The organism is Anaerobacillus sp. QJM3NY_32 (assembly GCF_056173645.1).
The window spans coordinates 4,259,630-4,317,300 of the sequence record NZ_CM149684.1; the positions used below are offsets into that span (position 1 = coordinate 4,259,630).

Here is a 57,671-nt window from a genome sequence, read left to right on the forward strand (position 1 = left end):
CTTCAATCCTTTTCTTACCCTTTCGTTTTTAAGCCTCCCTGTTATTCCGGAGCTAAAATTAACGGACCTCGGACTTTTTCATGTAGGAGAGTTTCGCCATATTAATATAGATGAATAGACGATATGAAGAAAGCAGCATGGCAAAATCGCCATGCTGCTTTTGAATTATAGAGAACGTTGTAAAATATCTCGAACGCTCTCACGATCCAGTTCTTTATAAGTGCCAACGCCTGGCTTAATAAATGTTTTCTCAACCATACCATCAAATTCAGCATCGTCAATTTCGTAATCAGCAAGACGTGATGGAGCGCCAAGTGAATTCCAGAACTCACGAAGCGCTTTCGCCCCTTCAACTGCTACTTCTTGATCACTTTTCCCTTCTGATGAAACGCCAAGAACGTTTACCGCTAGCTGTTTCACGCGGGAAGGATCTTCTTTAAGAACATGTTCTAACCAGTTCGGGAATAGAATCGCCAATCCGCCTCCGTGAGGAATATCGTAAACAGCAGATACCGCATGCTCGATTCGATGTGTTGCCCAGTCCCCACCATCTGTACCATTACTTAATGTTCCGTTAAAGGCTGTTGTACTAATGTACATCATCGTTTCACGATGTTCATATGATTCAAGATCATTTAGTAGCTTAGGACCAGTTTGAATTGCCGTGCGAAGAAGTGATTCAATAAATCCATCGATCATTGGTGTATTGTTTGTACGATGGAAGTAATGCTCTAGCGCATGTGACATACTGTCAACAATGCCATACACCGTTTGATTCTCCGGAACCGAGAATGTATAAGTAGGGTCTAGTACCGAAAACGTCGGAAATACATGAGGAGAACCCCAACCGAGCTTCTCTTTTGTTTCCCAATTTGTAATAACTGAAACTGAATTCATCTCAGATCCAGTTGCAGCAAGGGTTAATACCGTACCAAATGGGAGAGCTGATTCAATCGGCTCCTTCTGCGTGATTAAATCCCATGCAGAACCTTCGTAATGGGCACCTGCCGCGATCGCTTTCGTACAGTCAATTACACTGCCACCACCAACGGCTAGAAGGAAGTCGATTCCTTCTTTCTTACAAATGGCAGAACCTTTCTCAACTGTTGTTAAACGTGGGTTTGGTTCAACACCAGAAAGCTCATGCACCTCTGCATTTACTTTTTTAAGTTCTGACATGACAGCATCATATACGCCGTTTCGTTTAATACTTCCTCCACCATATACAACAAGAACTTTCGCACCATATTTAAGTTCACCTTGCAATTGAGTGATCTGATCTTTCCCGAAATAAAGACGAGTTGGATTGTATTGTAAAAATGTATTCATAAGACACCTCATTATCGTTAGTCGAAGTTAGTGTAACACATTCACTTCCTAAAAACGTACGTTAAACTATCGGTTAGTGACGACGACTTCACGTCTTTGCTCCTCCGCACGATAAGCAGCCTCCATCAGCACTGTTAATTCAAGGGCAAGTCCTAGGTTTTCATCAGTTTTGATATCCTTTTGAATGTGGTCGATCCACTGAAAGAATGGGGATGGGCGGTCATCTGGAACCGCTACCTCTTCCCACTGATCAGATACTTTCTTTAGTAAAACCTTCTCTGGCATGCCATATACCGCTGATCCTTTAGTGCCATTTATTTCAATGGTAAATGGGGAGTGATCATTTACAAACCCTGTTTCTGCAATACCGTAGGAACCGCTTTGATATCCAAATGTCACGACAGCCTGGTCCTCTACTTCTTTCTCTGTTACATAACCGAACTGAGCTGTGACACGTTGCGGCATTCCTTGGAATAGCCTCGTTAAGTACACTGGATGACAGCCAAGGTCGATTAATGCTCCGCCCTGACACTCTTCTTTCTGATAGAAATGCTGTGGAAGCCAATCAGCAGTCGCTCCATTATGAGCAAGGCGTACACGTGTCTGTGTGATGTCGCCAAGATCACCTGATTCAATCAACTGCTGAATAGCTTCCGTATAACCATCATAAACGCGGGGCAAAGAAACAAATAACTTTACCCCAGTCTCATTCACCGCTTCTAGAATCTCCAGCGCCTCATTTTCTTTAGCCGCTAGGACTTTTTCAGTAAAGATATGCTTTCCTGCCCTCGCTGCTCGAATGATGATCTCCTTATGCATGTTTGTAGGTGAGCTCACTACAACAGCATCGATATCTTCTCGATTAAGAAGGACGTCTAGATCACTTATGTACTCCACCGCTCTTTCCTGCGCTTCTTTTCTTCCACGTTCTTCGTTCTCATCCCAGATCGCTTTTATATCTGTATCAGGGTGAATCTGCGACTCTTTGGCATAATCTTTTGCATGAACGTGCCAGAAACTAATCATTCCAATCCTCATTTTGTAAACGCCTCCATTATTAGTTAAACCCATATATGTCTATTATTGTAATGGAGTTTACACTGATCAATCAAACATACCGCTACAACGAAAAAAATATTACATTCGTACAAATTAATTGTTTATGTTATAATAGTAGATGTGCTATAATTTATAAATTTGGGGGTGGGCGCTTGTTTGAGGTAGGCGATAAGATTTTTTATCCCATGTACGGTGCAGGTATAGTCGAAGCAATTGAGGAAAAAGAAATACTGGGCGAAACTCAGATCTATTATATTCTTAATATGCCTTTTCGTGATATTCAGGTGATGATTCCAAAAGGTAAGACGGAAAACCTGAAGATTCGTGAAGTGTCTGATGTCAGTACGATGGACGAAGTGCTAACTTCTTTTAATGAAGAAGTTGACGTAGAAGAGCCCAGTGCTAATAGGAACCAGCGTTACCGGGATAATATGAACAAGCTTAAAACGGGAGACATCCACAATCACGTGGAAGTGATCCGTGAGCTCGTTGCCCTTAACAAGAAAAGACCGCTCGGAACTGACGATAAAAAACTACTGGAGAATGCCCAGCAGTTTCTCATAAGCGAGATCGTTTTGACGAAAGACGTCGAGTTAGATCAAGCAACGGTAATATTGAAGGAAGCCATTAAGCATTAATGCTCGATGGATAACAAAAGACAGCCCAATCGGGCTGTCTTTTTGTGTGGCGTTGAAAGGCTCCAGTGTCTGACGGGTCTAAACGGGGTTTTGCCGCTTTAGTTTCATCCAGCTACAACACACCAGAACCTCGGCCACTTCACCTTTCAACCTGAACACAAAGGACGTGTTCATTTTGAAAGGCTCCAGTGTCTGCCGGGTCTAAACGGGGTTTTGCCGCTTTAGTTTCATCCAGCTACAACACACCAGAACCTCGGTCGCTTCACCATTCAACCTGAACACAAAAAACGTGTTCATATTGAAAGGCTCCAGCGCCTGCCGGTCCTAAACGGTGTGTTTCCGCTTTAGTTTTTCCCCAATTTTTTATTTTGGTAGTTGGCTATGGCTGTGTATTCTTCGGTTAGTTTTCTTGAGATTCTGATGTAGATTGGTAGTAGTTCGGCGTAGGTTTCTACGTTTTCTTTTTTGGGTTGATGGCTGAATGTGTCTCCGACGAGGTCGGATACGATGCTTAGTGAATCGATTTCGCCGAGTGCTTTTTTACCGAGAACGATTGCACCGAGGCAGGAGCTTTCGTAGCTTTCTGGAACGGTTACTTCTTGGTTAAAGATATCAGCCATCATCTGACGCCATAGTGCGGATCGTGCAAAGCCGCCTGTTGCTTTAATTTGTTTAGGCTCTCCGATTAGTTCTTCTAATGCAAGAAGAACGCTATATAAGTTATAAATTACGCCTTCTAGTACTGCTCGAATCATATGTTCTTTTTTATGGTGCATGGCAAGACCAAAGAAGCTTCCGCGTGCATCGGAATTCCATAGTGGTGCACGTTCACCCGCAAGATAAGGATGGAAGAGAAGTCCATCGGCACCTGGGTTAACCTGCTCTGCAATTCTTGTTAGGATTTCATACGTATCAATCCCAAGTCGTTTCGCCGTTTCTGTTTCGGATGCGGCGAATTGATCACGAACCCAGCGGAATGTGATTCCTCCATTATTCACAGGGCCGCCAACTACCCATTTATCTTCTGTTAATGCATAGCAGAAAATTCGTCCTTTAGGGTCTGTTACAGGGCGATCTGTTACCGCTCGAATCGCTCCGCTTGTTCCAATTGTTACAGCAACGACACCTGGTTCAATTGCGTTAACGCCAAGGTTTGAAAGCACACCATCACTTGCACCAACTATAAAGTTCGTTGAAGAAGTTAATCCTGTCTCTTCAATATACGGCGCTTTTAAACCACTCATCATATGAGTAGTTGAAACGGGTTTTGATAGCTGATCTGCTGTCACTCCAGCGATTTTTAACGCATCATCGTCCCAGTCGAGCTGCTCCAAATTAAATAATCCTGTTGCTGAAGCAATGGAATAATCAATGACATACTCCTGGAAAAAGCGGTAGAAAACATATTCTTTAATGGAAATAAACTTTGATATTGACTGAAACAATTCTGTTTCATCATTTTTTAGCCAAACAAGCTTGGACAGGGGAGACATTGGATGAATAGGCGTTCCTGTGCGGCGGTAAATTTCATGACCGTCCATCTCATTTTTTATTTTCTCTGCCCACTTCGCACTTCGATTATCTGCCCACGTAATACAGTTTGTAAGTGGTTTTCCTTTTTCATCTACCCCAATTAAACTGTGCATCGCTGAGCTAAATGAAACAAATTTTACTTGTTCCCCTTTTAATGAGTTATCTTGAATCACTTTTCGAATCGACTCTACTACAGCTAACAAAATTTCTTCAGGATCTTGCTCAGCTGTTGCTGGTGTTGGTGTATACAATGGATATTCCACATTATGTTTTGAAACGGGTTGCCCATTTTCTTTATATAGAACGGCTTTTGTACTCGTCGTACCGATATCTACACCGATCATGTATTGCTTGTTCATCGTCATGAGCCATTCCTCCTACATCGTAATTGTAATTGACCTATTCACTGACTAGTATAGCTTTTCGTAGTCCTTATTACGAACTTGCCTATGATGAAGATCTGTAAGCGCGTTCAATTAACGCAAGATGTTTTGGTAAGAAAAGATCAGGAAGCATGTTTATACAAACATGCTTCCTCCTTTATCTTCCAAATTAATTGCTTTTTTCAGTTGCGTGACCGCCGAACTCATTGCGAAGCGCAGCTACAACTTTACCTGTAAATGTATCGTCTTCTAAAGAACGATAGCGCATCATTAATGCAAGAGCAATAACAGGCGTTGCTGTCTGAAGATCAAGAGCTGTTTCTACTGTCCATTTCCCTTCACCTGAAGAGTTCATAACACCACGAATCTCATCTAGGTTAGCATCTTTAGAGAATGCCTGCTCTGTTAATTCCATTAACCATGAGCGAATAACAGAACCGTTGTTCCATACGCGCGCCACTTTCTCGTAGTCGAAATCATATTCGCTTTTGCTTAATAGATCAAAGCCTTCTGCAATGGACTGCATCATACCGTATTCCACGCCGTTATGAACCATTTTTAGGAAGTGTCCACTACCTGATTCTCCGGCATAAAGGTAACCATCTTCAACACAAATATCTTTAAACAGTGGTTCGATCGTTTTGAAAACTTCGCTATCTCCACCAATCATTGTACAAGCGCCATTACGAGCTCCTGACTTACCACCGCTTGTCCCAACATCAAAGAAAGAAATTCCCTTTTCTAGGAGCATCTCACCTCGGCTTTTTGAATCTTTGTAGTGAGAGTTTCCTCCATCAATGACAATGTCACCACGATCAAGAAGTGTCGACAATTCTGTTGTCACAGCTTGAGTAATCTCACCTGCAGGAACCATCATCCAAAGAATACGAGGCGTTTCTAGCGATTCTACAACGTCCTTAAGAGAAGACTTACCATTAAAACCTTCTTCGTTCATTTTTTGTACTTGCTCATCATTGGCATCATGTACAACAACGTTATGTCCATGATCACGTAAGTTTAAAGCAAGGTTGTATCCCATTTTACCTAAACCAATTAATCCGACGTTCATATTAAAAACTCCTTAAGTGAATGAAATATTTTTTCCTATAATTTAATTATACATTAAATATTTTTTGTTTCAATTGGTTGAGTGGAATCTATTTTCATCTTAATTGTAATCGGTTACAATTATACAATCAGGAGTGATAGAGAGGAGAATGTAAATGTCCGATACGGAAACCCGTCACTGCCTTCCAAGAATTCGCTCTTCCTATTCGCAATTTAGCGAAAAAGAACGACAGGTGGCGGATTATATTTTGAACCATTCTAATAAAATTATCCATAGTACCATTAATCAGGTGGCAGAAGATTTAAACGTTGCAGATGCAACCGTTTTCCGCTTTTGTAAGCGAATTGGCTTTAAAGGCTTTCAAGCGATGAAAATTGCCCTTGCTGCGGAAATCGTGAATCCCATTCAGGATATCCATGAGACCATCACAGAAACGGATTCAACGAAAGAGGTAGCAGAAAAGGTCCTCCGTTCCAACATACGAACGCTTGAAGATACGTATCACATACTCGATAATGCAACCATTGATCAAGCTGTGCAGATTTTATTAAATGCAACTCATATTGAATTCTACGGAAATGGTGGTTCTGGGATTATTGCGATGGACGCCCAGCATAAGTTTATTCGAACAGGATTACGCTCAACCTCATACAGTGATGCACATTTACAAATCATGTCCGCTTCTCAGCTATCAAGTAGCGATGTGGCTGTCTTAATTTCTCATTCTGGAACGAACAAAGATATGCTTCGTGTAGCTGACATCGCAAAAGAAACAGGTGCAACGACGATCGCCATCACAAACCTGGCGACATCTCCACTAAGTAAAAAAGTTGATATTCCTCTTTATACTGTTTCACAAGAAACCGATTTCCGCTCTGAAGCGCTCGCATCAAGAATTGCACAGCTAAGTCTCGTTGATGCGCTTTATGTGAACGTCATGATCGCTCGAAAAGAAAAATCTAAGCACTCTCTTCAGCTTATGCGAGAGGCAATCTCTTCTAAACGAATATAGCCTCATACTAAAATCCGCCATCATTGGCGGGTTTTTTTATAGGTTTTACTGACACATCATAAAAGCACTTTGAAAGACAAGAAATAAGCTGTCATGCTAAACTGTAAGAGTTGGAATTACAGTACGTGTATTAAAAGGAGGACAACAATGACTATGAATCGAAAAATGCTTCAATCTTATACTCTACCTTCTGGCGTAGAATTAAAAAACCGTGTCATGCTTGCTCCAATGACAAACTTCTTATCAAATGATGATGGTACAGTATCCGCACAAGAGCTTGCTTATTATGAAAAGCGTTCTGGTGGAGTTGGCGCAGTTATTACGGCATGTGCTTATGTGCTCCCACACGGGAAAGGCTTTGCTGGTGAAATTGGCGCTAACCGTGATGAACAGATTCCTGGTTTGAAGAAATTAGCTGACACCATTCATGCAGAAGGTGCAAAGGCGATTCTACAAATATTCCACGGAGGTAGAATGTGCCCTCCTGAGCTCGTTCCGAATGAAGAAATTCTTAGCGCAAGTGCTGTACCCGCTGAGCGAGAAGGTTCGAAAACTCCTCGTGCAATGACAGAAGACGAAATTCAAGAAACAATTCGTGCTTTCGGCGAAGCAACGCGAAGAGCTATCGAAGCTGGGTTTGTTGGTGTTGAGCTTCATGGTGCCAATACGTACCTTCTTCAACAGTTCTTTTCTCCGCATTCTAACCGCAGAGAAGACACATGGGGTGGTAGCCTTGAAAATCGTATGAAATTCCCATTAGCTGTTCTAGAATCTGTTCAGGAAGCAATCAAAAAACATGCTAATGGCGCTTTCGTTCTTGGCTATCGGATCTCACCTGAAGAACGCGAAAATCCTGGAATCTCAATGGATGATACGCTTCAGTTTGTTGATGAACTTGCTTCACGGAACTTGGACTATGTTCACGTTTCACTATCCGACTTCTATCAAGGTTCAATGCGCGAAGAAGATGCTACACCACGCATGGAGATGATTAAAGAACGAATTGGTCACAACGTTCCTGTCATTGGTGTCGGCTCACTTCATACCCCTGTTGAAGTGGAAGAAGCGCTTGAGACTGGTGTACCTCTTATCGCTCTTGGCCGTGAAATGATTATGGAACCGAACTGGGTTGAGAAAGTTCAAAACGGTGACGAAGATAGCATTCGAGTGACGTTACGAAAAGACGCTCAGCAAGAACTTGTATTACCTGATCCACTTTGGAATGCCATTTTTAGCGTACCAGGCTGGTTCCCAATCGAAGAATAGAAAAAAGCAAAGCCCCCGCGTTTTAAAGTGCGGGGGCTTTGCTCATTTTAGAACGGGGCTCAAATTCTCTAACTTCTCAAATAAATGCCAGACAAAATCATCGACTCCAAGCTCACGATGTGGATGCAAATCCTCAAGATCTGGATCACTTACATATTTGTATATACCTTCTTTGGATTCCCATTCAACAAGCATCATCACTTGTCTCGGCTCGATATCCCCTTCTGGTGATGAATGTAGCTTCCCAATCGCAACAACCTTCCCTCCGTACTTACGTACTGGCTCCTCTGCCCTTTTTGCGTATTCAGCATATTCTTCTCCATCTTTTACGTTAAATAGATTCAGAGCGTACAAAGCCATGTTCATTCCTCCCACTTTTTGCTTTTCTAACGACAATCGGTATACCATTTAATACAGCTGTTCCTGAAACAGCATCAAGTCTTTTTTCATTACTTAATATATTCGTATTGACGCCTTTATTTTCCTTAGCCACCGTCATTTTCGTCCCATCTAGGTTATGACCATATCCATGTGGGATGCTGCCTACTCCAGGCATAATGTCTTCTGTTAATGCTACATTTACTTCAAGACTACCTGTATCTGATAGAACTTGTGCGAGGTCACCATCTTGAAGGTCAAGTCGCTTGCCATCTTCTGGGTGAAGCAATAACGTACAGCGATCCTTCCCCTTCATAAGAACAGGCAAATTATGCATCCAGGAATTGTTTGATCGTAAATTTCTTCGACCGATCAATACCATATCTACTTGTTCAGACGATTCTTCTTTAAGCCTTGCCACGTCTTTTACAATGACTTCAGGGGCTAACTCAACCTTACCTGTGTGAGTCAGTAATACTTCAGGAATTCTTGGCTTTAACGCTCCTAAATCAATTCCGTGCGGGTTTTGTTCAAGTTTATTTAGGCTTAAACCACCTTGCTTTTTGAAATGGTCTCCATAAGGACCTGACCTAAGCATATAATCAAGCATTCTCTCTGGACCAATTCTGCCCTCAAGGACGCTAATAATCTCTTTCGGATCCTGGTCGAAAAGGGGCGATTGTTCATTTTGCACGTCTTTTTTAATGAGGTAATGAATCGATTTCTCATCTAATTTCGCTGCTGCATTGTCATCAGGCTCTTCTTCTCCAACTAATGTCGCAAGCTTTAGGAGGATTTCCCACTCATCCAGCTGGGATTCTTTCTTTTCGAAAACAGGAGGCGAGTAGTGAGAAATGTTTCGAACAGACAGTTGATAAAATGAAAGATCATAGTGTGAGCGTTCAAGTGGTGTAGGAGCTGGAAGAATCACGTTAGCATTTCTTGTTGTTTCATTCAGGTAACAGTCAATGCTTACCATAAAGTCGAGATTTTCAATGCCGTTTTGTAAGCGCTTACTATTTGGTGTTGACAAGATAGGATTACCAGCTACAGTTACAAATGCACGGATCTGTCCTTCCCCTGGCGTATCCATTTCTTCTGCTAAACACGCAACTGGAAGCTCACCGAGTACTTCTGGCAGTTCGCTCACTCTGCTTCTAAAGCGATCAAATCGGTAGCCTTTTTTCTTAGATGTCTTGCCACCGGCTGCAGGAGTTGTGAACATAACACCACCTTCGCGATCAAGATTACCTGTCACAACATTGATCACATCAATCAACCAGCTATTTACTGTGCCAAATGTTTGTGTACATGTCCCCATTCTTCCATACACAGCAGCACACGTTGCGGAAGAAATATCCCTTGCAATGGTGCGAATCGTTTCTGAATCGAGACCACATATCGAAGCAACCTTATCAGGTGGAAAATCTTTCGCGAGCTCTTTCACTGTTTCAAGTCCATTCACATGACCCGATAGGTGAGTTTCCTTCGCTAACTTTTCATCAAACAACGTATGGAGGATACTAAACAAAAAATAACCATCTGTTCCTGGTTTAATAAAATGATGATCATCTGCTACTTTAGCTGTGGCTGTACGAATGGGATCAACAACAACAAGACGCCCACCGCGATCTTGTAATGCCTTCAGCCTTCCTCTCATATTTGGTCCTGTCATTAAGCTACCATTTGAAACAATTGGATTCGCTCCAATCACAAGAAAATACTGTGTTCGATCGATATCAGGGATCGGTATACTGAAATCACTACCATACATAAACTCAGCTGCTAGCTGCTTTGGAATCTGATCGACTGTGCTTGCTGAATATTGATTTCGACTACCGAGAGCACGAAGAAAGAGAGGTAAATAAAGTAAACCTGAGAGATTATGAACATTAGGGTTACCGAGGTAGACGCCCACTGCATCGCGACCATACTTTTCAATCACACGACGAAGCCCTTTCCTAACTTCCTTAAAAGCCTCCTCGTAGCTTACTGTAAACCACTCTGTTCCTTTTCGAATCATTGGCTCTCGAATGCGCTCTGGATCATGATGAAGTTCTTTTAAACTAAATCCTTTCGGGCACAAATATCCCTTACTGAAAGGATCTTTCTTATCACCCTCAATATGCGTTACTTCTCCATTCACCGTGTGAATTTCTAAGCCGCATGTGGCTTCACAGAGCGGGCAAGTACGGTAGTGAATCTTCTCCTCAGCAGTGGTCATCGCATATTCCTCCTTATGTTCGTTTAAATACCAACTGGTTAGTATTTAAAGTTTACTGAAAATTCCATCACTATTCAAGGGAAAGTAAAAGGATTCCGTTAGTTACAGAATCCATTTTTCTCTTAATGCTTTTGCAACTGCTTCGGCACGATGATTAGCTTGTAACTTTCGAATCGCCGTACTTATATAATCTCTCGCTGTAAAATCACTGATTCGTAATAACCTGGCCATTTCTTTCGTACTGTAGCCATCAGCTGCATATTGAAGAACTTCTGTTTCACGTTTGCTTAAGGGATTGGGTGACCGAGAGATTGGTGGGAGCATATAAGCAAGTGCCTGTTGAAAATAAATCATCACATCATCAATAAGCCCTTGATGAACCGTAACACCCTCTTCGTTTTTATCAATTAGGACACAGCCAATAGCAATTCGCTCAATGCTTAATGGAATAATTAAGACAGATGTTAAATCATAAGCTTCGATATATTCTGTGGGGAAGAGCTGATGATGCTGATCCATCACCAGGAAAGAAGGCTTGTTACTTAGAAGGACTCGTTGAATGGGTGGGATGCGCCGTATATCCTCACGTATAGCGCTCATAGAAAACACTCCACTACGATCAACGCGAAGAATGCCTTCTCCAACACCTGTAAAATAGGAAAAAGTAAAGAGACTCGCACGCATGAATGGAAAATGGGCAAGACATTGTTTAATCATTACTTCGCAACGTTGGATTGGATCTTTCATCTCTAACATCCGATGAAAAGATCGCATCCACGTTTCCTCATGCATCGACATGATTCACCCCTATCTTTTCAGGAATCGAACTGCCGTACAAAAATCGTTAAACTGTATATGTAAGCGCTTTCTAAGATAGCTCCTTCATTATAAAATTTGCTAGATTAAATCGCAAGTATTGAAAGGTGGTCAAAGATGCGGAAAGAAATGATAACGACAAGCAACCGCGGACTTCAGGAAGATTCCCTGCCATTTCGTCTTTATCAAAAAGCGAAGAAATTTGGCGGATGGGACCCAAGAGAGATTGATTTTACTCAAGACGTAAAAGATTGGCAGTTTCTAACCGGGGATCAACAAGAAGAGATACTGAGACTAATTTCTCAATTTCAGGCTGGTGAAGAAGCAGTCACATTGGACCTTCTGCCATTAATCATGGTGATCGCAAAAGAAGGAAGATTAGAAGAAGAGATGTACTTAACAACTTTTCTTTTTGAGGAAGCAAAGCACACGGAATTCTTTCGTGTATTTCTAAATGAGATTGGTCAAACCGGGGACCTGTCCCGTTTTCACTCCGACACCTATCGGAAAATTTTTTATTCTATATTACCGGAAGCAATGGGGAAACTCCAACAGGACCATTCTCCTGAAGCGCTAGCTGAAGCTTCTACTGTCTACAATATGTTTGTGGAAGGGGTTCTTGCTGAAACAGGCTATTTTTCTTTCTACGAATCTCTTGATAAAGCCAAGGTTATGCCAGGATTAATGAAAGGCGTTGGATTGCTGAAAAAAGATGAATCACGTCATATCGGCTATGGCACCTTCTTGTTACAGCGCCTGATTGCTGAACATCCCCACCTCTTTGAGATTGTGCAAAATAAGATGAATCAGCTCGCCCCACTTGCAGATCAGTTAACACAGGAAGGAATAGGAGAAAAAACACATAGCGCATTCGGAAATACACTTGATGCCACAATGGCCTTTTCTATGAAACAGCTATCGGTAAGGATGGACATCCTTGCACGCGCAAAAGGAAAAGACATCAACGAGATTTACCGTACTTCTGAATCCGATGTTGGCGTTCTTTAAAGTAAAGGAGGAAGAGCTATGTCAGTAAACGTAGAAATAAAGTCATTTCCGCTTTTTATTAATGGAGAATGGTCTCCTTCAGAAAGTGGTCAACTGTTCGAGGTGATGAATCCTGCTACTGGAGATGTAATCGCAAAAGTAACGAGCGGTAACGCTAAAGATGTTGACCGAGCTGTAGAGGCAGCATCCAAAGCATTCGATAATGAAGAATGGCGGGAGATGCCTCCAAAAGAGCGATCGAAAGTCCTTTACTCCATCGCTCAGAAAATCATGGAAAATGCAGAAGAACTTGTTGCCTTAGAAGCGCTCTCTTCAGGTGGCACCGTTAGAAGACTTGGATCCAATGACATCATTCAGATGGTGGATCTATTCCAGACTCTCGGTAAATTTGTGCTCGATTACACCTATTCAGAAACACTGCCATCTCCTCCGTTTCCAGGACCAGCTCATAACTTTATCTGGCGTGAGCCAATCGGCGTCTGTGCCGCCATAACGCCATGGAACATGCCTATGCTTATTGCAACGTGGAAGATCGCACCTGCGCTTGCCATGGGGAACACCATCGTTATTAAACCAGCGAGTTATACACCACTTACAACGCTCCGTCTCGCTGAAATTATTTCTGAAATAGTTCCCAGAGGAGTGATAAATGTTGTCACGGGTAGTGGAAAAGACGTTGGTGAACCACTCGCTACGCACCCCAAAGTCGATAAGATAGCTTTCACTGGTTCTACTGAAGTGGGACGTCACATTATGAGTTTAGCTTCTAAAACAGTGAAGAACACAACGCTTGAACTTGGTGGGAAATCACCTTCCATTATCCTGGATGATGCAGATCTTTCAATCGCCCTTCCTGGCAGTCTGTTCGGTGTCTTCCTTCACTCTGGTCAATTGTGCGAATCCGGAACGAGACTCTTTGTTCCAGATAAACTGTATGATCAGGTAATCGATGGACTCAAAGAGCTTTCTGAGAAGCTTGTGATTGGGAATCCAATTGATCCGGCGACAGATATGGGTCCGGTGGTTTCTGCTACGCAAAAAGAAGCTATCTTATCTTACATTGAGAAAGGTAAGCGGGAAGGGGCTCGTCTTATATGTGGCGGGAATGAAGTTAACGTGAAGGGCTGTGAGAAAGGACATTTTATTTCTCCAACAATTTTTGCCGATGTCACGAACGACATGACGATCGCCCAAGAAGAAATCTTCGGGCCTGTGCTTTCTGTTATCCGGTATAGCGATGTTGATGATGCCATCCGTATGGCGAACGATACGATTTACGGACTAGCAGCAGGTGTTTGGTCAACTGATGTGAATAAAGCCTATAAGGTCGTAAGAAAACTGCGTGCCGGTGTTGTTTGGATAAATGATTGGCATATGCTCAGAAATGATGCACCGTTTGGCGGATACAAACAAAGTGGCATTGGTAGAGAAATGGGCAAGCATTCTCTTGACGCATATACTCAGGTGAAGCATGTGCACACCTCCATGGTGCCAGAAATCGAACGGAGAAATTGGTACAGTCTTCTCTTTTCTAACCAATCTTAATAAAGGAGGTAAAACCGTATGACATTAACATATTCTCAATATTTGCTTCGAACGGCCATTCATAGCGGGGCAGGCACTCGGGCACTTGTACCCGATCTGTTCAGAGGACTTCAAGCAAAGCGTGTGGTTCTCTTTAGTGACCACGGACTTGAAAAAGCTGGTGTCGTTGAAAAGATCAAAGAGATATTCGATCTGACACCACATGGGACTGGCCCTGAACTTGCAGGGATTTATCTTGATATCAATCAAGATGCAGGGAGTCATGATGTTAATGCAGCGCTTAAATTTGCCAGGGAAGTAAGTGCGGATGGGCTACTCGCTGTTGGCGGTGGCAGCGTGATGGACACCGTAAAAGGGGTGAAATACGCCCTTCACAACGGATTAACAGATATTAAAGAAGCTATTCCAGGAGGACTTCTCTATTTATCCTGGCCAGAGGCCACTCATATACCAATTCCCCACATCTCGATCCCTACAACCGCTGGTACAGGATCAGAGGTATCTCCTATTGCCGTGATTTATAACGAAGAAATCAAGATGAAGACAAACATTATTCATCCATTTATTAATGCCGATATGGCTATATTGGATCCAGAATTGACAACGGGATTACCACCTATTATTACGGCTTTTACTGGATTTGATGCGTTAACTCACGCAATTGAAGCATTCGCCTCACCATCAGCCACATCGCTAACTGATGCTTATGCCCTCCAATCTATTCGCTTGATTGAGTCACATCTCTCAACTGCCGTCAACCAGGGAGATAACCTCACAGCACGTATGGAAATGCTCCAAGCGAGTATGATGGGTATAACGGCATTTAGCTTCGCCCTTAATGCCATTCCTGTGCATAATTTTGCGCATGCGTACGGAGCTCTTTTCCGCATTCCACACGGCCTTGCGAATGCCGTTTTTCTTCCGGTTGTAATGGAAATGCTCCCTGATCTCTATCTCCCAAAAATAAAGGAACTTGCTCGTGCCCTTCATTTAGAGACAACCGGCAAGAATAATGACACGTTGCTACAAGCTGTCATTCATAAACTAAAAGAAATGCAGCAGAACGTTGGTCTTCCAGCTAATTTCAAAGATTATGACATTAAGCTTGATGCACTTGACGCTACAATCGCAGCGGTAAAAATGGATCCTGCTGCTCTCAATTATCCACTTCCACCAGAATTAATTCGCGCAGTTGGCGAGCGCGTCATTCATTCCCAGAAGGTATTCGTATAACGAAAGAACCGTGAAGCTTAAGCTTCACGGTTCTTAGTATGCAAGTCCGATCGATTCTCGAATGTAGAGATGATCTGTTACGGTATGAAGCATAAAATCAGCTACATCTGATCGAGCGATGCGACGTCCGCCTTTTGGAATGCCACTTCGCGCTTTCCGATACTCTCCAGTCCGATCATCATTCGTTAATCCCATTGGACGAGCCACTGTCCACTCTGCTTCACTTGCAGCAAGAAGGTCGACTGCTCTTCGATGATCAGCAAGGACGTTCTGCAACAGCTTGCCTGCAACAAACCCTGTCACTCCAGGAATCTCTTTATTAATCCCAGCAGAAGCCATATAAACGATCCGCTTTACATCATGAATGCTCATCGCATCGAGGATATTTGCCGTCATTGTAGAAAGATCTGTTGTTTTTCCAAGTCCATTAGCACCCAAACATGAAATAATGGCATCAACGTCAGAAGTTATCGCCTGCTTCACATCAGCTGACTGCATCGCATCGCCAATTTCAACTGATAAATTTTTGTGAGTCGTTTCAAGTTTTGAAGGTGTTCGAACAAATGCAGTGACGGTATGGCCCGCTGCAATGGCCTGTTTCACAAAAGCATTTCCTGTACCGCCTGTAGCTCCGAATACAATTAGTTTCATGAGTACGACCTCTCCCTCTATTCAACGATCTTTATCTTTTTATCCCCGTTAATAGATATCAGTGAAACGCAAATACCCTATTTAATTTTCTTTATGAAAACAACCTTAAGATAGTTTCCTTCACGAAACTCTTTAATCGTACGAAAATCTTCAGGTAGTGTAAATTCTTCTAGCAGCTCATATTTACCGTTCGTTTCTTTAAATGCCTGATCAACAAACCCTTTAAACTTCTTCATATCATAGCCGCTATAGTTCGTTGAAGCGACAATCACACCATTATCTTCCGTAATTGAAATCGCATCTTTCAACAGATCTTTATAATCTTTAGCAGCACTAAATGTATGTTTCTTAGAACGTGCAAAGCTTGGAGGATCAAGAACCACCATATCAAAAGATAAATTCTTTTTAACGGCGTACTTAAAATATTTAAATACATCCATCACGAGGATGTTTTGTTCTTCATAATCAATGTCGTTAACGCTAAACTGCTCGATCGTCTTATTCAAGCTTCGATTAGCAAGATCAACGCTTGTAGTACCCGTCGCGCCACCTTCAACCGCAAATACCGAGAAAGCACCTGTGTAGGAGAACGTATTTAATACTGTTTTCCCCTTCGCGTATTGATCACGGATTAACTTTCGAACAGGGCGCTGATCAAGAAATACTCCAACCATGGCACCTTCATTTAAATACACAGCAAAGTTCACACCATTTTCTTTCACAATTAGCGGGAATTCGCCGCGTTCTCCTTCAACAAAATCATCATCTTCTACATATTGACCTTTCGCGTCAAAGCGTTTCTTCTCATAGATACCTTTAAAATCCACAAGCTGTTTTAACGCCTCTACTACAACATTTTTAAACGAATATATCCCTTCACTGTACCAGTTAATAAGATAATAACCGTCGAAATAATCGATGGTTACGCCTCCCAGGCCATCTCCCTCCCCATTCACCACACGAAATGCCGTTGTTGTTGGATCTTCAAAGAACGAAGTACGATGACGAAGGGCTTGCTGGATTTTCCTCACAAAAAAGTCCTGATCAATTGCTTCTTGTTCATTTTGTGAGAGCACCCAGCCATACCCCTTGTTTTGCCTTCCATAATAGCCTCTTGCAATAAACTGACCTTTCTCATCTTCTAGTCTTAGAATCGTCCCTTCTTCTTTCAAGACGTCTGCATTCACAATCGCTTCCTTGAATATAAGGGGATATCCTTTAAAAAATTTCTTTTGATGCTTTGCTTGCACCTGCACGCTTCGTTCGTTCCTCATCGTGTCATCCTAACTTTTCGAGTTTTTTTAATCTGCTTGCATTATATCACGTAACCTACCTGCTCCATAAACCGAACTTCCCTCTGGATAATTGGATTGATTCATTCAGAAACTAACGACGAAAGGTGGTGATGAATGGTGAAAACGAAAACAGGAACGGATATTGAGACAGTGAAACGTCTTAATGCAAATTCAGGCCTTACCTATAACCAGGCAAAAGAAATGTTGGCTAAAAAGATGAAGAAAGAAAAGAGTTAATTTCATTGAAACCGTGAAATGAGACGAATCATGCGCTTATCGTTTACAATAAGCTGGTGCTTTACTAACGCATCAGGAGGGTTTTAATGAACGAGAAAACAACTTCAAGCTATTTCAAAACCATTCTTCTTTTAAGTGTGGCGGTCTGGCTTGTTGTCATGAATACAACAATGTTTAATGTTGCTTTACCAAATGTATTAACTGAATTTAACCTTTCCCCTGCAGATGGCGCCTGGATTGTGTCTGGATACTCCATTATCCTCGCAATTTTCACGATTACGTATACTCGTCTATCGGATTATCTACCGATCAGACGCCTCTTAATTGCAGGGATTGTCATATTTGGACTCGGATCAGTTCTTGGCTTCTTTTCAGAGACATTTCCACTACTATTAGCTGCACGTCTTTTACAAGCAACCGGAGCAGCTGCAATTCCTGGACTATCTATGGTGTTTGCGGGACGATTCATTCCATTTTCAAGTCGCGGACGGGCGATGGCCATGATTGCTTCAGCATCATCTCTCGGGTTCGGACTTGGCCCTGTTGTTGGGGGCGTCGTAACGGAGTATCTTGATTGGAATTATCTTTTCACTGTAACTTTATTTGTAGTTTTACTCATACCAATTCTCTTTCGTCGTCTTCCGGAAGAGGAGGTTCGTAAAGGAAGCTTTGACATTATAGGAGGACTATTGACAGGGGCTACTGTTACAAGCTTTCTACTCTATATTTCAACTTTTAATTGGCTGTTTTTAGCTCTGGGCATTATCGTAGGCGGACTCCTCTGGCTTCGAATTACAAGAACAGATATTCCTTTTATTCAACCGTCTCTTTTTAAAAACAAAGGATATCGAAAGCTATTGTATATGAGCTATCTTGGGTTCACAACCCACTTTGCCATTTTACTTCTTATGCCACTCATGCTTCAGAACGTTTATGAAAAAGGACCTTCTGTCGTAGGGTATATTATTTTTCCAGGCGCCATGCTTTCAGCAGTTGCCGCTATTTATGTTGGAAGACTACTTGATCGATACGGAAACATGAAAGTGATTTATCTTGCTCACGGTCTGCTTCTCATCTCCACCGTGATTTTCTACTTCCTATCACCTCTAAATGAATTCATGATTATGATTGGCTATATGTTCACAAGTTTCGGCTTCTCAAGCCTTTCATCTAGTACAACGAACGAGGTGTCGCGCATTCTTCCTTCTGAAGAGATCGCCACTGGCATTGGTATGAAACAGCTCATACAATTTGTTGGGAGCGCCTCAGGATCTGTAGCTGGTGGGATCATGCTTGAACTTAACGGATTAACATATAGTACAGAATCATTCCAGCTAACGTATATCTTCTTATTTATCTTAATGGCACTATCAGCCATCATCATGTGGATATACGCCCGCAAATTGAAAACCTCAGTATAGATCATCTAAGCACTAGGAGACTAAATAACCCACCTCATGATGAGGTGGGTTATTGATTCGACAGGAATCGGGGAGTGCCTGTCACTCGCTATGTTTCAATCCCTTATTCCAAATAAGCGGTAAGATAAACGCAAGAACAAGGAGATACGCCCAGGTACCGAATGGAACTTTGGTTAGTATGAAGTGTACGACCCAGAATACAGGGATCAATAACGCAAACGGGATAGTCTTCCAACCATCACTTTGCCCGGCTGATTCAAAAGGCTCCGAAAAAGGAAGCGTGCCTTTCAATATTCGAAAACAAATGACGCTATAAATAAGAGCGATTAAGCATACGATGATCAAATCTGGAATAATTCGAACACCGAATAAAAAGGTATAAATCGCACTGATAGCCACAAACACAGGTGCAAATAGGCGAAGTAGAAAAGCCTTTAACGTACCCTTAATAATCACTCCAGAATTTTGTATAGGTGTGACATGATAAATCCATGACCCTTTACTTTTACTCGAATATTGAAGCATGATCACTATTCCCGGAACCATCATCATGCTCGCATAAATCGTTAAATAGGAGTTACCTGAAGTAAGGGCTTCAAATGACTGCCCAGCAGAATAGCTATTATACAGAAAAACAAAAGGAAAGATCATAGCAAACCCAAGAGAAGGATAGATCTTCAGTTTTAAATCACGTTCATTCTTTAGCATTCTCCCCGCAAATTGATAAAACGCATGCTCTTCTCTGCTTCGCGTGATAAGTGAAGCCAAACGTTCCATTCCCTTAAATGTCTTCTTTTTCGATGGGCCAGTCTGATCGATGAGCTTAAGAAGGTTCTTCTCAAACGTAGGTAACAATGATAAATATAGCCACAGAGCGATTAGTGGTATCAAAATAGCTAATGCGATAAAGATATAGTAATAAGCTCCGTTAGCCCCATTCAACACTACAGCAAACGGTGCACCAAACCAAACTGGCGGTAAAAGGAGATTCCACCATGTTGGTGAAAAGCCTACCTGTAATCCCGCAAATTCAAAAGCACGAGCAAGTACTTGATAACCGACTACGATGGTGATCGATAACCCTATTTGCACATAATTAATGACATCTCTTAAGCGTTCTCCGCCAAAAAATTTTAAGATGATGTAATACAGCAGCGCTGTCAGCGCCACAATTAACAAATCACTAAAAAACACTGTAACGACAAATAACACTCCAAATAAAATTCCATACTGCACAGTTCCTACAATAAGTGGAACAACAACAATCGCAGCCGTTAAGAAAAATAAATATATCGTAACGTGGACAGCCCGTGCTGCACTAATCGTTCGACGATCGACAGGTCTTGTGCCAATAACCGTTTGGTCTCGAACGTCTAAAAGAACAGAAGAGAAATCTGAAATCATCGCCGTCATAATTAAAAACATTAAAACGCCGAAAATCAAGCTCATCTGAAACATAAAATTGTCACCAAAAAACAGGATCGGAATCAACGTTAGCCCAATAAAAGCATAAAACCAGAGTGATTTAAGAAACTGGTTGGAATCTTTCTTTTTGTTCCCACTCATGTTCTGGCTCATTATCGTAGTAGGGCGTCTCCCATCCATCGTTAGCTTTACCTGAAGTATTCGACGCAAGGTTGGATAATCAATATCCAGCCGCTCAAATAGGAACCGAAAGAGGTCAAGAATCTTTAGTGTTGGAAAGTTCTTCATACATCTTCACGCTGCACGATTTGCACAAAATCTCCCGCAAGATTTTGATGCTCATTAAAACCTGTTAATTGATTAAATATCTCCTCAAGTGAGCCCTCTTTATTTTTTTGACGAAGCTGTTCAAAGCTTCCATCCGCAACAATCTTGCCATCATTTAGAAGGAGAATACGGCTACTAATTTTCTGAACGACCTCCATAATGTGTGAAGAGTAGAAAATCGTTTTCCCCTGAGCCGCAAGCTGAGCAAGGATTTCTTTAAATACCATGACACTATTCGCATCAAGACCATTGATCGGTTCATCGAGAAAAAGAATATCAGGGTCATGAAGCAAGCTAGAAATCAGTAAGACTTTTTGCTTCATACCTTTTGAGTAGGATGAAATACGAGATTCATAAACGTCTTCAAGCTCAAACACTCTCATCAGCAATCTAGCTTTATATTCCGCTGTATCAGCATCTAATCCGTAGAGTTCACCTGTAAACGTTAGGTACTCCTGGGCAGATAAGTTATCATAAAGGTCCGCCGATTCTGGAACATACCCGATTCTCTTTTTATAATCAACGCTATTCTTTTTAATATTTTCTCCAAATATCTCAACTTCACCAGCGTAAGTAGCTTCTAATCCGAGCATGATTTTAACAGTGGTACTCTTACCAGCCCCATTCGGACCAATGTAACCAATAATTTGCCCTTCATAAACATCAAGATCAATATTATCTAGAACGAGCTTTTCTCCGTACCACTTCGTCAATCCTTTCAAAGAAAGTACTTTTCCCGGTCCGTGTTCCATACAATCCCCTCCATATGTAAACTTCTACTTATTTCTACGAAACGTACGATAAAAGGTTTCATCCTGTCCACAAACCCTTTAGGTAGTATAATCAGGTCCTTTCACACCGAAAATTCATTTCGTCAAAAAAAAGACGATGATACTCACATCGTCTTTTTGAACTATTCGCCCTCTCTACTTAACATTCGATTGGCCTTCTTTGTCAGCCCATAGCCTTTGGAGATCTTAAGCAGCAAGCCGTCTTTCTCCATGTATTTGATCCCTTTGACAACATGTTTTTCTTGCCAATTCTGTAAAAGACCGAACACCTCATTTTCATGTAGTCTTTGTGCTCGTATCGCATTTGTTGCTTGTCCGGTAAAGACTTTTGAGAGCACATGAAGTGGCTCATTTTCATGCCCGATAATGAAGTGAAGCAATAACTTCATCTCGCCAATTGTCATCGTATGTTGCTTTACATTCATGTACTCTTCCTCATTCGAAGGGACATTTTGACTGATTGACTTTACTTTTTCCAGGTAGTCTCGAACAAAGGTGATTTCTCTTTGATCCAAATCCGGAAAAACTGTCCGAGGCTTAAAAGGTGCTATGGTATCGGTTAATACATGGGAAAACCAAATAAGTGGTGAGCCTGCTCGATCTTCTGGCAGTCTCACGCTTTTGAGCTGCTGATAAACCGTAACCGTAGATGGCGCTTCAAATAAAGCAAGTTCTTCTTCTGATAAAGTATGCTGAACTTGTAGCACTTCAGCATAAAGCGGTGCATACGGCTTGAATGCTTGAATCGCTTGAGACACTTCCTCTATTTTTTCTACTAAACGTGGAGTCTTGTCTACCATTTCATTGAATTGTCGTTCAATCGTTCCGATACGTTTCTTCGCACGGTCAATGTCAATTTCCTCGTTAAAATGGACAAGGTTTTCCTCTATATCATAATAAATCGCATATCCGCAGGCCTCACAATAAAATTCAACATCACCACTAGAAGGGTGAAGCATCATCTTCTTCTCATGATGACAAACTCCCTTTTCGGACCATAACCATTCATCTGGAACTTCGCGGTAAGGTCTCATCACAATGTCGACTCGGTGTCGCCAGTAAGCAAGATCTTCAGGAGAATTTAAAAGGGAGATAAGAGGCGAGTGATTCATCCTTTCAACCGCTTTTACAACGTTTTCTTTCTCTCTAGCCAATTGAAGAAACGGATGAAGTTGATACGCCTCTATAATGCGCTCTTCCCATTCTACACGAGACTTTTCAGCTAACTCCGCGCAAAAAAGGTAATCTCGAATAACCCGATCGAGATGACGATCAAGATCTTCCGTTGATAACTGTAAATAAAACTCTTGATAAGTAGAATTGTTATGGATGGGGAGGCCATGCATCGGTGAAAAAGTTTGCCACAATAATTGCTTTGGTTTGATAAGATGTGGGTAAAGCTCATCTTCTTTATTTAAAGGAATAGGTAAAACGGCTTCGTTTTCCTGTTCAAGAAACGTTTGCAACTTCTGCTTCTCTTCCTGGGTAAGAGCGCCAACCTTCCGTTTCACATGTTCGTGAAGACGATGAATCATGCCTTTTTGTACTTTCTGACCTACCGTTCTAATTCGTTTATTTTTCTTTCCCATTGGGACAAACGCAAACATCGGATAGGCATCAAAATGATAAGTATGATGTTCAACTGTCATTATGCAAAACCCGCTTTCTGTCTTTCAGCTGTTTATCCAACAGTATACGGCGGAATTTGGTATGGAAACAACCTTACAGCATGCAAAAAAACACATTCAGAGGAGGGATACATTTGTACGGCGCGGGGTATATAAAGAGAAAATAGAAATTGAGGAGCACTACAATTGAAGAAACGATCATGGTATCGCAAAAAACGTTGGATGATATTCATTATATTTTTAGTTATTTATGTAGGCGTTATCACTTATCACCGCTTCAAGCCTTTACCTGAAGGCGTATCCTACGCAGGTGAAGTTCATCAAATAAATGATGAAGACATCGAGTTTCTTTTTGACTTAACTTACGACAAAAAGGAGAAAGAAGTTTATGATCATAGTATTTTTGATGAAATCAACAGTACGATTCAAGAAGCCGATGATTTCCTTATTTTAGACCTTTTCTTATTTAACGGATACACGGATGGGAAAAGAGATTATCCAAAAATCAGTGAAGACTTAGCGAATACAGTAGTTGAAGTAATGAAGGCGAAGCCTAACCTGAAGGTTGTCCTCATTAGCGATGAAGTGAACACAACATATGGGTCTCACGAGGCTGACCAAATAAATAAAATTAAGGAAATGGGCGCCGAAGTTATTTTCACTGATCTTGATCGGCTGCGAGATCCAAACTTATTTTATTCAGGGCTTTGGAGAATGGGGATCACCTGGTTTGGGCAAGAAGGCAAAGGATGGCTTCCAAACCCAATGGCACCTTCAGCACCAAAAGTCACTGCACGATCTTATCTAGAATTGCTTAATGTGAAAGCGAACCATCGTAAAACGGTGACTACAGAAGATGCGGGTATTATCATGTCTGCAAATCCTCATGATGCGAGCGGTTTTCATTCTAACATTGCCTTTAAAGTGAAAGGCGAGATTCTAAATGACCTTATCGAAACTGAAAAAGCAGTTGCCGCCTATTCTGGAGGAAACGTATCGTCATTTCCAGACACTAAGTTGACCGATGAGAGTCCCGAGGCTGCTTCTAATGTTAAAGCTCAAATTGTGACAGAAAGTAAAATTCAGGATAGTGTTGTGACAGCTATTGATGATGCCAAAAAAGAAGAGCTGATCTATATTGGAATGTTTTATCTGGCAGACCGGGATATCGTTGATGCGCTTGTTGACGCAACCGAACGAGAGGTCGACGTACGTCTCGTACTAGATCCCAATCAAAATGCCTTTGGACAGCAAAAAATCGGCTTACCTAACCTTCCTGTGACAGCTGAGCTAGAGAAACAAGGAAGTGAGCATCTTACAATCCGCTGGTATGACACAAATAAAGAGCAATTTCACACAAAACTATTGTATATAAAAGGAAATAAAGAGAGCACAATCATCGGTGGATCAGGCAACTATACCTCTAGAAACCTGGATGATTACAATATGGAAACGAATATTCATTTAAAAGCACCTAACGATATTAAAGTCGTCCAGGATGTTGACCGCTATTTTGAGCGAATTTGGTCAAATAAAGATGGAACCTATACAGCTGACTACGAAAAATATCAAAACTCTCTTTCCCCCTATAAATATGTCATGTATATTCTTCAAAAATTATTCCAAGTAACCACATATTAACTATCATTAAAAATCCCCGGGAAAAATTTCCCGGGGATTTTTAGGTTACCTTGTTCTTCTTTTATTTCGCATTTTCTTTACAATCGGATAAATAATGGGACCGTATTTAATCGCTTTTTTAATCAAATTTCTCATAAAAGGATACCCTCCTCTAGTACTATCCTTTATTCCCGATTTCTTATTACCTAAACGAAAGATTAGAGGAGATTCAACGGACTGGAGAGAAATAGAAAATAACCAGATAATTAGGAGGACGATTTCTCTTATGATCAAACAGGTGAGCCAAATAGCGATTCCCGTCAAAAAGATGGAGCGAGCGGTCCAATTCTACAAAGAGCATTTGGAACTTAAATTATTATTTGAAACAAATCAGATGGCTTTTTTTGATTGTAATGGGCTGCGCTTGCTACTAAGTATTCCAGAGAAAGAAACTTTCGCACATGCAAGCTCAGTTCTTTATTTTGAAGTAAGTCATATTGAGAAAAGCTACGAACGTTTAATGAAGAATGGGGTGATTTTCATTAGTAAACCTCACCTAGTTGCGAAAACAGATGACGTTGAAACGTGGATGGCGTTTTTTGAAGATAGTGAGCAAAACACACATGCCATCATGAGTGAAGTGCTAACAAAATAAAGAAAGGATGCCGGTGGCATCCTTTCTTACTTGAGTTCTAAACCTTACTTAATCTTCATCTTTTACATCTGGATCTTCTGGAAGCGGCTCATTGGCTTCTTCTTCTAATTGTCTCTTCATTTTTTCCAGCTGTTCAAAATGAGTATTAAACTGCTCTTTATATAGCAAATATTGCTCACCATCAAAAATGGTGCGAACGCGCTTCTCTCGAATGAGCGTTTCGATATAGGATTCTGGTAAAGATAAATATTCTGCCGTTTCTTTAATAGTGAGGTACATGCGCCTGCCTCCAATATACGTCATTACGTCTCAAGTCTTATTCCAATTTAATACTCTAGATGATGTTTAGATGACTTGAACTACTATAAGATTACCATAGGGAATAGCATAACGACGGAAACTCGGGGAGGAAATATAGTGAGAAGTGGATTTATGGTCATTGTTGGGTTGCTTGCCGTAGGGGCGGTTTTATTAATTTTATTTGAAAACACCTCTCTTTTTGCACGAGGAAGTGATGAGAACAGCATTGAGTTAAGTGAAAGAATTAATCAAGTTAGTATTTTGACGCACAGCAGTGATATGAACATAGTCACTGAATCACGTGATGATGTGAAAGCAACCTTAAATGGTAGTGGAGAGCTTTCGGTGAGAAAGAAGGGAAATGCGATTGAAGTTGAAGTGAAGCGAAAGTGGTATAAGTTTTTTAACTTTAACGGGGGATCAGATGTTACTGTTTACCTCCCAGAAGACTTTAAACACGATCTCAAGCTTGAGGTTGGCTCAGGAAGTGTTGTCTTCAATAATGAAGAAAATCCTACCATTTTAAACGAAGTAGATATTGATATGAGTTCGGGTGATGTTGAACTTTCCAACCTGGAAACAAAAAGCTTCGAGCATGACGGCTCATCTGGTCGTCTTATCATTGATCGACTTTCAACCGAAAAGGGAAGCTTTGATATAAGTTCTGGAGACGTGATTTTAACCCATTATTCTGGCCCACTTGAGGGAGAAATGTCATCAGGTGACATGAAAGTTCAAATGGATCAGTTAACAGGGGATGTATCGTTTGACCTTAGTTCAGGTGATGTTGATTTGGACCTTCCGGACAATGCTGATTTCACATTGGATAGTGAGGCAAGCAGCGGGGACATCTCAACCAAATTCACTTTAGAAGAGCAGACGATTAGCAATAAGGAAATATCAGGAGTACATGGTTCAGGGAAGTATCACGTGAAGATATCCCTTTCAAGCGGAAGCGCCAGCGTTTATTAAAAAGGAACACCTGCTTTCCAATAGGATGGCAGGTTATTTTTGAGTTTTCAATGGAAAATAAACGATTTGGTTTACTCGTCGGTTACTATAACGGCATTTATCATTTCACATCACCAAATTATTTCCATGAAAATATTCCTTAACATGTTCTAGGTAATATTTATAGCCCTGCCTTCGTAATTATACTCGGTGGAACGCTCATTACCATTATAGGAATCTTGAGCATTCTCTTCATTCAGAAATCAGAAACAAAGCATAAAAAGCAAGCTTACAAAATACCTCGCTATAAAGAAAAAAACCACTTTTCAGCTCTACTGAAAGGGCGCCCTATGATGACCAATCCGATTGGTCACCACAGGGCGTAAATGAGTCTAATATCAACAACATTCAATTACATAGTCTTTAAAATAAGAGATTTTTTTGCTAAAAATCTTGATTGCCTTCGAGGAGCGGAATACGTGATTTGTATCTCTCAACCAATGCCTGATTCGATTCATCTGACCCGTCTACATTCCCGCTCTTAAACACAGGAGGAGTTATTCCCCGTTCAATCAACTGATGAATAGTTTCTACAGTAATACCGTTCAGGATCCCCATTCCTATAACGGTAGAGATTGAACCAAATGAGACTTGATTCTCTGTATCTTGAATCACCGCATCACCCACCTCAACATGGTTATCAATCACTTGATCTACTACATCGTACAAGTACTTTCCTTCTTTGTGACGAGATGATTGTCCATTTGAAGCTTTTCGTGAGGTTAAGCCGATAACGTACGCTCCTCTTTCTTTACTAAGAAGGGCAACATCAATCGGAACCGGGTTACGACCTGACGTCGATACAACGATCACTACATCGCCTTTTTGAATATCCTGGTCCGCCATGAATTCCCGGGCTAATCCATTCGTTCGCTCTAGAGCAGAAGATCTCGTTCCGCCTCTATGGAGCATTAAGTCTTCAATAAAAATAGGACGAACTGGCACAAGCCCACCTGCACGGTAAAAAACTTCTTCCGCCATCATGTGAGAATGTCCACATCCAAATACATGAATGATTTTTCCGTTTTCGATGCTATCAGCTAGAGCGACTGCTGCTCGCTCGATAGAAACGGCTTCTTTCTCTTCAATTACTTGAAGGGATGTTCTAATTTTGTTGAAGTAATCATGAAACAAATGAACGCCTCCTCAATGAAATTAACGCTTAAGTGTAATCATAAATTTATACCGATCTGCTCTGTACGAAGACTTCACTACTTCAAGCGGTGTATCATCCGCTAGTTTCGTATTCCTCTGAATGAGCAGTATCGGTGCTCCTTTTTGTATATTTAGGTATTCTGCCTCCTGCTGAGTTGCTACAGAAGACTCTAACACTTGGGTCGCTTCCTCAATCTTGATCGCTAGCTGATTTTCAATGTGATGATATAAAGAGTGCTGTACAGTTTCTTCCGTCAACCCTTTTACAAGGTTAGCCGAGATGTACGTCTTCTCAAGTGCCATTGGGATACCATCAGCAAGTCTGACCCGTTTAATTTCGTAAACAGGTGCGTGATCCTGTATTTTTAACTGCTCCGATATATAAGGTGGAGCAGGTACAATTTCAAACCCTACTAGTTTACTACTTGGTTCCATGCCACGTGATTTCATATCTTCGGTAAAACTTGTTAACCCCATCAGCTGTTGCTCAATTTTTTTCTCAGCAACAAAGGTACCTACTCCCTTTTGTCGATAGAGGTAACCCTCATTAACCAGCTCTGTAATGGCCTGTCTTACTGTCATGCGACTAATGCCAAAGCGCTCTGCATATTCTCGCTCGGATGGAAGCGAATCTCCTGGGGTTAACTCGCCTCTTTCAATCAGTCCTTTTATCCACTCAACTAACTGATAATAAATAGGTAATGGGGACGTCTTATCAATCATCGGAAATAACTCCTTTCAGCGCACTGTTACGCCTGATAACGCTTTTTTATCAGCAATAATTGTAACATGAGAATGCCTGTTTAACACCGATGCAGGAAAGGATTCGTCCACTTCACCTTCCACCAATTTCCTCATTGCCTCATTTTTGGCTTCTCCTGCAACAAGTAGCAAAATCTCTTTGCTTTTCATGATGGTTGCAATCCCCATCGTAATAGCTTCATGTGGTACTTCGGTAATATCGTTAAAAAAACGAGCATTGGCTTCTCTAGTAGATTGAGCTAGCTGAACTATTTGTGTTGTAGCTTCAAAAGAAGTCCCAGGCTCATTAAATCCGATATGCCCGTTACTACCCATTCCGAGTAGTTGCACATCAATTCCACCTGACTCTTTAATGCTTTCTTCATATGTTTTACATTCATCATTAAGATCAATCGCCGTACCATTTGGAAGATGTATATTCTCACTTGGAATATCGATTTTTCCAAAAAGTTTCTCATACATGAAAGCATGGTAACTGTTCGGATTATCAGCTGAAAAACCGACATACTCATCAAGGTTATAAGTAGTGATCTTCCTGTAGGTAGTATGATTTCGTTGATGATCCTGAATTAAATGCTTATAAGTCCCTTGCGGAGTTCCTCCAGTCGCAAGTCCCAAAACCATACTTGGATGTGTATGAATTTTATCAATAAGATAATTCGCTGCCAGTTCACTCATATGCTCATAGTCATGTGCTTCAATGATTCTCATTTTCTACATCTCCTTTATTCGTATATGCAAGATGTCCACTACAAAATGTCATCATTACTTCTCCATCATTGGATCGTAAGAAAAAGTCTGCGTCTTTTCCCACGGCAAGGCTTCCTTTTCGATCAAAAACACCAAGCTGTTTCGCAGGATTTTCCGATGCCATTTTTATTGCGTTTTCAAGAGTGCAGCCCGTAAAAGCCTGGATGTTAGCAAGTGCATCCTTCATTTTCAGCACACTACCTGCCAAAGTTCCATTATCTAATAGCGCTTTACCATCTTTCACCTCAACATCTTGTCCACCCAAATCATAGCGACCATTTTTTAGACATTTGGCTCTCATCGCATCGGTGATTAGAATCATCCCAGCATCTGATTTTTGAAAATAAGCTAACTTAATCATTTCAGGTCTTACATGATACCCATCTGCAATCACTTCTGTTTTCAACTGCTTACTTAACAGAGCAGCACCTGCTACACCCGGTTCACGATGATGGAGACCTCTCATCCCATTATAGAGGTGGGTAACGTGAGAGGCACCACATTCAACTGCCTCCATGACCTGCTCATATGTGGCATCGGAATGACCAATTGAAGCCACAATACCTCTTTCTGTTAAATATCGAACAAGTTCCATGCCACCTTCTACTTCAGGTGCCAGGGTAACTAGCTTAATCGTGTTGTTTGCTAGTTTATTCCAAGCTTTAAACACATCCACATCTGGTCGCTGCATGGCAAGTAGTGGCTGTGCACCAGCCCGCTTACTATTAAGAAATGGACCTTCTAAGTGAATGCCAAGTACTTCCGCATGTCCTGGTTGTTGTCTCTCCATTAAGTACTCGCCTGCATTCTGAATAGCACGCTCAATCGCCTTTGCTTCCTGAGTAATAGTCGTTGCTAGAAAGCTCGTTGTTCCTTCACCTGGAAGTGCTTTCGAAATAGTATCAAGCGCTTCAGTGGAAGCGTCCATCGTATCGGCTCCATTCACGCCATGAATATGGACATCAATCATTCCAGGAAGCACAGATACGCTTTCATTAAATGAATAGACTTTTTCTTGTCCTGCTATAGTACGTTCATCTGTATGACCTATTTCAATAATTTTACCGTTATCGACTTTAAGATAGCCGTTTTGGATCGTTTGTTCTTCGCTATAAACTGTCACATGATCAATAACAAAACACGCTTCATTCACGATGAGACACTCCTTTTTTCGGTTCATCTTGTTATTAAAATCGTACCACCATTAAGTACAGTTGTCTATACCAGTATGAGCCTAAATTCGTCCTGTACGAGGAAATTGGTATAGACAACTATATTTAGTGCTGTTATGATGAACATGACAATAAAACGTTTTCAAATTTCGAAAGGGGTTGAACGTAAATGCTCGGAGCTTTACAACGTATTGGTAAGTCCTTAATGCTACCAATTGCTGTACTTCCGGCTGCTGCCTTGCTATTGAGGTTAGGGCAGGATGACTTACTCGGTATTCCATTTGTAGCAGCAGCTGGTGGAGCCATATTTGATAATCTCGCACTTATCTTCGCAATAGGTGTAGCCATTGGATTTTCTAAAGACAGCAACGGTGCGGCTGGTCTAGCCGGTGCCATCGGTTACCTTGTTCTTACACAGGGGACTCAAGCAGTGAATGAGAATATTAATATGGCGATACTTGGAGGAATCCTTTCTGGTATCGTTGCGGGACTTCTTTATAATCGATTTCATGATATTAAGCTTCCGACCTGGCTTGGTTTCTTTGGTGGACGACGCTTTGTCCCTATCGTCACAGCAACAGCAATGGTTATTCTAGCAGGAATATTTGGATTTGTTTGGCCTCCGATTCAAGAGGGCATTAATTCGATCGGACAATGGATTATCGATGCAGGAGCACTTGGTGTTGGTGCATTCGGATTCTTAAATCGACTTCTTATTCCATTCGGTCTACACCATGTCCTAAATAGTTTAGTTTGGTTTGTCTTTGGTGATTACAACGGAGCAACTGGAGACTTGAATCGATTCTTTGCTGGAGATCCAACCGCTGGTATATTTATGGCTGGTTTCTTCCCAATTATGATGTTCGGACTTCCGGCAGCGTGTTTTGCAATGATTGCAGCTGCTAAAAAGGATAGAAGAGCAGAAGTAAGCGGAATGTTAATCGGAATCGCATTTGCATCCTTCTTAACAGGGATTACTGAACCAATTGAATTTGCCTTTATGTTCTTATCACCATTATTGTATGGGATTCACGCTCTATTAACTGCCAGTTCGATGGTTCTGGCGTATGTGCTGGATATCCACCACGGCTTCGGTTTTTCTGCAGGAGCCATTGACTTTTTCCTAAATTACGGTTTGGCACAGAAGGCAGGTCTACTACTTGTTATTGGGATTATTTACGGAGGAATCTACTTTGTTGTATTCTATTTCCTCATTAAAAAATTAAATCTCAAAACACCTGGACGCGAAGATGAAGACATGTCATATCCAACAAATGCACCAGCTTCAAAAGAAGACAAATACGATGTAATGGCAGGTCACTTTATCCGAAGCATTGGTGGCATTGATAACATCTCATCTATTGATAATTGTACAACAAGACTCCGCTTACAAATGAATGACATGACAAAAGTAGACGAAGCAGAATTAAAGCGTCACGGTGCTCGAGGTGTAGTGAAAGTTAACAACCGCAACTTGCAGATCATCGTAGGAACTGATGTGGAATTTGTTGCAGATGCAATGCGTGGAACAAATTCACATGCTTCTAGAGAGAGCGACGATCCAACTATCAATTTTACAAAAACGCTAGCTGAGCAAGATTTCGTCATGCCAGTCAAAGGAAAAATTATTCCACTTCAGGAAGTTCCAGACCAAGTATTTTCTGCAGGAATGATGGGGGATGGCTTCGCAATTCTTCCTGAAGACGGTCATTTCGTTTCACCTGTTGATGGTGAGATTATAAGCATTTTCCCTACAAAGCATGCAATCGGCATTAAGTCGAATAGCGGCGTTGAGATATTGATCCATGTAGGAATTGATACCGTCAACTTAAAAGGAGAAGGCTTTACAACACTTGTAAACGAAGGGGATACAGTTAAGAGAGGCGATAAGCTTATGACGGTCGATATAAGTAGCGTCAGACGTTCCGTACCTTCAGTTGCAACTCCAGTCATTTTCACGAATTTACAAAAGTTGAAAATCAAAAAATCCGGAAATATTAATCAAGGCGATAGTGGAATCATTTCGATTGATTAATCGCCAAAAACGAAGAAAGGCAGCGGATATCCGCTGCCTTTCTTTTTTATTTATTCATTTTATCAAGAAATCCTCCGAGCAAATCATCTGCGCTTTCTTCTTCCTCTACCGCTGAACTTTGCTCCTGTTGCGCCTGATCCCAATCAAAATTCATCAAATCATCATCAGAAGACTTGGAAGGTGCTTCAATCGGTTCATAAACGGCTTTTGGCATAGTTCTTTTCGAAACTTCATCTTGCAAATAAAGCGCCTGATCAATATCAATCGAGTTGCTGTTAAAAGATGCAAGGAGTGATGCAGCCCGCACTGGATCAGATAAAATTTGGTAAACGATGTTGCCAAGAAGCGCTTCTGAATGCTCATGCTTAAGCCAATCTCGTTGGGCTTTGCTTAATCCCTTAGGCAAAGGCACAGTAATAGCATCATTATCGCGCCTTATCGTTTGCGTGACACCATCTAACACATACTCCGCAACGCGGCTTGAGAAGTTACGCTTTTCTTCGTCCTTTAACTTCTGAAGCTGCTTTAGAATATGATCAGGTGTATCAGAGGGAAGACGAAATGTAATCGCCTGTCCTCTCTGAATCCCCGTCATCCCCGCCTTTTTCATCAAATCACCCTACTAGTTTTTGACCTTGTTCTTTTCTTCTCTCTTTTCCTGGGGCTTGTCTTTATTATTCTTACGATTAAAGTCAGAGATGAGCTTGTAGTAAGCATTCGACATCATCCAAATGCTTTCTTTTTCATCTTCAAAGAAATCAATATTGTAGCCATCAAGGTTGTTATTCAATGTTTTAAGGTAATCTTTTAGAACAATGGAGCCACCACCAACGAAATAGCAGATTTCAGATTGAGAGTTCTTCTGCCAAACGTTACGAAGATGGCGATATTGCTTCTTAGCTAGTTCTAGTAAAATGCGATCCGTAATATCATGAACGCTTGTACGACTTCCGCGAACCATAATATGATTACGATCGTTTTTCTTCGTAATAATATCTACTACGTCTCGACGGCTGTCGAGCTCCACACCATGCTTAGAGCGTATTTCCTCACGAATGGCTTCTAGTGACTCAGCAACTCCAAGATTAAAGCCCTGCGCCTTATCATCGTCGACATTACGATTCTTAATAACCGCGATGTCAGTAGAAAGACCACCGATATCTTGAATCAAAATACGCTTATCAATTAAGTCTTTATTAATGATGTTTAAATCGCTGTCCATTACAAGATTAATATAAGCAGCAAAACCTTCAGGGTAAACCTTAACTTCATCAAATTTAATATTAACTTTCTTACCTTGGTACTTAGGCGTTACAAGAAATTCTACCTGGTGGACGGATCCTAGAAGTCTTGAGCGATATCCAACATCCTTTCCTTCTTTCACTTCACGTAGTGGAAGTCCTGTACCAAGCGTGTAATTCGCATCTACAACGCCGTTCTGATTTCTGAAATTTGCTGAGTTCTTTGGATCAACAGCATCTAGAGCAAGTGATGCAAACAACATTACAAGAGTTTGATCCTCTTCTGATTTTGCGCTTCCTGGATCTAATTCTGTTGGGTTGTCACTCTTTGTCGCTAGATTGCCAACCCGATAGATCGCGTTGTTATCTTGTAGAGCAGGGGAGTGTACACGAATATGAATGCCATCAAGCGGATCTTTAGTATCCAACTCTTCAATTCCAATTACAGGGCGATCTTCTATATCTCTAGCAATTACGTTTGGTATGTATAGATCAGATTCAAGTTTTCCATAGATTCCTTTTAACGAGTCGTTACCTACATCGACTGCTGCAATTCTTGAATTACTCATAAAATAATCCATCCTTTCATATTTGAAATCTAGTATTTCTACTATTAACTTAAAATTTATAGAAATTTGCAAATGAAGTCAATGAGTCATTCTATCTAGTTTACAAATTTGTGTACTTGTGTACAAATACGTTTACATGTGTACTTTTTCTGTATACACGTAAACAATTATGTACACATCCCTATAAATCAATATGTGTACACCTTTGTGTACTTGCGTACATTTTCCGTTTACAAGTATACAGCTTTGTTTACATGTCTACATTTTATGTATACATATTTTTTGGATTCTGTTTGTCTTTTGAAATGCCCCTATTATTCTTTGCAATCTGTAGATTGTAAGCATAAAAACTATGTATTTAAAATAAAAATGCTAAAGAAATGAAGAGTAAAACAAGCTAGGTCTTTTCTTTAAAGGTACGGAATTAGCAATAGAAAAAGGAAGATGAGAGAACCCAATCCCTCCCCTTCCCTTCAAAAACGTTACATTAATGAGGCAACTCCTGCCCAAAACCATATTTTCAAACCTAACGTAACAATTCCCGTAACTAATCCTGTAACGACAAATCCTTTCTTAAGAGGGTTTTTCTTCGCAATTACTCCAAAAATGATCGCCAAAATTGCCAAAGGATAAGGAATAACTGGCACTAGAAAAAGCACAAGTCCAATAATACCTAACACCATCGAGGATACCGCAAGACCATTGCTCTCTGGTTGTGGAGCTACATTCACATTTCCTTCCATACCGATCCCCCCCTAAAAAATATCTCTTTTTAGAAAACTATTTTTTTACATAATTGAATTTATTAGAGTGGCATTGATTTTATTCCACAAAAAAAGCATGTAGCAATTAATTGCTACATGCTTTTATAGGGATTTTCCCACTAAGCCAAATATAATCAGGGTTTCTCTAGCCAATAATGCTATAGATCCTTCTCTATTTCTTCACAACTTAACTATAAGCGGGCTCACTTTCATTGAGAGCAAGCGTCTGTACTATTGAGGCATTGATTACGTTGAATAATTCAGGATTTTCTCCTAATAACTTGCCATAGGAAGGTATCATTTCTTTAATTTTAGGTTCCCAATCAGGCAACATGTCTGGGAAACATCGCTCGAATATCTCAAGCATAACGTGTACAGCAGTAGAGGCACCTGGAGAAGCGCCAAGAAGAGCAGCAATGGAACCGTCAGAGGAACTAACAATCTCTGTTCCAAATTGAAGCGTTCCTTTTCCTCCACCTTCCGTATCTTTGATTACTTGAACACGTTGACCAGCTGTTACGATATCCCAATCTTCACTTTTGGCAGTTGGAATAAATTCCCGAACTTCTTCCATACGTTTTTCATCTGATAACATAACTTGTTGCACTAGATATTTTGTAAGGCCCATCTCTTTTAAACCGGCAGCCATCATTGTTAACATATTATTTGGCTTAACTGAGCCAATTAAATCCAAATTTGACCCGCCTTTTAAAAACTTTGGTGAAAAGCCCGCAAATGGTCCAAACAACAAGCTTTTTTTATTATCAATATATCTTGTATCAAGGTGAGGAACAGACATAGGAGGAGCGCCAACTTTGGCTTTTCCATATACTTTTCCATGATGCTTCTCAATCACCTCAGGATTATTGCATACCATGAAGAGTCCGCTTACAGGGAATCCGCCAATATGCTTTGACTCAGGAATACCCGTTTTCTGAAGTAGTGGTAGACTACCTCCTCCACCGCCAATAAAGACGAAATCAGCTGTGTGATACTCAAGATTGTCGTTGTCGATATCCTTTACCTTTACTTCCCAGATGCCATCGCTATTTCGTTTAATATCTTCTACGCTATGCTTATAGTGCAGTTCTACATTTTCACCCTCTAAATGCTCAAACAGCATGCGGGTTAACGCTCCGAAATTGACATCTGTACCAGAGTCAATTTTTGTTGCAGCAATCGGTTCATCTGACGTTCTTCCATCCATGATAAGTGGAATCCATTCTTTCAGTTTCTCAGGATCGTCCGAAAATTCCATTCCTTTAAACAATGGGTTAGCTGACAACGCTTCCAATCTCTTTTTCAAAAATTTTACATTATCTTCCCCGTGAACAAGGCTCATGTGAGGAAGAGGCTTGATAAAGTCCTGTGGTTTATCAATCAATTGATTGTTTACTAAATAAGACCAAAATTGTTTTGAAAGCTGAAATTGCTCATTGATTTTGACAGCTTTCTCAATGTCTATCGACCCATCGGTCTTTTCAGAAGTATAGTTTAGTTCACATAGTGCAGAATGGCCTGTCCCCGCATTATTCCATTCGTTAGAACTTTCTTCTCCTGCACTTCCTAGTTTCTCAAACACTTTAACGTTCCAATTAGGTGCTAATTCTGTCAGTAATGATCCTAAAGTCGCACTCATGACTCCAGCACCAATTAAGATAATGTCTTTTTTTTGATTCTTGCTCATGATACCCTTCCTTGTCTCATTTATTTGTAATAAAAAGAATAGGCGCTCATGCTCACATGTCATAAAAAGCAAGGCGACTCTTAGGTACACAACATGTTCTATCTTAATTATACCTTATCATAGTCAATTGTTATAATTGTAGAAAAAATATCTAATAATCTGATGCGTTTTTACTAATTTTTACACGTTATTTGAAGAAAAGAGGCTTGAAAAACAATACAGAAACTAACATCGGAAATTATAAAGTTAAATAAGGTAGGATCATTCTTATTAAAAAAATTTACTATCCCAGGTAGCTTAAAGACCAACTTCTAGCATGAAAAATAAATATTATCCAAGATAGGATTCCTAACAAACCAAATTCTTTTTTGGAATCATACTTACCATTTGCCCCTTTCTCCCCGTTCTTAACCGTGTTAAATCCTGTGTGTTCTTGTCCAGAGGTTATAGAGTTATGATTTATTTCCAAGAGGATCTAATTAAACACAAGACGACTCTTCCCCTTGCACTTTTCATTGAATGCTTTTAAAGTATATAATGGTTAAATTCAGTCTAACTAGTAATGGATAAGATAGAAACATTATTACTTTTTAATTTTGGGAACTTGTTTTCCCTTAAGGAAAGGGTTCAGATATACTATGAAAGATAATTTTTGGCACGAGTTGCCTCGACCATTTTTTGTTCTTGCTCCAATGGAAGCTGTGACGGATGTTGTTTTTCGACATGTTGTGAGTGAAGCAGCGAGACCTGACGTGTTTTTTACAGAGTTCACTAATACTGCAAGCTACTGCCATCCGAAAGGAAAAGACAGCTTAAGAGGACGATTGACATTCACAGAAGATGAACAGCCAATTGTTGCCCATATTTGGGGAGACAAGCCTGAATACTTCCGAGAAATGAGCATTGGCATGGCAGAAATGGGTTATCGTGGAGTGGATATCAATATGGGCTGTCCTGCTCCTAATGTTGCCACTAAAGGGATGGGATGCGGACTTATTCGTCGTCCTGATGTTGCAGCGGAAATCATCCAGGAAGCGAAAGCGGGGGGATTGCCCGTCAGCGTAAAGACTCGCCTTGGTTATACGGAAGTGGAAGAATGGCGGCACTGGCTGAAGCACCTTCTAGAACAGGATATTGTTAATCTTTCCATCCATCTTCGTACGAAAAAGGAAATGAGTAATGTTGATGCGCATTGGGAGCTGATTCCGGAGATCAAGAAACTTCGCGATGAAGTTGCCCCTAATACGCTTCTGACGATCAACGGCGATATTCCAGACCGTCAGAAGGGACTTGAACTTGTTGAGAAGTATGGTGTGGATGGCGTTATGATTGGGCGTGGGATTTTCCATAATCCGTTTGCTTTTGAAACAGAGAAGAAAGAGCATACGAGTGAAGAATTGCTTGATCTCCTTCGATTGCAGCTCGATTTACATGATAAATATTCAGCAGAACTAGAAACGCGTCAGTTTATAACGCTTCGCCGCTTTTTTAAGATCTATGTAAAAGGATTCCGTGGCGCAAGTGAATTAAGGAATCAGCTTATGAGCACGGAATCCACTGATGAAGTGCGTGTTCTTCTTGATGAGTTTAAAGAAAAAGAAAGATCAAATGAAAGTGAAAATTTTTCTATTTCTTGAGTAAAGTTTGAGTCATTTAAACCAAATCGTTCTTAGATTTTTTACAAGAGAGGAGAGCCATTCGTGCTTTTCTCTTTTTTTATAAGACTATGTTATTAAACCATTTTGGTTTTTGCCTCATTGACACCTTGTGATGACCAATCGCATTGAGCAAAAACCAAGAATCAACAGAAGAAAACTGGTCTGGCGTCAATATGGATGCTCGACCGCACTTCTTTAAAGCTTTATCAGATGTAATGGCAGACAACTTATATCTGTTACTTTTAAAAACTTACTATAAATTCCGGTTTCTCCCGGACATTTAAAGTATAATAGACCATATTCTGATAATGCATATAATATTTTTTGGAGAGAATTCTATACATATGACGAAAAACCAAAAACGAGGTTGAAAAATGAGTAAAAAAAGTTTTGCAGAATATCATCTAAGCGAAGAAATAAAAAGAGCACTAGCTGTGCTAAAATACGAAACGCCAACAGAAGTTCAAAGTGAAGTTATTCCATTAGCATTAGAAAATCAAGATCTTGTCGTAAAAGCTCAAACAGGAAGTGGAAAGACTGCTTCCTTTGGTATTCCTATTTCCGATATGATTGAATGGGAAGAAAAAAAACCACAGGCCTTAATTCTTACTCCTACTAGGGAGCTTGCGGTTCAAGTCCGCGAAGACATTACGAATATCGGAAGGTTTAAACGCATTAAAGCAGTGTCCGTTTATGGCAAAGAACCTTTTACGAAACAAAAGGATGAATTGAAACAAAAAACTCATTGCGTCGTTGGTACTCCTGGACGGGTCATGGACCATATTGAACGAGAAACTCTAGCTTTGGATCAAATAAAGTATCTTATCATAGACGAAGCTGATGAGATGCTTAATCGAGGTTTTATCGATAAAGTAGAAGCGATTATGAAAGAGCTGCCTTCAAACCGAGTAACAATGGTTTTTTCTGCTACCTTGCCTAAAGATGTTGAAAATCTATGCCATAAATATATGAACGATCCGATTCAGATTGAGATTGAATCGGACGGGATGACAGCCGATACCATTGAACATTCTTTAATTGAAGTGAGAGAGGAAGAAAAGATCTCACTCCTTAAAAACATCACGGTTGTAGAAAATCCAGACAGCTGCCTCATTTTCTGCAGAACCAAAGAACACGTTGATTCTGTGTATAGCGAACTAGAGAAATCTGGATACCCTTGCGAGAGACTCCATGGGGGGCTAGAACAAGAAGACCGGTTCTCTGTTATGGAAGGTTTCAAACTGGGGAACTTCCGCTATCTCGTGGCTACCGATGTAGCTGCGAGAGGTATTGATATTGATAATGTGACACTTGTTATCAACTACGATGTTCCTATGGAAAAAGAGAGCTATGTACACCGAACAGGAAGAACCGGTCGCGCTGGAAATAAAGGAAAAGCCATTACGTTTTCGACACCTTTTGAAGGAAAATTCATTAAAGCAATTGAAAGGTACATCGGCTTTGAGCTACCAGCTATAGAAGCTCCAAGCCATCTGGAACTGGCTGGAAAAAAAGCAGCTTTCGAAGAAAAACTTAACAGCAGACGAATTGTAAGAAATAATAAAACAGCCCGCATCAATCAAGATATTATGAAACTCCATTTCAACGGCGGTAAAAAGAAGAAAATTCGTGCTGTTGATTTTGTTGGAACGATCGCAAAAATCTCTGGAGTCACTGCAGAGGATATCGGCATTATAACCATCCATGACCATATGTCCTATGTTGATATTCTGAATGGCAAGGGCTCACTAGTTCTACAGGCCATGGAGAATGCGACTATCAAAGCAAAGAAGTTAAAAGTGAGCATAGCCATTAAATAAAATATTTATAGAAATCCTTAAATCCCCCTCATCTTTAAAGATGAGGGGGATATTTGCTTCTATATGAGATTAAAAGAGACATGATGACCCCAGTGTTTGGTCTAGCCAAGTTTAGCTCCTACTGTACTGAATACAATGAGAACAAAGTAATAAGTTTTCTCCGGAAAAACTTGAGATTTTGACTCTATTCTTTTATATCCACATTTACTTATGATACGGTTCGCCTCTATTAATCTTAAACGCACGATAAACCTGCTCAACTAGAATAAGCCTCATTAGCTGATGAGGAAAAGTCATCTTTGAGAAGGAAAGCGTGTCATTTGCTCTCTTGAGAACATCATCACTTAAACCAAGTGAGCCTCCAATAACAAAAGCTACCTTACTCTTTCCATATGTTGCGAGCTGGTCAAGGTCACGTGCTAACTGTTCAGAAGTTTTCATTTTTCCTTCAATAGCTAGGGCAATTACGTGAGCATCAGGTGAAATTTTGCTCATAATGCGATCACCTTCCGCCTTTTTCACCTGAAGCATTTCGGTGTCACTTAGGTTCTCTGGAGCTTTTTCATCTGAGACCTCGATCACTTCTACTTTTGCGAAAGGACCGAGGCGTTTCGTATATTCCGCAATCCCTTGCTTTAAATATTTTTCTTTCAGTTTCCCCACAGTAACAATACTTATGTTCAAAAGTTATCCACACCTATCCTTTTATCTTAAATCCACAACAGATAAACAAGTTATCCACAGAAATTATCCACATATACACATTTTCCATCCACATGTCGTGACCGAATATTAGTTCGATACCATATATGTTGCGCTGTTTTTGCAATACTCACATGTTGTGGACAACTCATTTGATTCTTTCTCAAGCTCTTCTAATACAGGGAAACTTTCTGTTTCATCAACAATTACATCAAGAGCCAATTCAACATGGTCTTTACAACTATATATTTTCATTCTACCTCTCCTTCATTTCACTTATCCACTGTGCATAGGTTTCTCCAAAAAGAAACAGGAGAGTTTCCCCTCCTGCGCTATTTAAGAGCTTTGCTGCTCGGCAAGTGTCACTTCTACTTCTTGTTTCGTGCCTTCACGATAGACTGTTAATTTCACTCGATCTCCAATTTCTTTTTTTGTGTAAAGAAATTTACGAAGGTCGATTGAATTCTTAATTTTTTCTCCATCCATTGCTGTTATAACGTCAAGCTCTTTTAAACCCGCAATATCACCTGAAGAAGTAGGAAAAACACTCATAACTACGACTCCATAATCGACTTTATCTGGCAACTTTAGTGATTCACTCCAGTGATAGGTAGGAATCTCCGAGAGTGATTTTGTTCCTATTCCTATTTGAGGCCTTCTAACTTCTCCATACGACTCTAGATCATTAATGATAGGCTCAGCGATATTGATTGGAATCGAGAAGCCAATTCCCTCTACGCTTGATTGAGCGATCTTCATTGAATTAATCCCTACTAATTGACCTGAGATGTTAATTAACGCTCCTCCACTGTTACCTGGGTTAATAGAAGCGTCTGTTTGAATTACATCAGCATTCCAATCAATTGTCCCATTCTGATCGGTATCTACTGGAAATGAACGCTCAGGGTTGCTAATAATACCTTGTGTGACGGTCCCTTCAAGAAAGCCTAATGGATTACCGATGGCTATAGCTGGTTCACCTGGCTTGAGTGTATCCGAGTCACCAAATTCAGCAACCATTGTAACGGCCTCAGAAGGGATTTTAAGGACGGCAAGGTCCATTAGAGGGTCAGTGCCTACAAGCTCTGCAGAAACGCGCTTTTCGGCGTTTAAGCTCACCTCAAGCTGCCCCGCACCTTCAACCACGTGATTGTTAGTAACAACAAATGCCTCTCCGCCTTCTTTTTTATAAATAACGCCTGATCCCGCTCCAGCTTCTCCGTAATCCTCTGCCCAGAAATCTGTTTTTTGTAAATTAATCACTCCGACAACCGCTTCGCTTACATTCGCAACAGCTGACGTAATGTCATTTGTTACATCAATACTAATATCTTTAGTAATCGCTCGCTGTTCCGACTTCACTTCCGCTTCTTCATCTTGCGGTGGTTGAATATCAGGCAGCACGCCTACATCCGAGAGAGCAGGCACAGTAAAGAGAATAAGTAATGCGCCAAGAATGGCACCAATCAGTCCAGCCATAAATGCTCCGCCGCGATTACCTTTCTGTCGCATCGGTCGATTGTTTTCATCACCATCATAATAGCCCAAATTCTTCACCATTCCTTTCAGTTAAAAAAGGAGACACCAGAATCAAGACTAATCTATCTTACTTGCCCTCACTCAAGCTTGTCATTATAACTTCGTAACAAGTGTTGGCGCAGCAGGATCTGTATCATATAGATCAATCTGCTCCCCAACTGCAAAGCCATTTTGTTGAAGGGTTTGCTGGACAGAAAGTCTTGCCAGGTCTTTCATGTTATTATCTTTACTTAAATGGGCTAAATAAATACGCTTTGTTTGATCACCAATTATATCTGATAGGGCAGCTCCCGCATCTTCATTCGAAACGTGACCCATGTCACCTAAAATTCGTCTTTTCACATTCCATGGATAGCGCCCCATCATAAGCATATTGATGTCATGATTTGACTCAAATACAAGCATATCTGAATTGCGAATTGTTCCTTTGATTCGATCACTCACATATCCAAGGTCTGTCGCGATACTAAGTTTCTTACCTTCGTGATGAAAGGCATAAAACATCGGCTCTGCTGCATCATGGGAGACACCAAAGGATTCGACATCAAGATCGTCAAAAGTTTTCACAGTATCCATATCAAACTGAAACTTTTGTTCTACTGGTATTGCACCAATTAGACCTGACATCGCTTCCCACGTTTTTGCATTTGCATATATAGGCAGCTTATACCTTCTTGCAAATATGCCAAGACCTTTAATATGATCGCTATGTTCATGAGTCACAAGCAACCCATCTAGATCCTTTGGATCGAGATGGGCTTTTGCGAACAGTTCTTCAAGTTTTTTTCCACTTAATCCAGCATCTACAAGAAGCTTATGCTTCTCTGTACCAACATAAATGGCGTTACCAGTGCTTCCGCTTGCAAGCACACTAAATTCAAGAGACATATTCCATTCCTCTCCTACTTATCGCTTGTTACCGTTTTAGGCTTAGAAGGATCCGGTTTCTCACTGTCATCTGAATCCTTCTCATCCTCTTGCTCATTGGTTTCGACCTCTTTAGGATCACTAAAGACTGTTTTCTCAATCGCATTGACATAATAGTTCTGAATTGGTTTATCCTTGTTTTCGTTCTTAACGACAACATGCCACGTTGGAACGAAAACAAATGTATCGCGGTCATCCTCGTTCGTAACCGTTGTGTAATACCCAATTGACATGTCTTCTACTTTGTCATTTAAAGAAATATCCTGCTGATTCACAAGAAGCCCAATCGTTTCAGAAGCTGGATCGATTTTACGTTCTTTGCCGATTTTCTTTAAGTTCAAGTATGTTTGCGTATAAGAGACAACCTTGTCATCTTCAAGCGTAACAATTAGCATACCTGAATCCTGGCTATAAATAGGACGATCTTCAAAGGTTTCCGCGAAATAAATAATGTTTGGATTATTCTCATCACGGGCGTAAAACTGATACTTCCCACCTTCATACACATACGTCTCTAGAAATATTGAAAAGGCAGAAGGCTCGTCCGGATCGCTTATCGGGAACGGCTTCTTAAGAGTGGAGATTAACTTTCGTCCATCAAGCGTAATGTCCTGACTTGTTCCCTCTTCTAACGTTTTCTCTTCTTGCTCTGTAAATTCATGAACGTCTCCACTAATGAATGACATCTTCTCCGTTTGAACAGGAAGGTTTTTCTCATACGTGACGTTTAAATTCTTTAATTGATCTTCAATCGTAACCTGCTCATACTGCTCGAGATCACTTAATTCGGTTTGCTTCTTAAATAAATCACTAGCTAGAAAGATATTAAACACAAGAAACGTTAATATTAATATCGTTTTCGTTCTATTCCAATCCAACTGATTCCCCTCCCTGTTCATTGCTAATGGATTGTAGCGGTGTCCAGGAATTGTTCAACTTCACATACCATTGGGGAATAAGTGTAAACTCATAATTTTGTTCTGCTGACCGATCAATTGTGAAACCCATTGTTATGTTTTGTATTTCGGTTTTCTTAAAACTTCCCTCGTCTAGTAGAGAAAGGACTTCTTCATAACTCGGTAGCTTACGATCTCCAATTTCTCTAGCGTATTGAATAACCTTCAACATTCGCTTGTACGTGCTAACATCATCATTTTCAAGAGTTACATCAATCTCATCAAGATCTTCTGTCGAAGAGCTATAGACTGGATACCCTCCCGTATATAGTCGGAAGGTAATTTGATCTGTATTGTTATCAGAAGATCTGATCCATTCGTTCAGCACATATTCATCATCATCGTAATCGGTGATACGAAAACCAAAATGCTTATTGATAAATCCATAGGCATCCAGAATAGGAGATTCATTCGATACATACCGACTTGTTGTAGAAGGTGGATTCTTAAACACCATAAATTCATTTTCATGACTAAATGTTAAGTCTCGGCTACCGTCTGTATAAAGATCAGAAATATTGTTGAATGAGTTCTTCTCAACACGATCTTGTTCAGGAAAAAGCGCTTCTTTAAAATCTTCTTCATTTGCTAGCTCATCGGAACTTCCTCCGAACGTCGCTAAAGAAGGACCTTGTATCGGAATATAAAAAATTGGTAGCTCGTCAGAAACTTGAAACGGTTTGGCACGAAAGATCTTATTTTCTTCAGCTTCACTACTATTAACCTCAAAAGAAGAGAAGACGTTTGAATACCATTCTTTTATATCATTCGAAGCTTCAACCGTAGCTCGCATTCCATCACCATTGGATGTATTGAGGAAAATGATTTCATTGTTTTTACCTGATGCAATAGACGGAATGATAATGCGATCGAATGTCGACAAAGGAATATCGTCTTTCGAAATGCTCACTAGTTTCTTCAAAACGTCATTTGAAAGCAATGTTGGAAAAATAAGCTCTACGCTATTGCCGGTCTCCCGTATACTTTTCATATCATTCTCCATCGTAAAGGACTTGATTTTCATTCCGGAGATAAATTCATTGTAAAAAGAATCAATGGTATTGGAATAAAAGGAAGTAAAATGTTGATTATCAATGTGATAAACGAGCTGATTTGGTTTTACAACTTCATTGATACTTACTTCCTTAATACCAACAGGACTTGCTTCTGTAGGAGCAGCTTCCTTTTCATACTCAGGTTCGAATGTCCAAATCTGCCACGTTAGAAACAAGCTAGTTAAAACGAGAACATTTAGTAAAACGGTTTTAAAGTTCTCAAATTGTTTCTTCGTCATTCTCACTTGTCTTCGACCTCCCTTATTCGCTTATAAGGGAGAGTAAAGTAGATCGTTGTTCCATGTCCCCACTTACTCTCTGCCCAGATATCCCCATGATGGGCATGGATCATTTCCTTGGCAATAGCCAAACCAAGTCCAGTTCCTCCAAGCTGCCGTGAGCGAGCTTTATCTACACGATAGAACCGATCAAAGATCTTCGAAAGATTATTTTTGGGTATGCCAACACCTTCATCACTAATGCTGATTCGGATCTTCTTCCCAATCGTCCAGCATCTTGCTGTGATAGTACCTCCATCCGGGGAGTACTTAATCGCATTAGAAATAATGTTATCAAGCACCTGTGTCATTTTGTCCTTATCCACTTTTGTGTAAATCGCTAAACGCGGAAGCTGCCTTACAATTTCAATATTCTCTCGCTTCGACATCTCAAAGCGATCAAGCACATGATCAAACATCTCAACGAAATCGACTTCCGTAAACTCAAGATGATACTCTTTCTTATCCATTTTAGAAAGCTGTAATAGATCATTAACTAACCTGATCATACGCTCTGTTTCATTTTGCGTGACGCTTAAGAAGCGCGGAGCAATTTCAGGATCCTGTAATGCTCCCTCCTGAAGCGCCTCAAGGTAACTTCTCATCGTTGTAAGAGGCGTACGTAACTCATGTGACACATTCACTACAAATTCACGTCGTTCCTGTTCAAGCTGTTCTTGCTCGGTAATATCATGAAGGACAGCAATCAACCCATTAATTGGACCGTCTTCTTTATGGATAATAGAAAAGTTAACTCGAATAATAAACGTTTGTTGATCATCACTTAAATCTAGAATCATTGAGTCAGGACCATTGTAAACATCATCCCACGTCTTCTCTTCAGCGAACTGAAGAATTTTGTTTAGTGATGTTCCAAGAACCGTTTCACGTGAAACGTTCATCATTTCCTCAGCACGATCGTTCATTAGAATGATCATACCTTCTCGGTCTGTAGCAATAACACCATCCGTCATATAAGCAAGCACAGATGTAAGTTTACGTCGCTCACCTTCTGTAATGGCATTAGCTTCTTGAAGCCTTCTTGTTAAATCATTAAAGGCAAGCGCAAGCTGTCCAATCTCATCTTCTCCATACACCTTCACTTTTCGAGTGAAATCGCCTCTGGCCATCACAAGTGCTTGTTTTCTCATATCCGAAATTGGCCTTGTTATCGTACGAGAGATAATAATACCAAGTAGGCCTGTCAGTACCAGGGCAATCAAGGCAGATTGAGCCAATAAACTATTCACTTCATCTGCTTGTTCAAATACCTGATTCATATTTGCCTGAATGTAAACCGCTCCAACAGTAGTGTTCGTTTCACCTTTAATAGGATAGCCATAAGCTAAAAACCGCTCTCCTTCACTATCAAGAAGGATTTCTTGTTCAGCTACACCATTTAATGCACTATCCACGAAATCATTCGTTGCACGTGTTCCTTCTAGACCATCATCATTAAGCGTACCGACTACTTGACCTAATGAATCAACTACTAGAATTTGACGAATTTCATTTTGGCTAAAATTTCTAATCAAGTTATTAATCGTATCATCTTCTTCATCGCTCTTACTGTTCACCTGATCAGAGACATTATCAGCTAGAAGCTCAGCACGATCGCGAATGGAACTAGCGTAGTTACTCTGAAACTGCTCTTCTAACTTGTCGTTAAAATAAACAGAGATAAACTGGATGGCAACAAGAATAAGAAGGACATAAACAATCGCAAACTTAAAATGAATGGATTTAAAAAAACCGACCTTTCCCATCTAAAGTTTACTGCTCCTGTTCCGGTTCACGCATATAGTAGCCAACGCCACGTCTTGTAATAATCCATGTCGGATGGCTTGGATTATCTTCGACTTTCTCGCGTAATCGACGTACTGTTACATCTACTGTTCTAACATCGCCAAAATAATCATATCCCCAAACAGTTTGTAACAAATGCTCTCGGGTCATAACTTGACCTATATGTTTTGATAAATAATGTAGCAATTCAAATTCTCTATGTGTTAACTCAATTGATTCTTCACGCTTCGTAACAAGATAAGCATCTGGATGAATCGTTAGCGCACCCACTTTAATAAGCGAGTTCGGTGAAGATTCTTTCTCAGGCTCCTGCTGACGACGGCGCAAATTGGCTTTTACACGCGCAATAAGCTCACGTGTACTGAAAGGCTTTGTCACATAATCATCAGCACCAAGCTCAAGACCTAGCACCTTATCAATTTCAGAATCCTTTGCCGTTAGCATAATAATTGGCATTTCATATTTTTTACGAACTTCACGACAAACTTCCATTCCGTCACGTTGAGGTAACATGATATCAAGAAGAATCATATCTGGATTCTCTTCCTCAACTTTAGCAATAGCCTCGTCTCCATCGTAAGCACAAACTACCGTAAAGCCTTCCTTCTCAAGATTAAATTGCAGAATATCCGCAATTGGTTTTTCATCGTCTACAACAAGAATTTTCTTGTCCATTATGAACGCTCCTTCTTTGATATGACAATATCAATTTACCGTTGATATGAAACATGCATACTTTTGTCTATTTTATCATATTATGTAGGTTTTATTACGATTCCCTACCGCTCTTCCCTTAACTTCTATAAGAGAAACGCTACGTCCTTTCTCTTTCGTCTTATAACATCGTTACCTAATGGCTTATGAAGTCCTACTAATGCATTCGCCCTTCAAACACATCTTTCGCCAGGAAGCCATAAAAGAAACCTTCAGTTTTCACTGAAGGTTATTTTTTCACGTAATTCATTGGATTTTCAAGATCACCGTTCTTATATACTTCAAAATGAAGATGAATACCTGTTGAATCTCCTGTATTACCCATAACTCCAATTTTGTCACCCTTCTGAACCGTATCGCCAACTGAGACAGAAATGGACGCCAGGTGAGAATAAGTTGTTTTTAAACCGTTATTGTGATTAACAGTAACCTGGTTCCCATAACCACTTCGCTTACCTGCAGCTGTAACCTTCCCATTATCCACTGTACGGATTGTTTTATCTGATACCCCCGCAATATCGATTCCTTTATGGTAAGATCCCCAGCGATCGCCCTGCTTACTTGTAATTGTTCCTCCTACAGCAGGCCATGCAAATGAACCAGTTCCTTTTGAGGGAATTACCTTTGTTCCAATTTTAATTACCTCATCTACAGGTTCCTTAGAAACATCTTCTTTCACAACCTTCTTTTCAACGGCTTTTCCATTTTCGCGTTTTACTTTATAAGTAACAGTCTTCTTACCCTTTTCTCCATCTTGCGCTACTTTCTTCTCACCTTTTAAGAGAGAATCACTTTTCTTTTTAGTAACTTGATATGGAATTTCTTTTGTTTTTTCAATTTCTACCGTTTCCATCACGTTTACAAATTTATTCTTCTCAAGAACGTTTAATTGATCACCCTTCTGTATCTCATCCTCACTAGAAAGGTTATTTTTTTCCATTAATTCTTTAACATCCATGTTAAACTTTTTAGCTACTTGTTTAAGAGATTGGTTTTCTGTAACTTTATATGTTACCTCTTCTTCAAAACCTGATTTAAGGAGGGACACTCCTTCCTCCTCCGTTAAAATATCCTCTGGGTTCACTTCATTCTTTTCAACTGTAAACGGTTGTGAGAGCTCAACAGCATCGATCGGATGAGGCTTATCACCTGATTCGAATACATTCAGACTTGTTCTCTCAATTTGCTTCACTTTATCATCAGTAAGTAAGGACTTAGCGTACTCCCATAGAGCATCTTTTGCTTGTTCCTCACTCACGAAGCTCCCTACCTGCTCTCCATCAAACGATAGGGTATACCCTTCACCAGTAAACGTAATTTCTTCATCTAATTGCTCGAGTGCTTCCTTATTGTCAACTGAAGGTTTAAATAAGCGTTCCGTCACAACCTCCACGTCATTCTCAACTGATAACTTCACACCATTTGCTTCTTGTTCTTTTTTTAATTCCTTTATATTCTCGTTCAACACCGCTCGACTATCCACAGTGCCTACGTTTTCTCCATCTATATAAACGTGATAAACAGGCTTCATGAGATTATAAACTGATGCACCAACTGGTTCTATCCAAAAAAGTGTACTAACACTCGTTACAATGACCGAAAGTTGTATAAAACGACGTACATTTATTTTTTTCATGCGACTTCCCCCCGCTAAAGCTAAAACTATCTTTTTTGCTCACGTTTCGCACTTTATCACATACAGGAAGTCACATGGGTACAAATACTCAACTTGTAATAAAAATGTAGTCGTTTCGTCACGATCGTGGCAACTCATACCAGAAAACTGGAAGGTTCTTCATCGATTACCTTACACTTTGAATAAGGATCACAACTGCAAGAAATAGTTCGCTTTAAAAAATCTACAACAAAAAACGCATACCTCTCAATGAGAGATATGCGATATATGTACGTTGTTAATTGAAAAATAATGGTGGCTCCGGACGGAATCGAACCGCCGACACGTGGATTTTCAGTCCACTGCTCTACCGACTGAGCTACAGAGCCATATAAGATATACTGTCCATCAGCTTATGCTGTGTAAAACTCTGTCCCTTCCTCTACAAGCCTTGCTTTGAAGCTAGCTGTGTCGGGACAACTCGTCGGAAATTCGATGAAGCTTTGCTCGTTGCTCTACCGACTGAGCTACAGAGCCATATTACTAATTCCATTTAATAGATTAAATGGCGGTCTCGACGGGAATCGAACCCGCGATCTCCTGCGTGACAGGCAGGCATGTTAACCGCTACACCACGAGACCATTCTAATATTGTTCACTTACGTTTGAGAGAAATCATACCAAGTTATGCGTTTAGGTTGCCCCTGAAGGGACTCTGATAAAAATTTAACAAGGAAGATTAATCGACGCAGTTAAATTTTTGGTTGCGGGGGCAGGATTTGAACCTGCGACCTTTGGGTTATGAGCCCAACGAGCTACCGAACTGCTCCACCCCGCGACGATATGAATGAAAGATTGCTGCACTTGCTTCTTTATGCTGTGCACTGTTTCGTCCTCTGCAAGATTATGCTCCGATGCGTATCCGTCGAAACAACTCGACGTTGATTCAATGAAGTAACGCTCGTTGCTCCACCCCGCGACGATATGTATCATTTTCATCTAAAGAAAATGGTGAGCCATGAAGGACTCGAACCTTCGACCCTCTGATTAAAAGTCAGATGCTCTACCAACTGAGCTAATGGCTCGTCATAAGTATCGTGTAACGACGACAAGATTTATCATATCATTGGATTTCATAAAAAGCAAGAGATCTTGAAAAGAAAATAAAAAAACAGCCATGGAGTAAGTTAACTCTGTCCTAATTTACCCCTTTGCCTGTTTATTTAATCGCTCTTTCATCATTTCACGAATTTCTTGTTTCCGACGATGACGTTTAATAGCGAAACGATTGACCTCTTGAAAAATGAGAGAGGATTCCTTATCTGTTTTGAGATGAAACTTCACACCAAAAAAGTGGCTTGCTCTTGTGTTTGGATCATTAGGATCGTTTGGCTTCCCCCACACCACTTCACCTGTAATGCGAAATGGTTCATCATTTAACTTAATCGAAAACTCCATATTCGTATGCATTGGCGCTTCGAAATCTACAGAAAAACCAATACCTTCGAGTCCGATATCATGAATATAAATTTTATGGTTAAAATCCGTAGCGACAGGTGTGTTCTTTTCAATAATTCTCATCCTTGCAGCAAAAGGAACGTCAAGCTGCTGACGAAAGACCTGTCTTTTATTCCGACTCATGCGAACACCTCATCAAAGTTTAACAATTTTGATAGTCCAAGTTTACCACAAAAATCGTTTTTCTGCAGAATTTTCCAACTTCTAATGTTCTAAAAAAAGCTGGCAGTCTCAGCTGCCAGCTCGATTAATTAAGCAAAAACGCCACGAATCATATTTGTTTGATTACGGTCTGGACCTACTGAGAAGATTGATAATGGAATACCTGTCAATTGTGAAACACGCTCAATGTAGTGACGTGCGTTAGGTGGTAAATCACCAAGGTTTTTCACACCAGTAATATCTTCTGTCCAACCAGGCATTTCTTCATAAACAGGTTCACATTCAGCAAGAACCTTAAGGCTTGCTGGGAACTCTTCAATAACTTCACCTTTGTACTTATAGGCTGTACAAATTTTAAGCGTTTCGATGCCAGTCAGTACATCAATGGAATTTAGAGAAAGATCGGTAATTCCGCTTACGCGGCGTGCATGTCGTACTACAACACTGTCGAACCAGCCAACTCTGCGCGGTCTGCCAGTCGTTGTACCATATTCATTTCCTACTTCACGAATTTGGTCGCCTACTTCATCATGAAGCTCAGTAGGGAACGGACCGTCACCTACTCGTGTCGTATAAGCCTTCGAAACACCAACAACATGATTAATTTTACTAGGTCCTACACCTGAACCAATTGTAACCCCACCAGCAATTGGATTTGAAGACGTTACAAATGGGTATGTACCCTGATCGATATCAAGCATGACACCTTGTGCACCTTCAAATAGAACACGACGTCCTTCATCAATGGCATCATTAAGGACTACTGAAGTATCTACAACATACTTTGCAATCTTTTGGCCGTACTCGTAGTATTCTTCAAGAATATCTTCTTTTTTAAAGCCTTCAACTTCATACATTTTCTCTAGAAGACGATTTTTATCAGTTAGGTTACGCTCCAGCTTCTCTTCAAATACTTCTCTGTCAAGTAGATCACAAATACGGATTCCCACTCTTGCAGCTTTGTCCATATATGCTGGGCCAATTCCTTTTTTCGTTGTGCCAATTTTATTTTCGCCTTTGTACTCTTCTTCCACTACATCAAGCTTCAAGTGATAAGGAAGAATAACATGTGCGCGATTGCTAATGCGCAGGTTATCTGTATTAATATTGCGTTCATGTAAATAGGCAAGTTCTTCAAGAACAGCTTTTGGATCAACAACCATTCCGTTTCCGATGACACAAATTTTATCGTCATAAAAAATTCCTGATGGAATCAAGTGAAGTTTGTACTTCGTATCATTAAATACAATTGTATGTCCTGCATTGTTTCCACCCTGATAACGAGCGACAACTTCTGCATTTTCCGAGAGGTAATCCGTAATCTTTCCTTTACCTTCATCGCCCCACTGTGTTCCTACCACAACTACTGATGGCATTTGAGCACCTCCAGATGCTTCCTACGATTAATTCATCAAGAAGCATACTTCTTTTTTTAAAAAACCCAGGGTAAGTGTACCAATTTGATGGTTGTAAGTCAACAAACCCGAACAATTATATAAATAAATATAATTATGTTCGTTATTTAGTTATTTCTTTTGAATAAAAATAAGACAAATGGAGTGCTTTTATTATGCTCATTTTTGTGAACTATAATAAAAAAGCCTCATAAAAGAGGCTTTTTTAGGCACCTGGTGGCATGTCACCTTCATCATGACGCCTTTCCAGGTTAACGAATTTATTGTATTCTTTCACAAAAGCAAGCTCTACTGTTCCAACTGGGCCATTTCGCTGCTTTGCAATAATAATTTCAATGATGTTTTTATTTTCCGATTCCTTATCATAATAATCATCTCGGTATAAGAACGCGACAATATCAGCATCCTGCTCAATACTTCCAGATTCACGTATATCAGACATCATTGGTCTTTTATCCTGTCTCGACTCAACTCCACGAGAGAGCTGTGATAGTGAAATGAGAGGTACTTCTAGTTCACGTGCAATGCCTTTTAAGGACCTCGATATTTCGGAAACTTCTTGTTGTCTGTTCTCCCCAGATCCATTACCACGAATAAGCTGCATATAATCAATTAGAATCATGCCAAGGCCCTTCTCCTGCTTCAAGCGTCGACATTTAGCACGAATATCACCAACTCGAATACCAGGAGTATCATCAATATAAATACCGGCATTTGAAAGACTACCCATAGCCATCGTCAGCTTCTGCCAGTCATCTCCTGTCAGTCCACCTGTTCGAAGACGTTGTGCATCAATATTCCCTTCAGCACAGAGCATACGCATGACAAGCTGTTCAGCACCCATCTCAAGACTAAAGATCGCAACATTTTCATCCGTTTTCGTAGCGACGTTTTGAGCAATGTTAAGAGCAAAAGCTGTCTTACCTACAGAAGGTCTTGCTGCAACGATAATCAAGTCATTTCGTTGAAAGCCTGCGGTCATTCGATCAAGCTCAGAAAACCCTGTAGGAATGCCTGTAATATCTTCCGTACTGTTTTGTAGCATTTCAATATTGTCATAGGCAGTTACAAGAACATCTTTAATAGATATAAATGCTCCTGTATTCTTTCGCTGAGAAACCTCCATAATGGATTTCTCAGCTTCTGATAGAAGGTTTTCAATCTCATTTTCTTTCGCATATCCATCGGAAGCTATATCAGTGGCGGCGCGAATAAGTCTTCTTAAGATTGATTTCTCTTCTACAATTTTAGAATAATACTCAACGTTCGCAGCCGTAGGAACTGAATTAGCCAGATCACTTAGGTAAGACACTCCACCAATTTCTTCAAGAATTTTAAGATCCTGCAGCTCTGATGTAACCGTGACAAGATCGACAGGCTCACCCTTCTCGGAGAGATCAATCATGACAGAGAAAATCTTCTGATGTGCCGCTCTATAAAAGTCTTCTGGCTGCAATACTTCCGTTGCTGTTGTCAGAGCATCAATTTCTAAGAAAACAGCACCGATTACCGCTTGTTCAGCTTCTATATTTTGAGGTGGCGTACGATCAGCAAATAAATCACTCATGTTGTTTTCCCCCTGAGCATTTCGCTATTTTCCACCCGTGATCACCTATTATTGCTCTACCACATGTACTTTAACAGTTGCTGTTACATCATGGTGCAATTTAATGGGTACATTCGTGTATCCCAGTGAACGGATTGGTTCATCAAGCTCGATTTTACGTTTATCCACTTTAATGTCGTGCTTTTTCAGTTCTTCAGCAATATTTTTACTTGTAATGGATCCAAATAAACGGCCGCCTTCACCAGATTTTGTTTCCAATTCAACTTCAAGGCTTTCGATTGTTTCCTTCAGTGCTTTAGCCTCATCAAGCTCTTCCTGAGCCTTTTTATCATCACTGCGCTGTTTTGCTTTTAAAGTTTTCATATTTGCATTATTTGCTTCTAGAGCTAGATTATTCTTCAACAGATGGTTACGAGCATAACCGTCTGCCACATTTTTCACTTCGCCTTTTTTACCTTTACCTTTTACGTCTTCTAAGAAAATCACTTTCATGATTCATCTTCGCTCCCTTCCAAATAGTTATCAATTGTTTCCTTAAGCAATTCTTCTGCTTCTTCGATTGATCCAGAATCAATTTGCGTCGCAGCATTGGTTAAGTGCCCACCGCCATTAAGGCCTTCCATTATAATCTGAACATTAACATCACCAAGCGATCTTGCGCTAATGCTAATCTTACCATCAGTTCGTTTTGAAATAACGAAAGAAGCAATCACGCCGCTCATTGATAAGAGCGTGTCTGCGGCTTGCGCAATCAATACTTGATCATATGTTTGATCTCTTTCACCGAGTGCAATCGCAATACCGCTTCGATAGATGTGCGATTTCTCAATAATTCTGGCTCTCCTAATATACTGGGCAATGTCTTCACGTAGAAACTCCTGTACAAGAACAGTATCAGCTCCATGTGCCCTTAAATAGGATGCAGCGTCAAATGTTCTAGAACCGGTTCTAAGCGTAAAGCTTTTTGTATCCACAATAATCCCTGCTAAAAGAGCTGTTGCTTCCATAATGTCCATTTTGAGCCTTTTAGGCTGGTATTCAAAGAGTTCCGTTACAAGTTCAGCTGTAGAAGAAGCATATGGCTCCATATACACAAGAACTGGATCTTCAATAAACTCTTCTCCACGTCTATGATGATCAATAACAACCACATGGTCAAGCTTTTGTAAAAGGCGCTCTTCCATCACAAGAGAAGGTTTATGGGTATCGACGACAACTAGAAGCGTATTCGGTGTACAATTCTCAAGCGCATCTTCAGGGTCAATAAAGCGAGCCCAAAGTTGGTCATTCCCTTCAATCTCTTCCATTAATCTTGAGACACCACTTGTCCGTTGGTTTTGATCAAAAACGATAGAACCTTCTTTTCCATTAGCCTGTGCTACTTTTAATATACCTATCGATGCACCGATAGAATCCATATCAGGATTTTTGTGTCCCATAATTATGACTTGATCACTATCCAGTACAAGTTCTCTTAAAGCGTGAGAAATAACTCGTGCTCGAACCCTTGTCCGCTTTTCAATTGGATTGGTCTTTCCTCCATAGAACTTCACTTTCCCGGTTGTCTGCTTAATCGCCACCTGGTCACCACCACGTCCAAGTGCTAAATCAAGACTAGATTGAGCTAATTGACCAAGTTCCGTAAGTGTACTATGGCCACTACCAATACCTATACTCAATGTAATGGAAATGTTCTCTTTCGAAGTAGCTTCACGCACTTCATCAAGGATAGAGAATTTATTTTTCTCCAAATCCTGAAGGATCTTTTGATTTAATACAGCAAAGAATTTCTCAGATGAACTTCGCTTCAAGAAAATTCCCTGCTCATCAGCCCAGTTATTTAGAATCGAGGTAACAGAGCTGTTTAAGTTACTACGCACCTGATCACCAAGTCCCTGGGTTACTTCTTCATAGTTATCCAGATAAATAATCCCAACAACCGTTTTTTCTTCGCTATAAAGACGTTGTATTTCTACTTTTTCACTCACATCAAAGAAATAGAGAAGTCTTTCTTCTTGTTTGAAATACGTTTTGTACTTACGATCATGGATCGTTAAAATTTCTTCATTCGCTTCTGACTTCAAAAAGGGAATAATTTGCTCTGATATATCATTCAACGAAAGTCCTATCAACTGTTCTTTCTCCATCATGATAGGCAAATATGGATTGGTCCATTCGATGTGATAATCCTCATCATACAGCAATATTCCAAAAGGCATCTCCATAAGAGCCTCGTCTCCCACCTTCTTCACGCGGTGAGACAGAGTTGATACGTAATCCCTAAGTGCAGCTTGAAATAAAGATTCAGCTCGAATCGCTGTATAAACAAGAAGCGTCATGACCACTACGCTTCCAACCCCTAATATCCAGTTGTAATAGGTGATGATGCCGATAAACAGGATGGAAATGACGAACAAGGCTACCACATGATAACCATGCCACCGTTTCGTTAAAAACTTTGGCATACTTTCAGCTCCTACCTATGATTTCATTCTCCTTCGCAATTCGAAACCAAGATCAATGATTCCAATAATAACAATAAATGATGTTAGTGCGAAGCCAAGAACCGTTAACAGAATTGGCACGACGATGGGCCACCCCTTTTGATGGCTAAAAAAGTAAATGACTGCAATCCCCTGAACAAATATCAGTGCGTTGAGTATTAAGTAAACGTTAATGGATGCAACAAATACAGCAGATCCTTCTTCTAATCCTACCATCATAACAATAGTAACAACTAAATAATACCATAAAAAACTCTTCGGAAATGACCATTCTCGGATTGGTGGAAAGACTGGTGGATGAAAATTCCCTACCCTCTTTAAAATCGGCACCGAAATAAGTTGAGATATAAGCGCAATAACCGCCCCCATTAACACAAGAACAGTTGGGATAAGATATCGAATCAAACTAATTTGCTCCCTAGCCTGAGCAATTTGATCCGAATTCC

General features: G+C 40.5%; 51 protein-coding genes and 4 tRNA genes (2 of these 55 running past the window's edge). 15 read left to right on the forward strand and 40 right to left on the reverse strand.

Annotation, left to right across the window (positions count from 1 at the left end):
- Nucleotides 1-118: the final stretch of an adenine deaminase gene (gene ade / locus AC0VYH_RS21815; RefSeq protein ID WP_194218206.1), read on the forward strand. Its footprint begins 1,598 nt before the window's first position; only the last 118 of its 1,716 coding nucleotides appear in the window; its start codon lies beyond the left edge, outside the window; its stop codon occupies nucleotides 116-118.
- 47 nt (nucleotides 119-165) lie between these two features.
- Here the strand turns inward: ade and AC0VYH_RS21820 are convergent, their stop codons facing one another.
- The gene (locus tag AC0VYH_RS21820) at nucleotides 166-1,329 is read right to left on the reverse strand and encodes an iron-containing alcohol dehydrogenase (protein WP_194218205.1); all 1,164 of its coding nucleotides are present in this window, start codon (nucleotides 1,327-1,329) and stop codon (nucleotides 166-168) included.
- A gap of 66 nt (nucleotides 1,330-1,395) precedes the next feature.
- Nucleotides 1,396-2,367 (reverse strand): Gfo/Idh/MocA family protein, encoded by a 972-nt coding sequence (locus AC0VYH_RS21825; protein WP_475373146.1) that lies wholly within the window; start codon nucleotides 2,365-2,367, stop codon nucleotides 1,396-1,398.
- A gap of 173 nt (nucleotides 2,368-2,540) precedes the next feature.
- Between AC0VYH_RS21825 and AC0VYH_RS21830 the strand changes: the two genes are divergently transcribed.
- Complete coding sequence (locus tag AC0VYH_RS21830; protein WP_194218204.1) at nucleotides 2,541-3,026, forward strand: CarD family transcriptional regulator; 486 nt, start codon at nucleotides 2,541-2,543, stop codon at nucleotides 3,024-3,026.
- Between the two features lie 344 nt (nucleotides 3,027-3,370).
- On the opposite strand, the gene gntK is transcribed toward AC0VYH_RS21830, so the two are convergent.
- The gene (gene gntK, locus AC0VYH_RS21835; protein ID WP_475373815.1) at nucleotides 3,371-4,903 is read right to left on the reverse strand and encodes a gluconokinase; all 1,533 of its coding nucleotides are present in this window, start codon (nucleotides 4,901-4,903) and stop codon (nucleotides 3,371-3,373) included.
- 208 nt (nucleotides 4,904-5,111) lie between these two features.
- On the reverse strand, nucleotides 5,112-6,011 hold the full coding sequence (gene gnd / locus AC0VYH_RS21840) for a phosphogluconate dehydrogenase (NAD(+)-dependent, decarboxylating) (RefSeq protein ID WP_194218203.1): 900 nt from the start codon (nucleotides 6,009-6,011) through the stop codon (nucleotides 5,112-5,114).
- Between the two features lie 154 nt (nucleotides 6,012-6,165).
- Between gnd and AC0VYH_RS21845 the strand changes: the two genes are divergently transcribed.
- Nucleotides 6,166-7,023, forward strand: a complete 858-nt coding sequence (locus AC0VYH_RS21845) for a MurR/RpiR family transcriptional regulator (protein ID WP_194218202.1) — start codon at nucleotides 6,166-6,168, stop codon at nucleotides 7,021-7,023.
- Between the two features lie 153 nt (nucleotides 7,024-7,176).
- Nucleotides 7,177-8,289: an NADH-dependent flavin oxidoreductase gene (locus AC0VYH_RS21850; RefSeq protein ID WP_475373816.1), complete on the forward strand. Its 1,113-nt coding sequence runs from the start codon at nucleotides 7,177-7,179 to the stop codon at nucleotides 8,287-8,289.
- 42 nt (nucleotides 8,290-8,331) lie between these two features.
- Here the strand turns inward: AC0VYH_RS21850 and AC0VYH_RS21855 are convergent, their stop codons facing one another.
- The 3 genes from AC0VYH_RS21855 to AC0VYH_RS21865 all read right to left on the reverse strand — a co-directional run bounded on the left by AC0VYH_RS21855 (nucleotide 8,332) and on the right by AC0VYH_RS21865 (nucleotide 11,689).
- A complete protein-coding gene (locus AC0VYH_RS21855) occupies nucleotides 8,332-8,649 on the reverse strand; it encodes a DUF1330 domain-containing protein (protein WP_475373147.1) in 318 nt (105 codons plus the stop codon).
- Nucleotides 8,621-10,891 carry a molybdopterin-dependent oxidoreductase gene (locus AC0VYH_RS21860; protein ID WP_475373148.1) on the reverse strand — a complete coding sequence of 757 codons (2,271 nt, stop codon included), beginning with the start codon at nucleotides 10,889-10,891 and terminating at the stop codon, nucleotides 8,621-8,623. Before AC0VYH_RS21860 ends, AC0VYH_RS21855 begins: the two co-directional genes overlap by 29 nt.
- A gap of 102 nt (nucleotides 10,892-10,993) precedes the next feature.
- Entirely contained in the window at nucleotides 10,994-11,689 is a 696-nt protein-coding gene (locus tag AC0VYH_RS21865) for a LuxR C-terminal-related transcriptional regulator (protein WP_430245452.1), read from the reverse strand.
- A 135-nt stretch (nucleotides 11,690-11,824) separates the two neighbouring features.
- Between AC0VYH_RS21865 and AC0VYH_RS21870 the strand changes: the two genes are divergently transcribed.
- Genes AC0VYH_RS21870 through AC0VYH_RS21880 form a run of 3 tightly spaced genes read left to right on the forward strand, consistent with a single transcriptional unit; the run spans nucleotide 11,825 to nucleotide 15,493 of the window.
- On the forward strand, nucleotides 11,825-12,715 hold the full coding sequence (locus AC0VYH_RS21870) for a R2-like ligand-binding oxidase (RefSeq protein ID WP_475373149.1): 891 nt from the start codon (nucleotides 11,825-11,827) through the stop codon (nucleotides 12,713-12,715).
- A gap of 18 nt (nucleotides 12,716-12,733) precedes the next feature.
- Nucleotides 12,734-14,260: an aldehyde dehydrogenase family protein gene (locus AC0VYH_RS21875; RefSeq protein ID WP_475373150.1), complete on the forward strand. Its 1,527-nt coding sequence runs from the start codon at nucleotides 12,734-12,736 to the stop codon at nucleotides 14,258-14,260.
- 18 nt (nucleotides 14,261-14,278) lie between these two features.
- Nucleotides 14,279-15,493 carry an iron-containing alcohol dehydrogenase gene (locus tag AC0VYH_RS21880; RefSeq protein ID WP_430245449.1) on the forward strand — a complete coding sequence of 405 codons (1,215 nt, stop codon included), beginning with the start codon at nucleotides 14,279-14,281 and terminating at the stop codon, nucleotides 15,491-15,493.
- A gap of 33 nt (nucleotides 15,494-15,526) precedes the next feature.
- On the opposite strand, the gene AC0VYH_RS21885 is transcribed toward AC0VYH_RS21880, so the two are convergent.
- Both AC0VYH_RS21885 and AC0VYH_RS21890 read right to left on the reverse strand, forming a co-directional pair.
- Complete coding sequence (locus AC0VYH_RS21885; RefSeq protein WP_475373151.1) at nucleotides 15,527-16,144, reverse strand: NAD(P)-dependent oxidoreductase; 618 nt, start codon at nucleotides 16,142-16,144, stop codon at nucleotides 15,527-15,529.
- Between the two features lie 77 nt (nucleotides 16,145-16,221).
- A complete protein-coding gene (locus AC0VYH_RS21890; RefSeq protein ID WP_475368261.1) occupies nucleotides 16,222-17,418 on the reverse strand; it encodes a class I SAM-dependent rRNA methyltransferase in 1,197 nt (398 codons plus the stop codon).
- A 135-nt stretch (nucleotides 17,419-17,553) separates the two neighbouring features.
- On the opposite strand from AC0VYH_RS21890, the gene AC0VYH_RS21895 reads away from it, so the two are divergent.
- A complete protein-coding gene (locus AC0VYH_RS21895; protein WP_255622932.1) occupies nucleotides 17,554-17,676 on the forward strand; it encodes a hypothetical protein in 123 nt (40 codons plus the stop codon).
- Between the two features lie 86 nt (nucleotides 17,677-17,762).
- Nucleotides 17,763-19,097, forward strand: a complete 1,335-nt coding sequence (locus AC0VYH_RS21900; RefSeq protein WP_475373152.1) for an MFS transporter — start codon at nucleotides 17,763-17,765, stop codon at nucleotides 19,095-19,097.
- A gap of 81 nt (nucleotides 19,098-19,178) precedes the next feature.
- Here the strand turns inward: AC0VYH_RS21900 and AC0VYH_RS21905 are convergent, their stop codons facing one another.
- From AC0VYH_RS21905 to AC0VYH_RS21915, 3 genes are all read right to left on the reverse strand, one after another.
- Nucleotides 19,179-20,663 carry a hypothetical protein gene (locus AC0VYH_RS21905; protein ID WP_475373153.1) on the reverse strand — a complete coding sequence of 495 codons (1,485 nt, stop codon included), beginning with the start codon at nucleotides 20,661-20,663 and terminating at the stop codon, nucleotides 19,179-19,181.
- 143 nt (nucleotides 20,664-20,806) lie between these two features.
- Nucleotides 20,807-21,601, reverse strand: coding sequence for an ABC transporter ATP-binding protein (locus AC0VYH_RS21910; protein ID WP_430245440.1), 795 nt, complete (start codon nucleotides 21,599-21,601; stop codon nucleotides 20,807-20,809).
- A gap of 161 nt (nucleotides 21,602-21,762) precedes the next feature.
- Nucleotides 21,763-23,289 carry an RQC-minor-2 family DNA-binding protein gene (locus tag AC0VYH_RS21915; protein ID WP_475373154.1) on the reverse strand — a complete coding sequence of 509 codons (1,527 nt, stop codon included), beginning with the start codon at nucleotides 23,287-23,289 and terminating at the stop codon, nucleotides 21,763-21,765.
- A 165-nt stretch (nucleotides 23,290-23,454) separates the two neighbouring features.
- On the opposite strand from AC0VYH_RS21915, the gene AC0VYH_RS21920 reads away from it, so the two are divergent.
- Both AC0VYH_RS21920 and AC0VYH_RS21925 read left to right on the forward strand, forming a co-directional pair.
- Nucleotides 23,455-24,909 (forward strand): phospholipase D family protein, encoded by a 1,455-nt coding sequence (locus tag AC0VYH_RS21920; protein WP_475373155.1) that lies wholly within the window; start codon nucleotides 23,455-23,457, stop codon nucleotides 24,907-24,909.
- 265 nt (nucleotides 24,910-25,174) lie between these two features.
- Entirely contained in the window at nucleotides 25,175-25,543 is a 369-nt protein-coding gene (locus AC0VYH_RS21925; protein ID WP_303532760.1) for a VOC family protein, read from the forward strand.
- 48 nt (nucleotides 25,544-25,591) lie between these two features.
- Here AC0VYH_RS21925 and AC0VYH_RS21930 read toward each other — a convergent pair whose 3' ends face one another.
- A complete protein-coding gene (locus AC0VYH_RS21930; RefSeq protein ID WP_475373156.1) occupies nucleotides 25,592-25,822 on the reverse strand; it encodes an excisionase family DNA-binding protein in 231 nt (76 codons plus the stop codon).
- A 138-nt stretch (nucleotides 25,823-25,960) separates the two neighbouring features.
- Here AC0VYH_RS21930 and liaG point away from each other — a divergent pair, with 138 nt between their 5' ends.
- Complete coding sequence (gene liaG, locus AC0VYH_RS21935; protein WP_475366257.1) at nucleotides 25,961-26,815, forward strand: LiaG family protein; 855 nt, start codon at nucleotides 25,961-25,963, stop codon at nucleotides 26,813-26,815.
- 423 nt (nucleotides 26,816-27,238) lie between these two features.
- Here liaG and AC0VYH_RS21940 read toward each other — a convergent pair whose 3' ends face one another.
- Genes AC0VYH_RS21940 through nagA form a run of 4 tightly spaced genes read right to left on the reverse strand, consistent with a single transcriptional unit; the run spans nucleotide 27,239 to nucleotide 30,677 of the window.
- Complete coding sequence (locus AC0VYH_RS21940) at nucleotides 27,239-27,988, reverse strand: SIS domain-containing protein (RefSeq protein WP_475373157.1); 750 nt, start codon at nucleotides 27,986-27,988, stop codon at nucleotides 27,239-27,241.
- Nucleotides 27,989-28,009: 21 nt separating this feature from the next.
- Nucleotides 28,010-28,732: a GntR family transcriptional regulator gene (locus AC0VYH_RS21945; protein ID WP_194218185.1), complete on the reverse strand. Its 723-nt coding sequence runs from the start codon at nucleotides 28,730-28,732 to the stop codon at nucleotides 28,010-28,012.
- A gap of 15 nt (nucleotides 28,733-28,747) precedes the next feature.
- Nucleotides 28,748-29,482: a glucosamine-6-phosphate deaminase gene (nagB, locus tag AC0VYH_RS21950; protein WP_430247121.1), complete on the reverse strand. Its 735-nt coding sequence runs from the start codon at nucleotides 29,480-29,482 to the stop codon at nucleotides 28,748-28,750.
- Nucleotides 29,469-30,677: an N-acetylglucosamine-6-phosphate deacetylase gene (gene nagA / locus AC0VYH_RS21955; RefSeq protein WP_475373817.1), complete on the reverse strand. Its 1,209-nt coding sequence runs from the start codon at nucleotides 30,675-30,677 to the stop codon at nucleotides 29,469-29,471. Before nagA ends, nagB begins: the two co-directional genes overlap by 14 nt.
- 185 nt (nucleotides 30,678-30,862) lie before the next feature.
- On the opposite strand from nagA, the gene nagE reads away from it, so the two are divergent.
- Nucleotides 30,863-32,728: an N-acetylglucosamine-specific PTS transporter subunit IIBC gene (gene nagE, locus AC0VYH_RS21960; RefSeq protein ID WP_430247122.1), complete on the forward strand. Its 1,866-nt coding sequence runs from the start codon at nucleotides 30,863-30,865 to the stop codon at nucleotides 32,726-32,728.
- A 46-nt stretch (nucleotides 32,729-32,774) separates the two neighbouring features.
- On the opposite strand, the gene AC0VYH_RS21965 is transcribed toward nagE, so the two are convergent.
- From AC0VYH_RS21965 to mqo, 4 genes are all read right to left on the reverse strand, one after another.
- On the reverse strand, nucleotides 32,775-33,338 hold the full coding sequence (locus AC0VYH_RS21965; RefSeq protein ID WP_430247123.1) for a hypothetical protein: 564 nt from the start codon (nucleotides 33,336-33,338) through the stop codon (nucleotides 32,775-32,777).
- 12 nt (nucleotides 33,339-33,350) lie between these two features.
- Nucleotides 33,351-34,538 carry a ParM/StbA family protein gene (locus tag AC0VYH_RS21970; RefSeq protein WP_194218180.1) on the reverse strand — a complete coding sequence of 396 codons (1,188 nt, stop codon included), beginning with the start codon at nucleotides 34,536-34,538 and terminating at the stop codon, nucleotides 33,351-33,353.
- A gap of 482 nt (nucleotides 34,539-35,020) precedes the next feature.
- A complete protein-coding gene (locus AC0VYH_RS21975; protein ID WP_475373158.1) occupies nucleotides 35,021-35,281 on the reverse strand; it encodes a DUF4190 domain-containing protein in 261 nt (86 codons plus the stop codon).
- Nucleotides 35,282-35,489: 208 nt separating this feature from the next.
- Nucleotides 35,490-37,052, reverse strand: a complete 1,563-nt coding sequence (mqo, locus tag AC0VYH_RS21980; protein ID WP_475373159.1) for a malate dehydrogenase (quinone) — start codon at nucleotides 37,050-37,052, stop codon at nucleotides 35,490-35,492.
- 575 nt (nucleotides 37,053-37,627) lie between these two features.
- On the opposite strand from mqo, the gene AC0VYH_RS21985 reads away from it, so the two are divergent.
- Both AC0VYH_RS21985 and AC0VYH_RS21990 read left to right on the forward strand, forming a co-directional pair.
- The gene (locus AC0VYH_RS21985) at nucleotides 37,628-38,626 is read left to right on the forward strand and encodes a tRNA dihydrouridine synthase (protein ID WP_430247125.1); all 999 of its coding nucleotides are present in this window, start codon (nucleotides 37,628-37,630) and stop codon (nucleotides 38,624-38,626) included.
- Nucleotides 38,627-39,021: 395 nt separating this feature from the next.
- A complete protein-coding gene (locus tag AC0VYH_RS21990) occupies nucleotides 39,022-40,467 on the forward strand; it encodes a DEAD/DEAH box helicase (protein ID WP_475373160.1) in 1,446 nt (481 codons plus the stop codon).
- 204 nt (nucleotides 40,468-40,671) lie between these two features.
- Here the strand turns inward: AC0VYH_RS21990 and rlmH are convergent, their stop codons facing one another.
- The 19 genes from rlmH to AC0VYH_RS22085 all read right to left on the reverse strand — a co-directional run.
- Nucleotides 40,672-41,151 carry a 23S rRNA (pseudouridine(1915)-N(3))-methyltransferase RlmH gene (gene rlmH, locus AC0VYH_RS21995; RefSeq protein WP_194218174.1) on the reverse strand — a complete coding sequence of 160 codons (480 nt, stop codon included), beginning with the start codon at nucleotides 41,149-41,151 and terminating at the stop codon, nucleotides 40,672-40,674.
- Nucleotides 41,152-41,259: 108 nt separating this feature from the next.
- Nucleotides 41,260-41,424, reverse strand: coding sequence for a CxxH/CxxC protein (locus tag AC0VYH_RS22000; RefSeq protein WP_430244413.1), 165 nt, complete (start codon nucleotides 41,422-41,424; stop codon nucleotides 41,260-41,262).
- A gap of 81 nt (nucleotides 41,425-41,505) precedes the next feature.
- On the reverse strand, nucleotides 41,506-42,717 hold the full coding sequence (locus AC0VYH_RS22005) for a S1C family serine protease (protein ID WP_371017936.1): 1,212 nt from the start codon (nucleotides 42,715-42,717) through the stop codon (nucleotides 41,506-41,508).
- 84 nt (nucleotides 42,718-42,801) lie between these two features.
- On the reverse strand, nucleotides 42,802-43,596 hold the full coding sequence (locus AC0VYH_RS22010; protein ID WP_430244411.1) for an MBL fold metallo-hydrolase: 795 nt from the start codon (nucleotides 43,594-43,596) through the stop codon (nucleotides 42,802-42,804).
- Nucleotides 43,597-43,610: 14 nt separating this feature from the next.
- Nucleotides 43,611-44,513, reverse strand: a complete 903-nt coding sequence (locus AC0VYH_RS22015) for a two-component system regulatory protein YycI (protein WP_475373161.1) — start codon at nucleotides 44,511-44,513, stop codon at nucleotides 43,611-43,613.
- Nucleotides 44,500-45,885, reverse strand: a complete 1,386-nt coding sequence (locus tag AC0VYH_RS22020; RefSeq protein WP_475373818.1) for a YycH family regulatory protein — start codon at nucleotides 45,883-45,885, stop codon at nucleotides 44,500-44,502. Before AC0VYH_RS22020 ends, AC0VYH_RS22015 begins: the two co-directional genes overlap by 14 nt.
- Before the next feature lie 2 nt (nucleotides 45,886-45,887).
- A complete protein-coding gene (gene walK / locus AC0VYH_RS22025) occupies nucleotides 45,888-47,690 on the reverse strand; it encodes a cell wall metabolism sensor histidine kinase WalK (RefSeq protein WP_194218168.1) in 1,803 nt (600 codons plus the stop codon).
- Nucleotides 47,691-47,697: 7 nt separating this feature from the next.
- Entirely contained in the window at nucleotides 47,698-48,405 is a 708-nt protein-coding gene (yycF, locus tag AC0VYH_RS22030; protein ID WP_098445599.1) for a response regulator YycF, read from the reverse strand.
- A 268-nt stretch (nucleotides 48,406-48,673) separates the two neighbouring features.
- Nucleotides 48,674-50,080 carry a peptidoglycan DD-metalloendopeptidase family protein gene (locus AC0VYH_RS22035; protein ID WP_475373162.1) on the reverse strand — a complete coding sequence of 469 codons (1,407 nt, stop codon included), beginning with the start codon at nucleotides 50,078-50,080 and terminating at the stop codon, nucleotides 48,674-48,676.
- A gap of 292 nt (nucleotides 50,081-50,372) precedes the next feature.
- A tRNA-Phe gene (locus AC0VYH_RS22040) sits at nucleotides 50,373-50,448 on the reverse strand.
- 177 nt (nucleotides 50,449-50,625) lie between these two features.
- Nucleotides 50,626-50,701 (reverse strand) — tRNA-Asp (locus AC0VYH_RS22045).
- Between the two features lie 119 nt (nucleotides 50,702-50,820).
- Nucleotides 50,821-50,897 (reverse strand) — tRNA-Met (locus AC0VYH_RS22050).
- 171 nt (nucleotides 50,898-51,068) lie between these two features.
- A tRNA-Lys gene (locus AC0VYH_RS22055) sits at nucleotides 51,069-51,144 on the reverse strand.
- Between the two features lie 118 nt (nucleotides 51,145-51,262).
- Nucleotides 51,263-51,700, reverse strand: a complete 438-nt coding sequence (locus AC0VYH_RS22060; protein WP_194218166.1) for a PilZ domain-containing protein — start codon at nucleotides 51,698-51,700, stop codon at nucleotides 51,263-51,265.
- A gap of 128 nt (nucleotides 51,701-51,828) precedes the next feature.
- A complete protein-coding gene (locus AC0VYH_RS22065) occupies nucleotides 51,829-53,115 on the reverse strand; it encodes an adenylosuccinate synthase (protein WP_194218165.1) in 1,287 nt (428 codons plus the stop codon).
- A gap of 244 nt (nucleotides 53,116-53,359) precedes the next feature.
- A complete protein-coding gene (gene dnaB, locus AC0VYH_RS22070) occupies nucleotides 53,360-54,721 on the reverse strand; it encodes a replicative DNA helicase (RefSeq protein WP_194218164.1) in 1,362 nt (453 codons plus the stop codon).
- A 48-nt stretch (nucleotides 54,722-54,769) separates the two neighbouring features.
- Nucleotides 54,770-55,213: a 50S ribosomal protein L9 gene (rplI, locus tag AC0VYH_RS22075; protein ID WP_194218163.1), complete on the reverse strand. Its 444-nt coding sequence runs from the start codon at nucleotides 55,211-55,213 to the stop codon at nucleotides 54,770-54,772.
- On the reverse strand, nucleotides 55,210-57,186 hold the full coding sequence (locus AC0VYH_RS22080) for a DHH family phosphoesterase (RefSeq protein ID WP_404683851.1): 1,977 nt from the start codon (nucleotides 57,184-57,186) through the stop codon (nucleotides 55,210-55,212). The genes rplI and AC0VYH_RS22080 overlap by 4 nt, the downstream gene beginning before the upstream one ends.
- A 15-nt stretch (nucleotides 57,187-57,201) precedes the next feature.
- Nucleotides 57,202-57,671, reverse strand: the 3' portion of a protein-coding gene (locus AC0VYH_RS22085) for a YybS family protein (RefSeq protein ID WP_475373163.1). It continues 457 nt past the right edge of the window; the window shows 470 of its 927 coding nt (coding positions 458-927); the start codon falls outside the window, past its right edge; it ends in the stop codon at nucleotides 57,202-57,204.

Bases quoted from the DNA above. Each gene is read 5' to 3' on its own strand.
- nagB (WP_430247121.1), bottom strand. From the start codon at position 29,482: ATGAGAATCATTGAAGCACATGACTATGAGCATATGAGTGAACTGGCA.
- AC0VYH_RS21970 (WP_194218180.1), bottom strand. From the start codon at position 34,538: ATGAGTAATTCAAGAATTGCAGCAGTCGATGTAGGTAACGACTCGTTA.
- AC0VYH_RS21915 (WP_475373154.1), bottom strand. From the start codon at position 23,289: ATGACAGTTGAACATCATACTTATCATTTTGATGCCTATCCGATGTTT.
- AC0VYH_RS22010 (WP_430244411.1), bottom strand. From the start codon at position 43,596: ATGTCTCTTGAATTTAGTGTGCTTGCAAGCGGAAGCACTGGTAACGCC.
- AC0VYH_RS21855 (WP_475373147.1), bottom strand. From the start codon at position 8,649: ATGGCTTTGTACGCTCTGAATCTATTTAACGTAAAAGATGGAGAAGAA.
- AC0VYH_RS21845 (WP_194218202.1), top strand. From the start codon at position 6,166: ATGTCCGATACGGAAACCCGTCACTGCCTTCCAAGAATTCGCTCTTCC.
- AC0VYH_RS21850 (WP_475373816.1), top strand. From the start codon at position 7,177: ATGAATCGAAAAATGCTTCAATCTTATACTCTACCTTCTGGCGTAGAA.
- AC0VYH_RS21870 (WP_475373149.1), top strand. From the start codon at position 11,825: ATGCGGAAAGAAATGATAACGACAAGCAACCGCGGACTTCAGGAAGAT.
- AC0VYH_RS21910 (WP_430245440.1), bottom strand. From the start codon at position 21,601: ATGGAACACGGACCGGGAAAAGTACTTTCTTTGAAAGGATTGACGAAG.
- AC0VYH_RS21825 (WP_475373146.1), bottom strand. From the start codon at position 2,367: ATGAGGATTGGAATGATTAGTTTCTGGCACGTTCATGCAAAAGATTAT.
- AC0VYH_RS21820 (WP_194218205.1), bottom strand. From the start codon at position 1,329: ATGAATACATTTTTACAATACAATCCAACTCGTCTTTATTTCGGGAAA.
- AC0VYH_RS21990 (WP_475373160.1), top strand. From the start codon at position 39,022: ATGAGTAAAAAAAGTTTTGCAGAATATCATCTAAGCGAAGAAATAAAA.
- AC0VYH_RS21905 (WP_475373153.1), bottom strand. From the start codon at position 20,663: ATGAGTGGGAACAAAAAGAAAGATTCCAACCAGTTTCTTAAATCACTC.
- gntK (WP_475373815.1), bottom strand. From the start codon at position 4,903: ATGATCGGTGTAGATATCGGTACGACGAGTACAAAAGCCGTTCTATAT.
- AC0VYH_RS21900 (WP_475373152.1), top strand. From the start codon at position 17,763: ATGAACGAGAAAACAACTTCAAGCTATTTCAAAACCATTCTTCTTTTA.
- AC0VYH_RS21885 (WP_475373151.1), bottom strand. From the start codon at position 16,144: ATGAAACTAATTGTATTCGGAGCTACAGGCGGTACAGGAAATGCTTTT.
- AC0VYH_RS21890 (WP_475368261.1), bottom strand. From the start codon at position 17,418: ATGAGGAACGAACGAAGCGTGCAGGTGCAAGCAAAGCATCAAAAGAAA.
- AC0VYH_RS21865 (WP_430245452.1), bottom strand. From the start codon at position 11,689: ATGTCGATGCATGAGGAAACGTGGATGCGATCTTTTCATCGGATGTTA.
- AC0VYH_RS22065 (WP_194218165.1), bottom strand. From the start codon at position 53,115: ATGCCATCAGTAGTTGTGGTAGGAACACAGTGGGGCGATGAAGGTAAA.
- AC0VYH_RS21985 (WP_430247125.1), top strand. From the start codon at position 37,628: ATGAAAGATAATTTTTGGCACGAGTTGCCTCGACCATTTTTTGTTCTT.
- gnd (WP_194218203.1), bottom strand. From the start codon at position 6,011: ATGAACGTCGGATTAATTGGTTTAGGTAAAATGGGATACAACCTTGCT.
- rplI (WP_194218163.1), bottom strand. From the start codon at position 55,213: ATGAAAGTGATTTTCTTAGAAGACGTAAAAGGTAAAGGTAAAAAAGGC.
- AC0VYH_RS22080 (WP_404683851.1), bottom strand. From the start codon at position 57,186: ATGCCAAAGTTTTTAACGAAACGGTGGCATGGTTATCATGTGGTAGCC.
- mqo (WP_475373159.1), bottom strand. From the start codon at position 37,052: ATGACATGTGAGCATGAGCGCCTATTCTTTTTATTACAAATAAATGAG.
- AC0VYH_RS22035 (WP_475373162.1), bottom strand. From the start codon at position 50,080: ATGAAAAAAATAAATGTACGTCGTTTTATACAACTTTCGGTCATTGTA.
- AC0VYH_RS22060 (WP_194218166.1), bottom strand. From the start codon at position 51,700: ATGAGTCGGAATAAAAGACAGGTCTTTCGTCAGCAGCTTGACGTTCCT.
- nagE (WP_430247122.1), top strand. From the start codon at position 30,863: ATGCTCGGAGCTTTACAACGTATTGGTAAGTCCTTAATGCTACCAATT.
- yycF (WP_098445599.1), bottom strand. From the start codon at position 48,405: ATGGACAAGAAAATTCTTGTTGTAGACGATGAAAAACCAATTGCGGAT.
- walK (WP_194218168.1), bottom strand. From the start codon at position 47,690: ATGGGAAAGGTCGGTTTTTTTAAATCCATTCATTTTAAGTTTGCGATT.
- AC0VYH_RS21945 (WP_194218185.1), bottom strand. From the start codon at position 28,732: ATGATTGATAAGACGTCCCCATTACCTATTTATTATCAGTTAGTTGAG.
- AC0VYH_RS21975 (WP_475373158.1), bottom strand. From the start codon at position 35,281: ATGGAAGGAAATGTGAATGTAGCTCCACAACCAGAGAGCAATGGTCTT.
- AC0VYH_RS21860 (WP_475373148.1), bottom strand. From the start codon at position 10,891: ATGACCACTGCTGAGGAGAAGATTCACTACCGTACTTGCCCGCTCTGT.
- AC0VYH_RS21875 (WP_475373150.1), top strand. From the start codon at position 12,734: ATGTCAGTAAACGTAGAAATAAAGTCATTTCCGCTTTTTATTAATGGA.
- AC0VYH_RS21880 (WP_430245449.1), top strand. From the start codon at position 14,279: ATGACATTAACATATTCTCAATATTTGCTTCGAACGGCCATTCATAGC.
- AC0VYH_RS21895 (WP_255622932.1), top strand. From the start codon at position 17,554: ATGGTGAAAACGAAAACAGGAACGGATATTGAGACAGTGAAACGTCTT.
- AC0VYH_RS22000 (WP_430244413.1), bottom strand. From the start codon at position 41,424: ATGAAAATATATAGTTGTAAAGACCATGTTGAATTGGCTCTTGATGTA.
- dnaB (WP_194218164.1), bottom strand. From the start codon at position 54,721: ATGAGTGATTTATTTGCTGATCGTACGCCACCTCAAAATATAGAAGCT.
- AC0VYH_RS21965 (WP_430247123.1), bottom strand. From the start codon at position 33,338: ATGAAAAAGGCGGGGATGACGGGGATTCAGAGAGGACAGGCGATTACA.
- AC0VYH_RS21925 (WP_303532760.1), top strand. From the start codon at position 25,175: ATGATCAAACAGGTGAGCCAAATAGCGATTCCCGTCAAAAAGATGGAG.
- AC0VYH_RS22020 (WP_475373818.1), bottom strand. From the start codon at position 45,885: ATGACGAAGAAACAATTTGAGAACTTTAAAACCGTTTTACTAAATGTT.
- AC0VYH_RS21930 (WP_475373156.1), bottom strand. From the start codon at position 25,822: ATGTACCTCACTATTAAAGAAACGGCAGAATATTTATCTTTACCAGAA.